Raw genomic sequence first — 57,671 nt, 5'->3', positions numbered from 1 at the left:
ACGTGTACTTCAGAAATTTAAAGAATGGGTAATCGCTGTTAAACTGGAACGAAACTATACCAAGGAAGAGATCATCGTGATGTACCTCAATACCGTTGACTTTGGTAATCAGGCATACGGAATAAAATCAGCCGCCAGGGTTTATTTCAACACGACACCAGACAAATTAAGCGTGGCTCAGGCAGCAACATTAGTAGGCATTTTAAAAGGGATCACAAGATATTCACCTACACGCAATCCAGATAGAGCCCTTGCCCGCAGAAATACGATCATGGGGCTTATGGTCAGAGCTGAATTGCTTACTAAACAAGAACTCCAGGTGGAACAGGGAAAACCTTTAGCGCTGGTATTTAGCGCAGCTACCGTAAATGACGGCATTGCGCCATATTTCAGAGCGGTATTAAAGAATGATGTTCGCAGAATTTTCGAAGAACGTTCAATTACCAAGCCAGACGGAACACCTTATGATTTAGACAGAGATGGTCTAAAAATTATTACCACCATAAACTACGATATGCAAGTTTATGCTGAAGAAGCTCAGAAAGAATATATGCGGACACTTCAAATGTCTTTCATCAAGAGCTGGAAAGGGAGGAACCCTTTTAAAGGTAAAGAGATGCAAATTGAACAAGGAGTAAGGCGTTCCGACAGGTACAAATCCCTTCAATTGGAAGGTAAGTCCGATGAAGAAATAAAAGCTGACTTCGATACGCCGACCAAGCTAACAATCTTCACCTGGAAGGGAAACATTGATACACTAATGAAGCCAATTGACTCAGTCAAATACTATAAGATGTTGTTGCGAAATGCCATGATGGCGATGGATCCTCAAACAGGCTTTGTAAAAGCTTGGGTGGGTGGTATAAACTATGAGCATTTCAAATATGACCAAGTAAAAATGGGTACCAGGCAAGTTGGCTCCACGGCAAAGCCATTCACCTACTCTGTAGCTGTGGAAAATGGTTATTCTCCATGTTTTACAGTACTTAATGAGCCCGTAACCATTGAAGTCCCAGGAAGTGCGCCATGGACGCCACGTTCCTCAGGCACTGTTCCGGGATATTTGACTTTACAAAAGGGGCTGGCTCTTTCTCAAAATTATATCGCCGCCTATTTAATGAAACAGGTTGGACCTACTGCAGTTGCTACACTGGCTAAAAAAATGGGGATCAGCTCAGATGTCCCCGCATACCCATCAATTGCTTTGGGTTCTTTTGACGCCTCTGTCTATGACATGGTAGGCGCGTACAGCGTATTCGCAAATAAAGGGATTTATACTAAACCTACCTACATCCTTCGTATTGAAGATAAAAATGGTGTTGTCCTTCACAGAGAAAAACCTATTCCTGTACCAGCAATGAACGAAGAAGTAGCGTATGTTATGACAAGAATGCTTCGTGGCGTGGTAACTAATGGAACTGGCTGGCGATTAACAAAATATGGGATTAAAACTCCAATAGGAGGTAAAACTGGAACAACTCAAAACAATTCAGATGGTTGGTTTATGGGAATTAGTCCGCAACTGGTAGCGGGCGTATGGACTGGTTGTGAAGACAGGGCTTTCCACTTCACCAGTACTGCTCAAGGTGATGGTGCAACCACAGCATTGCCAATCTTTGCTGGCTTCATGAAGCGTGTATACGCGGACCCAAAACTGAAGATCTCTAAAGCCGATTTCGAGCCTCCTAAAAACGGTGTCTCTATCACATACGATTGTAATCAGTACCAGCAACAGGAACAAAAAACTGAACTGGATGAAAAGTTAGGCTTTTAATATTAAAGATCTGTTTAGCTCATGATTGCTTTTGATCACAGAAAGGCATTGGCCGATATTCCTCATAAACCCGGTGTCTACCAATATTGGGACAACGACGGAGCGTTGATGTATATTGGTAAGGCTAAAGATTTGCGCAATCGAGTTGGATCGTATTTCAATAGCGACAATCAGATGAATGGGAAAACAAAGGTCTTGGTTTCCCGCATTAGAAACATAACATTTACAATTGTTGATACTGAAATTGATGCCTGGCTACTAGAAAATAGCCTGATTAAAAAGCATCAGCCCAAGTACAACATCATGCTTAAAGATGACAAGACCTACCCTTGGATTATCATCAAAAAAGAACCTTTTCCAAGGGTATTTTGGACAAGGAACATGATTAAGGATGGTTCAACCTATTTCGGCCCTTATGCTTCTTTGGGGATGATGCACATAATTCTTGACCTCATCAAAGAGACTTATACACTTAGAACATGTAATCTTCCATTAACTCCTCCAAACATTGATGCTGGTAAATTTAAGGTCTGTCTGGAATATCAGATTGGGAATTGCAAGGGACCATGCCAAGCCTACCAATCATTAGAAGATTACGATAACAATATTGAGGAGATCAAAGATATTCTCAACGGTAAAATTGGCACTGTTATTAAAAATGTAAAGAGCGTAATTAAGGTCTCAGTCGAACAACTAAATTTCGAATATGCACACCAGTATCAGCGCAAATTACTAGTGCTTCAAAAATATCAAAGTAAGTCTACAGTCGTCAATAGCGCTATTACCAACATTGATGTGGTAAGCATAGCATCTGATGAACGGTATGCCTTTGTAAATTATTTGAAGGTAATGAATGGCAGCATCATTCAAACACAAACAATTGAAATCAAGAAACGTCTTGATGAAAGCGATGAAGAATTACTTACAATTGCGATTACTGAGTTCCGCACGAAGTTCAATAGTACTTCTAAAGAAATCATTGTTCCCTTTGACATTACGCTACAGGATTCTAATCTAAAGTTTACCGTCCCTAAGCTCGGTGAAAAGAAAAAGCTTTTGGAGCTTAGTGAGAAAAATGTAATGTTCTTCAAGCGTGAAAAGCTAAACCAGTACGAGCAGTTAAATCCAGACTTGAGAACTGATCGCATCTTAACTCAGATGCAGAAAGACTTAAGACTTACTCAATTGCCAAAACATATAGAATGTTTTGACAACTCAAATTTCCAAGGCAAGTATCCCGTATCTGCAATTGTAGTATTCAAAGATGCAAAACCTTCAAAAAAAGACTACAGGCATTTTAATGTTAAAACAGTCGAGGGACCAAATGATTTTGCGACTATGGAGGAGGCAGTTTTTAGACGTTATAAAAGGATGCTAGACGAGGAGGATACGCTACCTCAATTGATTATCATTGATGGCGGGAAAGGCCAGCTATCGTCAGCCATGACAAGCTTAAAGAAACTGGGAATAGAGAAGCGGGTAACAGTAATTGGAATTGCGAAGAGACTCGAAGAGCTATACTATCCAGGGGACTCCTATCCACTCTATCTTGATAAAAAATCTGAAACATTAAAAGTGATACAACAGTTGAGAGATGAGGCTCACCGTTTTGGCATCACTTTCCATAGAAAAAAGCGAGATCAGGGAACACTCAAAACAGAACTTGAACAAATTCCCGGAATCGGTAAAAATACTGCAGATAAATTATTGAGGCATTTTAAATCCGTGAAAAAAATTCGTGAAGCAAACGAAGAGGAATTAGCCACATTGCTTAATAAATCACAGGTAAAAGCCTTGCTGACTTATTTTTCTTCAGAAGACACGAAGTAAGAACTGAAAAATCGAGCTCAAATACTCCCTATTAATACTCCCATAAGCTCTGCTCGTAATCAGAAAGAGATTTTTTTATCGCTTCAGATTCTTGCAACTTTCTAATGTCCTTTGAATCGGTTAAACCAAGCATCTCCACAATGTTTTTATTGCTGGGATTTGTTTGCTTAACGACATAACTAGAAAACAATCGCCTAATAAAGTAATCGTCGAAACTTAGAGTGGAAGCATCATTTCCAGGATTTACCATTCTTTTCTTACTCAGCAACTCTCTCGCGTCGTTATAGTAAACCCAGAATACCGGTTGCCAGTTACCTTCAACCATTTTCATTGGTGCAATTCCCACAATTCTCGGTTCAAAAACTGAACGCTTCGTATCAAGGATCCAATCTTCCTTTATGCGATATTTCATAAACTCTTCAGAACGCAACCTCCTAAGTGTCGGATCAGCAATCTTTCCGGTGGTTGAGTCTGCAAAACCTTCAGTAAGCCCCCTTGCACTTGCTAAAGCTTCCTGAGCAGTCAAAGCAATCTTGAAGGAGTCGTTATCCTCCAATAACTTGCCTGCAATGGTATCCTTGCTTGAGTAAACGGTGAGTTCTTCGTTAGCAACAGCCTCCAACAAAACATCTATCAGTTTAGCTCCTTCAGCTCTGAGGACAGAATTGATCGTATCTCTTAAATCAAGCTCGCGCCAGATACGCTTTGCATAGTAAACATCTTCATCACGCACATCGGGATAAGGGACCATTACATTACTGTCCACGTCCGCACGCACAGTAAATCCATCCTTTGGCGTCGTTTTAATCTTTGTTTTTTTAACAGAATCTGTACGTACAGGTGTCACAGGATTTTGAGCAGAAGCACCCAAACCAATTAGTAAAACTATTAATATGCCAAAAACATTTTTCATAATCTATTTCGTTAAAAATGTAATTCCATCTAAAACCTTTTGTCTGCCATCAGGCCCTTCACAAACAATATCCTTGAATATAACCGTCGCATTCGGCTTCAACGAATTCAGTGCCCCTTTAATCTGCGAACTGAAACCTGCACCGCTATTTTGTAGCGTTACAGCGTCAGATCTTGGGTTAATAAATGTTACCGCGAACCTGATCACTCTGAATTTCACATCGAAAACAAAGTCTTCTAATTGTGTATCCATTATGCTTGCACTCTCAATAAACTCAAGTGGAACGTTCCCGCCACCCTTTCCTTTAACATAGGGTTTTGGTGTAGGCAATGCCTTTACGCGAAATTGCTGAGAACCCAAGTTTAAAGTTTTACCTCCCTCGTTTGAGCTTACGCTGATGCTCAGGGTTTTACCAACTTGAGCTCCGCCAACGTTCACCATATATTTTCCATTGCTTCCAGAAATTGATCCTCCATCTATAGAAGCTTTTACGCTTTCTAAAGGAAAGCCGGCAGCAGATACCGAGAACGGGTTAGGAATACCCGCATAAATAACATTCATTTTATCTGGGGATACTGTAGATGATGGCTTTGCCACCTGATAAGTTTGTACTGGAGTCAAGTATTCTTTTACCTGACCATCAGTTTGAACCACTTTCACGGAGCCTCTCCATGTAAATACACCCACACTACCTGTGCTTCCGGTGTAGGTTCCTTTACCTTCCCTAACACCTAAAGAATTGCCCCCCACGGAAATCTGTGGTACAGACCTTGAGTCACTCGCTGTCAAGAAAACTTGAGCAGTGTATGGCTGTCCCTGAATAACATAAGAACTAGGCGCAACAGCGACAGCTGCGAATTGATCCAGGTTTACCAATGATTTATCCATATTTCCAAACAACTTTTTTACAATCTCCGCCTCGGCGTTCTTAACGTCAGACTGGATTTTACTTAAAGTTGTATTTGCTGCAGTTAATGGCATCCCCTCACCAAAGTTAATTTCTTCCCACCTCTTTTTACCGCTAATACTCTTTGCAGCATCTTTAGCTTCCAGGGTAAAAGTAACTCCTTTACGGTCTTTTTCATCCAGCAAAGCAATCAATTTTTCTCGGGTATCATTGATCTTGTTTTTTAGATTCTCGCCCTCTTTCTGATTGATCATGATGCCTTGTGCGATGTCCATATTAGCCCGCTCTACTAAGTCACCAGTTTCTTCATCAATTCCTTTTCCAGCAGTATTAAATTTATCTTTAAGCTTCTGAACGTAATTATTCAGTTCGTCAGCGTAAGCCTTCGCCTTATTTGCCTTCTCCCAAATAGGTTGTGCCCTAGCGGGTTCATCCTTCAGCTTTGTATTTTGAAAAGATAAAAATAGTTGTTCAATGCTTGTACTTACGTTATTCTTAGATGAAACTAAGCTGTCGTTAAAGTTCTTGAAAGCATTTAAGATTGTATCTGATACATTTAAGGCAAGCATAGCAAGCAATACCAAATACATGATATTGATCATCTTCTGCCTCGTCGTCTCTCTTCCTCCGGCCATTTAATTAGGTCTCCTTTGTTTAATTAATAATTGATTACCAATTATACACGCGGCTGATTCATTGCAGAAAGCATGTTACCGTAAATAGCGTTTAATGATGACAAGTTTTTAGCAAGCTTACCTACCTCATCTTTAAACTGTTTAGAGTCTTCCATTGACTCGTTGAAGTTGTGCATGGTTAAAGAAAGGTTCTGGTAAAATTTATTCATTGATTTTAAGTGTGCACTTGAGTCCTGAAGTTCCAACTCATAAACCGCATTTAATGCAGAAAGATTTTTAGCAAGGGCATTTACCTGATCGTGATAAGCTGCTGCACCAACATTACTCTCTCCCATTTCCACTAACTGAGCGGTGGCCTTCGAGAAAGCACTGTTCAAATTATCAAAACTGGCAGAAGCGCCTTTTACTTTTCCAGCAAATTCAGTGGTAGCCAATGAAGCGTCAGCTACCGAAGAGATATTTGCTACTTTATCGCCAAATGTGCGAAGTCCCGTACCAAGACTTTCAATAAGTTCTGGACCAATCTTCGCGTCTACTAACATTTTATCCAATGCAGCTGTAGAAGGAAAACCAGCTTGTACCGGAGCAACTTGCCTGGTAGTCGCTTTTGGGAGTTCGCCAGAAAAATCTGCACTTAATTCAGGATACACTTTCTCCCAGGGAAGTTCTTGTTCTGGCTGTCTAAATCCTGTTAAAAAGAATAAAAAAGCCTCAACACCAAGTCCTATACCAATTGCATAATTGCCGAACACACCGCCTATATGTAAAATTTTAAATAGCGCTCCTAGAATAACTATACTGGCTCCCCAGGATATCGCTACGTGTAACCAATCAAATTTTGCTTTTGCTGCCATACTAGATAAAATAAGGATAGATGATTTATGTTTTTCTTTAGTTTTTGTAAGTGATGTCGGTCCCAGGATATGCCGAAACACATCTAAAGCCGATATAAGATCTAGCTTGATCTTGATACTCATAAGTACCTACAGCATTTTGAAGGAAAAATCCAATATCCTTCCAAGAACCTCCCCTCACAACTTTACGCTTCATGTATTTGCTATCAGTAGTCTTCGCAACATATGTAAAGTTTGGGTTAAAGTCTAAAAGCATTGGTGCGGCCGATTGGTTATATGCCGTAATAGTCCATTCAGCTACGTTTCCTGCCATGTTATATAAGCCGTAGTCATTAGGGAAATAGGATTTAACGTTCACTGTATACAATCCACCATCATCAGAGTAATTACCACGACCAACTTTGAAATTGGCCTGCATACATCCTTTGGTATTACGAACGTAAGGGCCTCCCCATGGATATTTAGTCTTAACGTTCCCCCCGCGGGCAGCGTACTCGAATTGTGCGTCAGTCGGTAATTGATATTCGGGACGTGAGTTAAGCGGTTGTTTTCTCGCTACTGCTACTGATTCATAAAATCTAGTGCGCCAAACACAAAATGCAGAAGCCTGCTCCCAACTCACACCAACAACAGGATAATCATCATATGAAGGGTGGTTGAAGTACGTTTTTACCATCGGGTCATTCTGTGAATAAGAATAATCAGCTTTCCAAACCAGGGTATCAGGATAAACGGGGATAGAAGCGTGTTGATTCGGGTTGCTTGCATCAGGAAGGTCAGTATAAGTTACGATTGCATCTTGCCTCTTCTTCGAAGGGTCTTTTCTGTTTTCAGCAGCCAAATCAGAATTCACGTAGCTGTATGCATATCTTAATCTTCTCACGTCGATTTCATTTCTACCGGGAATGGCATCTGCACCAGTGTAATACATGTCTGTTAATTTTGAACCAAAGCCGTTATTCCTATTACTCCAAAGTAAGCTTCCGTTACCTACTTTTCTCCAGTCGATATTTCTGTTAGCACCAGTGGCAGCAGCGTTAGGATCGCCTTTTGGTTGTCTAAAAAAAACTGGCGCCGTAGTTGGACCTAAAGTGGTTACTGCGATTGAGTCCCTCACCCAATTCACAAACTGGCGGTATTCAGCGTTAGATATTTCTGTCTGATCCATAAAAAACGCGCTGAATGAGGTCATAGCACTTGGAGCAGTCTGATTGCTGTTGATGTCTTCGTCGGATAATCCTATTAGTGTTCTGCCTGGCGGAATGTAAACCATACCCAAAGGGATTCTATTGTTCCTGAATTTTCTATTATAAACACCAACCAGCTCACCCTGACCGCCTCCCTTGCAGCTAAAGAGCTGTGCCGCTACAATAAAAAAACATAATAGGGATAAGTTTCTCATATTTATGGTAAAGCAAATTAGTAACAATTTTATCGATTATGATTGATATTAACAACTATTCATACTATAAATATACGCATAAACGAAAATAAACAAAATGATTACTTATTAGATTTCTTGATGTAATTCTCAATTGCCATGATCATAGATGGAGCCTCAGGCGATGGCGCCGCGATATCTACCTGTAAATCTGCATCTTTAACTGCTTTGTAGGTATTTAACCCGAACGCTGCGATCCTGGTATTATTTTGTTCAAATTCAGGAAAATTTGTGAATAAAGACTGAATACTTGAGGGACTAAAAAAACCAATCACATCATAAAAAACTTCGGCAAGATCCGAAAGGTCTGAAACCACTGTCTTAAATAAGACTGCAGGGGTAACATCATATCCGTTTTTTTGTAAAAAATTCATAGTGTCTTCAGTCGCAACATCAGAACATGGGTAAAGGAATTTTTCAGCAGCATGTTTCTTCAAAATTTCGGCAAGATCTACAGCAGTTTGTTTACCAAAAAAGATCTTCCGTTTCCTGTATTGAATGTATTTTTGAAGATATAGTGCCGTTGACTCTGAGATACAGAAATATTTAAGATCCGCAGGAACCTCGTACCTCATCTCTTCACATATTCTAAAAAAATGATCTACCGCATTCCTGCTGGTGAACACCACCGCAGTGAAATCACCTAAGGTAATTTTTTCCTTTCTAAAATCTCTTGCAGGCACTCCTTCTACATGGATAAACGATCTGAAATCAATCTTCAAATTATACTTTTTTGCCAAATCAAAATAAGGTGATTTTTCTGTTTCTGGCTTTGGCAAAGTGATTAATATACTCTTTACCTTTCGCATCCTATCTTCAGCCATTTCTTGCTTTTTACAATTTACATCATCATAACCCTATAGCCTTGATTAAAATCAATATAGGGCAAATTTCGAGGGCACAAAAGTACAAAAACAAATAGACTTTTGAAAATCGATTATGGGATAAGATATTCACTCCAGCTCTTATAAACTGAAACGTAAAAATGGTGGCCAAAAGAATAAACGAAACTACTATAAAAATAGGTGCGTATTTCAAAGGCGATAATGCAAATGCGACCACCAACGGGATGAAGAGCAGCGAAAGATTGAAGTAACTTAGATATAATATCGTAATGTACTCATTCACGGGCTTCTGTAGGTTAAAAAGATGCCCCAAAACCCTAAGAATAAGAATCTTTAATAGATAGAGTATTACGATCAAGACAGAAATACTTAGGTAAAACTGAAATCCGGCACCCGAGAATGCAAGACGATAGAACTGAGATAACAAATAAAAGAACATTCCAATGGTAAAACCAAACTGAACAAATAAGAGTAAAAAAGGCCAGGATTTGAACAAATTATCTTCCTTATTTAAATTGTTCAGTACCCGATTACTAAAGAAACTCTGAATTATTGTTTGCAATTGTTTGGTAAATGACACTTTTACAATGGCGAACAATAGCAATAACGAGGCAACAACTCCAAGCACCCAAAGTTGCCCTTTAGGTAAAAGTTTACCAAATTTATACTTGCTTCTTGGTACTGATGCAAAGTCCTTATATCGATTAATCAAGTTAGATCTCCCAACTGTATTTGCCCTTAATATACTATCTATAATCATATGTCCATTGACCATAGAATCCGGGAACAGCCAGGTGGCTTTCATAAGGGAATCGGTTACAAAATTCCGCTTTGCATTGTAAGCAGAGTCCTTAACAAATCTTTCTCTGTAGCTTACCCTAACAGGCACACTATCAGGCGCGATAATTGGCACTTGGCAATATGCCACTTCGTTGCCAATCAACAGCAATAACAAAGCAATTAGACGTACCATTCTGGAGATCATTACCGCAAAATTAGCTAAAAACTAACAAGCATACTAAGTCTTATTAATTTAGCCGTAAATTATTAATTTTACCTGCATGAAGAATTGGTTTCGTTCAAATAGGCAGCACCTTTTAATTATCTCCATATTTATTGCACTTTGCTTTCTCTATTTCAGTCCGGCGATACAAGGAAAAGTTCTTTATCAAAGTGACATAATGGAAGCGAAAGCACAATCGCGGGAAATCATGGAAGTAAAAGCTGCGACGGGACATGGCCCGCTTTGGACAAATTCCATGTATGGGGGAATGCCGGCTTTCCAAATCTGGGCCAAATACCCTGGAAATATGCTCACCTACGTAATCGGCTTCATAAAAACCGTGTTTCCAGACCCTATCGATACCATACTCAGCTTTCTTCTTGGATCTTACTTTCTGTTGAATGTACTAAAAATGAAACCCTGGATCGCCGCCGCGGGTGCCGTGGCTTTCTCTTTCAGCTCCTACAATTTCATTTATATTCTTGCTGGCCATAGCAATCACGCAATGGCAATGGCAGTCTTCGCTCCCATCCTTGGATCAATACTCCTCACTTTGAGAGGCGGTAAATATCTGCTCCGTGGCGCCGTACTTACTGCATTCTTTCTGGCATTGGAGATCCGGACTAATCATATCCAGATGACTTACTACCTGTTTATGATCTTGATTTTGTTTATCATCATTGAAGGTTATCATGCAATTTCAAGCAAACAAAGCAAACCTTTTTTTACCGCTCTTGCCTACCTATCCGCAGCCTCAGCTTTAGCATTGACTATAAATGCTGGAAGCCTTTGGTCAACCTGGGAGTATGGACAGGAGTCAATCCGTGGTAAGGCTAACTTGACCAGGAGTAATACAGAGGCAAATTCGGGTTTGCAAAGAGGCTACGCCTATCAATACAGTCAGGGTGTGGGTGAAATAGCCACTTTTCTTGTACCAAACCTCTATGGAGGTGCATCGTCCGACCGATTTCCGGAAGGGAAGTCTCAAGTAGAAGATAATCTTCTGAAAGCAGGTGTCCCGGAAGCCCAAACACAAGGCCTTTTGGCACAGCTAGATCAACAAGGCATCCTGCGCCCATATTGGGGAGATAAACCTAGCACAGCAGGATCCTGGTATTTCGGTGCAATCGTCATGTTTCTATTTGCACTTGGTTTATTCATAATCAAAACCAGGTTCAAGTGGTGGATTCTGAGTGCCTCTTTCCTTTTCATTTTTCTTTCTTTCGGTAAGAACTTTCCATTGGTATCCGATCTGTTTTTCGATCATTTCCCAATGTATAACAAATTCAGATCTGTTGACTTTGCCCTTGCCGTGCCAGCATTTCTAATTCCTTTGCTAGCCTTTCTGGCATTAAATGAACTGATTACTCAAAAGGACATCAGAAAGGATCTGTCAAAAAGATTGATGCAATCATTTTATATTACTGCTGGTTTTCTGATGATAATTTTGATATTTCCCACGCTGATTTTCGATTTCAAGGCTTCCTATCATGCTGAAGTTATGGTGCAAATTGCGAAGACGTATGACATTAGCATATCGAATTTAATAAGTAACGGACTGGTAGCAGACCGAATCTCATTGGCGCGTACCGATGCTTTAAGATCGCTGATTTTCATTCTAATTGCATTCGCAGTGATTTGGTTCATGATCAAATCGAAAATTAAGACCGAAACAGCAGTGCTCATTATTGGAGTGGCGATTTTAATGGATATGTGGGGAGTGGATCGCCGATACTTAAACAACACAAATTTTTACGATAAAGATCAGCTCGCTCAAAGTTTTCAGCCATCAAAGGCAGACCAGCAGATCATGGCGGATCCAGCACTCGATTATCGCGTACTCGATCTTAGCAAAAGCGACCCATTTTTTGACGCGGCGCCATCCTATTTTCACAAATCGGTTGGCGGAAGGCACTCTGCCCGTCTGCGACGTTACGATGAACTGATCACCGCCCAGTTTAATGGCAAGCTGAACGAACCGGTTTTAGATATGTTGAACACCAAATATTTCATCGTTCCTGATAGCGTAGCCGGCCAGTTGAAACCTGTACTACGAACTTCTGCATTAGGAAATGCTTGGTTTGTACATAATGTAAAGTATGTTGAAGGGGCCGATGCCGAGATGAATGCGATTACTTCCTTCCACCCGAAGGACACGGCAATTGTTCAGAACGATTTTGCTGCACTAGTTGGAAAACTTCCTCTGAATGCAGATACTACAGCTTCAATTGAACTGTTGAAATACCATCCGGACAATTTGCTTTACAAATATAAAAATAGTGAAAATGCAGTAGCGGTGTTTGCTGAAATATGGTACGACAAAGGCTGGAACGCTTACCTCGATGGTATTAAAGTACCATACTTTAGGGCAAATTACATTCTTCGAGCGCTAAAGCTCCCAGCGGGAGAACATGAAATAGCGTTCAAGTTTGAACCAAAATCTTATTTAATTGGTGACAAGATTTCACTTTTTGCTTCGTTAGCGTTGGTAATCACAGGCGTGTTCGCTTTTTATAAAAGAAGAAAACAAATAGTAAAATAGTCTAAGCCCCTTTTTAAACATCGATGCCAAATGAAGTTTGAATCTCCTCCTGACCGCAACGAGTTTTTACACATTCACATTGATTAATGAGGTTAATGCAGACATAGCGACATCATTGATTTTTATCGGATAATCCCGCGATATTTAGTTTTTGCAATTGTTATTTGTTTTTTAATATAATATTCTGGTTGATATGAGGTTTATACTGAAACTTTTCAAATACCGCTCAGCTATGTGTTTTGTGGCTGTTTCCTTCGGGTGGATCCGAAGCAGACACATAGCAGACTCGAAGCAGACTCGAAGCCAAGACGTAGAAGAGGCAACTAGTAATAAACTAGTAACACTGTTCTCTGTGGTCTGAAATAGGGAAATGTAGTAGTATTTAGTAGCATAATTAGAAGCATCATTGGTTGATTGATTAAACGAACCTACAATACTGCTGTTTAAAAAAAGCAGGTTTTATATTTAAAAAGGGTTAACTGCGCACTTAAAATGGTAAGTGTACACATAAAATGTTAACTGTAGACTTAAAGCGGTTAAGTGTACACCTAGACTGGATATAATAATCACTGCAATCAGCTGTTCCAAAGAACCTTCGTCCTTTGGAACAAATACTAATTGCTTCATACTGTGAATGACAGCATGCTTAGGAGAGAACGCTTCCGTATCATTGATTTCTTATATTTGGGTATATAGTAGTAAAGGCAATTGAAAAATATCAATTGGGGACAAGGAACAAAAAATATTTTTCCTTAAAGGTCTACATACTCATAAGTATACTTATATGCTCCATCATCCGAGCCAGATATTAGAACAGCTTTCCTAACATGAGTAACCGGAAAACCCTCATTTTCGTATTTATAGGTATTTAAAATATCCAAATAGCTACCATTACCATTAGGCGTCCTTTTTCAAGACATTGTTTGTGAAATCTTTCTCCACCATGTAAAAGGCCTCATGGATAAACATTTTATCACCATCATAGGTATATGTGACCCCAGAGTCGATAGAATTACTGAGGAGGCAATTTTAACGTGCATAAATTTATATTCGACTAAGGGTAGCGTTAAAAGTTGTATCTTTCTAATGTTAACCTCCCATTTCTAAATAACCAAATACCACCACGAAATGAATCTTATTACCAAAAGTATACTCACTGCAATTTTTCTTTTAACAACAATTAATTCCGCATTCTCTGCAGATGTCACCCTAAAAATTACCAAGCGCTACTTAAACCTTCCTGTTTCTCAAAAACAAGATCAGGGCAACATGAGATTTGATATTGGCGGTGAACAAGAGCGCTCGTTCAGAATTAGACTGGCCGCTAACCCTGAATATTGGGTCTTTACAGACGTATCTGCACTGAAAGGAAAAACGATTAAAATTAGTTACGATGGGAAAGCGGATGGTTTACCGAAAATCTACCAAGACGACCAGATCAATGGTCAGGATTCTTTATACCACGAAAAAAATCGTCCCCAATACCACTTTACTACAAAGAGAGGATGGATCAACGATCCGAATGGAATGATATTTTATGAGGGTGAATATCACCTTTTTTATCAGCATAATCCATATGAGCGGGAATGGGAAAATATGTCTTGGGGCCACGCAGTTAGTCCTGATATGGTTCATTGGAACGAGTTACCGGTCGCGCTGAGCCCCGATAATCTAGGAACAATGTTTTCAGGCTCTGCAGTTATTGATTACAACAATACCGCTGGTTTCAATAAAGGTAAAACACCTGCAATGGTTGCGCTATACACTGCTTTTACCAAAGACAAACAGATTCAGTGTGTGGCTTATAGTCTTGATAAAGGCCGTACATGGACGAAATATGAAAAGAATCCGATAATTGATTCAAAGGCAAGATGGAACAGCGTAGATACACGTGACCCTCGGGTTTTCTGGTATAAACCAGGAAAGCATTGGGTGATGGTGCTCAACGAACGTGATGGCCATTCAATTTACACCTCACAAAACCTAAAGGATTGGAACTATGAAAGTCATACCACAGGTTTTTGGGAGTGCCCTGACTTATTTGAACTACCAATAGATGGGGATAAAAATAAGACTAAATGGGTAATGTATGGCGCATCCAACAGCTACATGGTCGGCTCATTCGATGGTAAGACATTTTTACCTGAAGCTGGAAAATTCTATTATGTAACGGGTACTATTTACGCCGCCCAAACATTTACGAATATGCCCGAAACAGATCCACGAAGAATTCAGATTGGCTGGGGAAGAGTGCAACAACCGGGAATGCCATTTAATAACATGATGTTGATGCCCACCGAACTCACTTTACGAACTACTAAAGACGGCCCCAGATTATTCTCTAAACCTATAAGAGAAACACAACAATTGTTTGAAAAGCTAAAGTCCTGGCCTGTACTAACCTCCGACGAGGCAAATAAAAACCTTAAAGAATTTTATAATTCAGACCGTTTCAGGGTGAAAGCCTCCATCAAGCTCTCACATGCTACCAGTGCAGGTTTTAATTTGTTTGCGCAACGCGTATTAGATTATGACATGAACAACAATACCATCAATGGAGTTTTTTACTCGCCGGAAAACATTACTGGCATGGAGTTAACTGCAGACATCTACGTCGACAGGACATCAATTGAAGTATTTATTGACGGTGGAAAGTATTCTTATTCAATGGAACGCAGACCAGATAAAAACAATACGGAGGGCCTGCATTTCTGGGGCAATAACATTGAGGTTAAAAACCTGGAAGTTTATTCTGTTAAATCAATTTGGAAATAAAGCACGTCATTAAAGTAATACAACTCTTTACCATCTTTTATAGGCCTAAAAATTTTTACTTTTGTTACTCATGAAATTTGAATAGTTACACTTGAAAAATAAAAATAATATAAATTGGGGTGAATACTCTTAAAAATATGGCTGGAATCTACATCCACATCCCATTTTGCAAAAAAGCCTGTACTTATTGCGACTTCCATTTCAGTACTTCTATCAAATATGTTGATGAGATGGTAGATGCGATTTGCCTGGAAATTGTGAAGAAGAAAGATCGGATTACCGATCAGGTTGGAACAATTTACTTCGGAGGAGGAACACCCTCCATTTTAAGCGCCAAGCATTTTGAGAAAATCTTCCATGTTATTACTAAGAACTTTTCTATCTCATCCGAGGCGGAGATTACGATCGAAGCAAACCCAGATGACCTAACTGCAGCAAAGATATCAGAGTTGAGAAGACTGCCAATAAATCGCTTTAGTATCGGCATTCAGTCTTTTTTTGAAGAGGACCTAGTTTGGATGAACCGTGCTCACAATGCCATTGAAGCCGTAACTTGTATCAAACGAAGTCAAGATGCCGGGTTTGAAAATTTAAGTATTGACCTGATCTATGGCTATCCGCTACTAACCGACAGCAAATGGCTCCATAATATTAATAAGGCAATAGAATTTGAAACTCCCCATATCTCTGCATACTCTTTGACTGTTGAACCTAGAACAGTCCTCGCAAGTTCCATAAAAAGAGGGAAAGATATACCATTAAACGATGAACAAAGTGCATCGCAGTTTATTATGCTGATCAACAAGCTGAAAGAAGGTGGATTTGAGCATTACGAGATCTCGAACTTTAGTAAACCTGGAAAGTATGCTGTACACAACACCAACTACTGGCGTGGTGTAACCTACCTTGGAATTGGCCCATCGGCACATGGATTTAATGGAAATGTCAGGTATTTAAACGTTGCAAACAATGCTGCATATCTAAGCAGTATGGAGTTGGGTAAAATACCGGAAACTATAGAAGAGCTAGATTTGTACGATCGATTTAATGAATACGTAATGACCTCCTTAAGGACCATGTGGGGAACAAGCCTTGATAAGATTGAGCAGGATTTTGGAAAATTCTTCCTGGCAGACACCCTAAAAACAATAAGGAGCTTTGTCGAAAGACAATGGCTCATTAATGAGGGGAATCACCTAAAACTAACTACTGATGGGAAACTTTTTGCAGATTATATTGCCTCAGAATTGTTCCTATCAGTAGAAGATCACAGATAAATCTACGTCATCACCCCAATTGTTTTACCAGTCCATTCGGGAAATAATACTTTATCGTTGTGTATACCCAAATGCTTATCTGCGACTTCACTGAAAACACTTCTGAAATCAGTAGTCACCGCGAGGTCACGACCATCTTCCAGATTTTCTACAGACAAAGGGTTAATCGTTCCATGCACATGACCTCCATTCACACCTGCACCCAATATAAAGTTACAAGATGCCCTCCCATGATCAGTACCACCAGTTCCATTTTGCTTAACGGTACGTCCAAACTCGGTCATAGTCATCACGGTTACATCATCTTGTAAAGTTCCCATATCTGTCCAGAATGCCATCATACTTTCACTGAGGTCATTTACATTTCTGGCGAATATACCAGTCTCCTTACCTTGATTGAAGTGCGTATCCCAGCCGCCAGACTCTGTAAAAGCAACTTCAAGACCCACATTCATCTTAATCAATTGAGCAATCTGCTTTAAGGAATTCCCCAATGCTGTGTTGGGGTACATCGCATTATTGGAAGGTTTGTAGTTTTTGGTATCGGCCTTTTGAAGCATCTTAATGGCGTCAAAGCTCTCTTTACCGGTCTCCTTCAATAAATTAGAAGAAGTTTGATCGTAGAGGTCCTCAAAGCTCTTGGCAGCCATGTTAACTGAAGCCGGATTACCTTTCATCTGCAAATTGAAGTCTTGTAGGTTATTTATGGCTACCGCAGCATTATCGCCATAAAATGATCTTGGCAACGAAGTAGTCAGGCTTACGCCCTGAAATGGCGTTGCAGCTTCATGACCAAGCAAGCCGACCGCTCTATTTAACCAGCCGCTGTCAGTACCTTTCTTAAAAGGAGTACCTGACTCCATATAATCTTGCGCATCAAAATGGGAGCGGGTATTGTTTGGTGATCCGATGCCATGTACAATGGCCATCCGCTTATCTCGAAACATAGGTTCAAAGGCCGACATAGATGGATGTAATCCGAATTTTCCATCAAGATCTATCAGCGGCTTTTCTGAAGAACCTTTTGCCGCAGACATGAATAATGTTGGTCGCGCTGCTTTCAGGTATTCATCTGTAAATGGAGTAACGGCCATTAGACCATCCATAGCGCCGCGCTGGAAAATACATACCATGATTTTCTTACGCTTAAATAAGCCGGGACTCTGAGTTCCTGCAACTGCTTCTACTAAAAAACCAGGTATTCCGCCCATGCCTATTCCAAACAAAGCAAGGCCACCTCCTTTAATAAATCCTCTTCTTGAAGTCATGATAACATTTATTTACGTTGAAATTCTGGAGAGCCAATGATAACGCCTACTACTTGCGCCAACATGTTATTGTTTGTTTTTTGAGTTGTTGCGGACTTACGTTTAGCACTGGAATCTGGTATGGCTTCTGGCATCATTCCTTTTTCGCCAGCCATCATTGTATTCACCTTCGGCTGTGGTACGGGTACCTTTTCAGCAGCTTTAGCAACTTTCATTGTCAATTCAGGATCGTTCAATAAAGGCTTTAGCCTTTCCAATGTTTTAGACAGATCGCGTTCAGGCATGATCAGTTTACTATAAGTATTTAGCGCAGCTTCAGAACTTTCAGGTTCATGGTTATTATTTAAAGCCAATAAATCTATTTTTACACCTGGTATTCGCTGAGCAGCCAGCGCTAAACCAAAGTTCATTCTATTGAGTAAAGCGCCAGTGTTGATCCAATACTGGCCACGATCCGGAAATCCAGTGGGGGCTTGATAATAGTACATCTTTTGTCCCATCTTATTGATCCAATTGTACAATTGATAGGGCTGAGTAACTTGGGCATCTAATCCCCTAACAGCACTGATTGCAAGTTCAAAAGGAGACTTGGTTTTCTCTCGTAATGACTTGACAGACCAAAACTCTGGCGCAGAAACCATTGTTATAAGTACTTGTTTAATGTCACCATCTGTACTTAAAAATGTCTTAGCCATTTTATCAACCAGTTTAGGATCTGGTTGGTCATTTACGAATCTTGTAGCTAGTTTTTGTGAGATGAACTTAGCTGTGGCGCTATGGTGGGCAAGCATATTCAATAATTCTACGCCTTCTTGATAACCACCACCAGCTGCAAACTTCTTTCCTAATACAATTTTTTCCTCATTGTCGTGCCGTGTTGGAACGAATAGAAAATCACCATCTTTTATAAAACCATTTTTAGCAAGGTTGGCTGGGCCAATTCGATCTATGACTTTTTTGTAAGCGGCGCCATAGGCACCATCTTCACCAAGAGGAGCAATGGTCCAACCAGTTAAAACTCTTGCTGCCTGAGTTACGTCACTTTGTGTGTATCCACCATCCACACCGAGTGTATGAAGCTCCATCACCTCACGGGCATAGTTTTCATTTAAGCCCCCACCTTGTTTTCTTTGCTCAATCGTCTTCAGTTGCCTTGGCTTCACACCAGACATTCCCATTTGCATTCCATCCATATCTGTATTAGCAACAGGCTTTCCTGAACTGGTATAGTTGTCTAAATAGATGAGCATTGCCGGAGATTTAGCAGTTGCCATCAGTAGGCTTGAAAATTTACCGGTCACGTTCGGACGAATCACATCCCTTTCGAACGCTGGCACATAAGCCGCACATTGATTTTTAGTGAGCGATACATTAAAATGATTGAACCAAAAGTCTGTAAGTAGCTCATGAAGCTGATTATTAGTATAAGTAGCCCTCAGCACTTTTTGATTGATGAATTGACGGAGCAAGTCTTGCTCTTGTCCGTATCCTTTGGATTCTCTGTAGCCTTGAAGCTGCTTTCTGTAAACCTTCGGATCTCCTTTACCAACAGAATCCTTATTTATCACACCATCCTTTATAGCCATGCGTAAAACTTTAGGCTGGCGTGGATATTTATCCTGAACCTCGTCATTGGTTAGGTTGATATCCTTATAGGGTTCCAACATGGATTCCAATCCCTTATCGGAAAGATCGCCATCTAATTGGCGTTGGTACCACTTCTCCAATCCTTCCTTTACCAAAGCGTCTACATCACCGGATTTTGCGCCATAGGTAAACCTACTAAGAAGATGGGCAGCAGCCTGTCTTTCGGTTAGCCCTGCGTGTTTATAAGGAAATGATAACCTGTAAGGCTCATTATCCTTCTGAAAAGACGAAGTCAAAACTGACAAGGAGAGGATTGACAAACTAGCAAAAACAATCTTAACTGATGCTTTCATACAATTGGCTTTTAATGTTACCCAGGTATGACCTTTAAAACGCAAAAAAGATTAAACGAAATACAATGATTAGCAAAAGTTTAACAATAGGTTTACTCTATATTCGTTTACTGAGGCAATTTTTCAGGACCATTGTTTTCAATAACCCTTGACCATATTTCCGTATATTTTATATACTTATCAGTCCACAAAAACACCATTCGGTCAGCTTCATCGATAAAAACTGATTTTCTTAATACTTTACTTAAAAAAGACTCAAATCCAGAAGTAACACTGGCTGCTTTCTCTTGATAATTTAAATCCCCAAATTGAGTGTCAGACAAACTATAATTACCAATGATCTTACCTATAAACTTTCCTGTTTTCACATCGTAAAGACTTAGTATATAATTCGATTTGGTAATCACTCTGGCTCTTTTAATCTTGTCAGGGCTTTCGTTGCCGGTGCCATTATTCGTAGAAAGATAGCTCGTCAACTCCCAGGTTCCCACCATTTTTTGATTGAGAGAGTCGAGATTTTGGGCGGAACCTTGCTGGAGGATAAAAAGCAGGCTGAGTACGCTGATTAGGTATTTCATAAAATAATATTCAATCGTCGAGTAAGTAAATGTAGCACTTTTGATAATTTCTGCGTTTATTTGGAAAACAAATTATATGAAATCGCTCACTCTCGCCCTTGCAACACTCTTATTCTTTACTTCTGCGGCTTGTAAGAAGAACTCACCCGAAAAAGAACTTGAGAAAAAACTTATTGGCAAATGGAAATTTACAGGTCGCACCGGAGGCTTGGCCGGAAGTTCGGAACCAGCAAAACCCCCTGTAAAAAATAGTATTGAGTTTAAAAAAGGGGGCAAATACATTCGTTACACTAATGACGAGCCTATGTTTCAAGGCGATTATAAATTAAGTAAAGCAAAAAGTATCTATACTGGTAAAGTTGACAATACAATCCGGTTCGACCCGAAAATTGATTCTCCTGAAACCGGAAAAATTCTATCTATAATCGGGGATACATTAGCTATATCAGATAATTTTAATGATGGATATACAGCGGGGTATGTAAGAATAAATTGATTTAGTGGAATGGTTTATTAACTTTAGAACACCAAATAAGCCAAATGAACACTCTAAGCACGTACGACTACGTTGTTTTTCTCGTCTATTTTTTAATTGTTGCCGTCTACGGATGGATGGTATATCGTAAGAAACAGGCCCATAAAGAAAACTCCAAAGATTTTTTTCTAGCAAAAGATTCGCTGACCTGGTGGGCTATTGGGGCATCATTGATAGCATCGAACATCTCAGCGGAGCAATTTATAGGCATGAGTGGCTCCGGTTTTACCATGGGGCTGGCCATAGCGACCTATGAATGGATGGCGGCCGCAACCCTGATTATTGTCGCTGTGTTCTTTATTCCTGTTTACATCAAAAATAAAATTTATACCATGCCCCAGTTTCTGGGACAGCGATATAACAGTACGGTAGCGATGATTATGGCGATCTTCTGGTTGTTGTTGTATGTAGTTGTAAACTTAACGTCCATCCTTTACCTTGGTGCGCTGGCGATTAACAGCATTTCTGGAATCAACACCACCGCCTGCATGTACATACTTTCAATTTTTGCCGTGATCATCACATTGGGCGGAATGAAGGTGATTGGTTATACAGATGTTATACAGGTATTCTTTTTAATCCTTGGTGGATTGGCTACAACCTATCTCGCGTTAGAACTTGTTTCCACTCATTTTGGAACTTCGGGAGTACTTAATGGCCTAAATTTGGTCAGGGAAAAAGCTAGTGATCACTTCCACATGATCTTCAAAAAAGAAAATTCGCACTACATGGATCTTCCTGGATTAACAGTATTGATTGGCGGAATGTGGATTGTGAACTTAAACTATTGGGGATGTAATCAATATATCACTCAACGAGCGTTGGGAGCCGATCTCAAGACGGCAAGAGGTGGATTGTTATTCGCCGCTGGGTTGAAGCTCTTGATGCCTGTGATCGTTGTATTGCCTGGGATCGCTGCATATGTTTTGTACAAAGAAGGCTATGGCTCTTTCGAAACTGCTATGATGAAGGACGGCTCACTTAACGCAGACTCTGCGTACCCGGTGCTATTAAATCTCTTACCCGCTGGCTTAAAAGGTCTATCTTTTGCTGCATTGACTGCCGCAATAGTGGCATCGCTGGCAGGTAAAGCAAATAGCATTGCTACGATTTTTACACTAGATGTCTACAAGAAAGTAATTAATAAAGATGCTAATGAAAACAAACAGGTGGTAATTGGACGGATAACTGTAATTGTAGCTATGGTATTAGCCATTATCATTGCTCCACAACTCGGGATAGACAAAAAAGGAGGCTTTCAGTTCATTCAGGAATATACTGGATTTGTTTCTCCAGGAATCTTTGCCATGTTTATACTCGGATTCTTCTGGAAAAAAACCACATCAAATGCAGCTCTTTTTGCAACAATTGGAGGCTTCCTACTATCGGTTGGGTTTAAAGTAATGCCTCTATTTACCAATCTGGAATGGCTTAGTGCTTCAGGATTTTCAAAGCTTGCCGAGCAAAAAGATGGCACAATGTTGTACGAAATACCCTTTCTCGATAGAATGGGATTTGTATTTTTAATTTGTGTAATTGCAATGTATGTGATCAGCAAACTTGAAAATAATAAAGGTATAAATCCCAAAGGTCTGGAGATAGACAGAGGTATGTTTAAAACTACCCCTGGATTTGCAGTTGGGGCGCTCATAATTTGTGGAATACTTGTGGCACTTTACGGAATCTTCTGGTAGGCAGAGGATTAGTTTAAGGCAAAAGCTACATAGCTATCACCGCTTTTAGTTCCAAGTTTGTTACCTCCGCAGGCTATTACAATGTACTGTTTGCCATTAACCTTGTAGGTACTTGGCGTAGCAAACCCAGCCGCTGGCAATTCTGTTTCGAAAAGCAACTCACCTGTTTTCTTGTTGTAAGCCCTGAACATCCCATCTTTGGTAGCAGCGATAAAAAGTAGGCCACCGGCAGTAACTGCTGGTCCCCCATAATTCTCGGTACCGGTTTGGGCTATGCCTTTAGCGGTCAGTTCTTTAAATTCGCCTAAGGTTTTTTGCCAAAGATGCTTCCCTGTATTCATATCTATGGCTGTTAGCGTACCCCAGGGTGGCGTAATTGCCGGATATCCATTGTTGTCGAGAAACTTATCATAACCATTAAACTTATACTTTACCTCAACATTCTTGTTTTTATAACTGGCTATCATTGACGTCGCTTCCACTTTCTCTTCTCGATACAGGAAATCAATAATATTTTGTTTTTGTAATTCCGAAATGTTACTGAATCCAGGCATCATCCCTCGCCCATTAGTGAGCAAACCGGACATCTCCTTCCTACTCAGCTTCGCTTTTATATTTACGAGAGATGGAAAACCGCTTGCAGAATTCCCTTTAAGTTCTGGTCCGTGACAGGTAATACAGTTGTTGATATAGAGCAAACCCCCAGGTGTAAGGTTCTTTGAGGTTGTAGCAAGGCCTTGTGTCGGACTAAGGCTGAACAGCCATGGCATTTCATTGGCATTAACATAAAGGATGCCATCAGGATCTGCGGCAGCGCCGCCCCATTCTGCGCCTCCGTCTGCACCAGGCAGCACTACTGTTGGTGTCAAGTTTAGTGGTTGATAAAGGCCCTTTTGTGAGTTGCGAAAGGTCTCTAGTAATTCTTTGCGGTTCTCCGCAATGGTGCTGATCTCCGCTTCAGTAACGGTTTGTCTGGCAAAAGGGGCAGGCAACTGTGGAATTGGCTGGGTAGGCCAGGTCTGCTCACCCGGTAGTGTGGAAGCAGGAAAGGGCTTTTCGTCGATGGGAAACAAAGGCGTACCTGTTTCTCTATCAAATAAGAAAACGAGTCCTTGTTTGGTAATTTGTGCTACGGCGTCAATAGTTTTACCATCCTGTACCACCGTTATTAAATTTGGTGGGGCAGGTAAATCCTTATCCCAAATATCGTGGTGAACCATTTGATAATGCCAGATGTATTTTCCGGTCCTGGCATTCAGAGCGATCAGGCAATTGGCATAGAGGTTCTGTCCGAGCCGGTTGCCTCCATAAAAGTCAGGTGCGGCTGATCCTGTCGGAACATAAATAATTTCCCGTTTTCGGTCGATCGCCATTCCTGACCAATTATTGGCAGCACCTACCTGCCCAGCTTCTTTGGTTGTACTTGGCCAGGTATCCGCTCCAGGCATGCCCTTATCTGGGATCGTCTTAAATACCCAGACGAGTTTGCCTGTTTTGACATTAAATGCTTGAATGTAGCCTATTGCAGCACCAGCATCCTCACCTACCCTTAATGGCATTACAATCAGATCTTCAAACAGTGTCCCAGGTGTCGTCGATATTACAAATTTATCTTTGGAATTCGGCTCTAACCCTAATCGCAAACTTACTTTTCCACTATCTCCAAAAGATTTAATAAGGGCTCCTGTTTCTGCATTAAGCGCATATAATTCTGAATTGTAAGCATAAAGTATTCGCTTATCAGATCCCGCCTGCCAATAAGTAACACCTCTGTTTATGTTAGATGTACGTACTCCAGGTTGAATATATCTCCACTTTTGCTGTCCTGTTGCCGCGTTAAGTGCAAAAACCTGATTGGAGGCGGTCACACCAAATAGTACCCCATCAACTATGATCGGATTACACTGAACCTGACCAGAATCGCCCGACTTGTATTCCCAGACTTTCTTTAGCTGCCCGACATTGGAAACATTGATTTGAGTCAACGAGGAATAATGATTTCTATCCGGTCCACCTAGGTATTCTGACCACTGGCTTTGTTCATTAGGTTTTTCGGACTGTTCCTTGCAACTGCAGATTAGGAAAAAAAAGAACAGGCAAAATAGGGATAATCTGTTTTTAGTCATAGTTTTTTACAAAGCGCTCTATAAAAATATGTTTTTATCTTGATAACAAGAATGCCTGGCTAATAAGAGGCGCTAAAAGTCCTGGTCTAATTAACTGAGAGAAATTTTATATGTTTGTGCAATATAAGGTCGGTCACTGACATATCGTCATTTTCGGGTACCTTAGCACAACTTATGAGCTTTATATTAAAGCCGGTGGATACCGTAGAGCAAATTAGCCCTGCTGATTTCAAAAAGAATTACCTTGACGCCAGACGTCCACTAATAATTAAAGGACTCACTAAAACCTGGCCTGCCAGGGAAAAATGGACCACTGATTACCTGAAAGAGATAGCAGGTGATGTGAACGTAAGCCTGATGGACAATTCCAAGGCTGACCCTTCTAAACCGATCAATGCGTCTGTTGCCAATATGAGATTTGGTGATTATCTGGACCTCATAAAATCTAAGCCAACAGAACTTCGCATATTCTTTTTCAATCTTTTCAAACATGTTCCAGGACTAGTTGAGGATATTGTAATACCAAAAGATTTGATGGGTGGCTTTATAGAAAGTATGCCCGCCATGTTCTTCGGCGGTTCTAACTCCGTAACCTTTCTTCATTATGATATCGACCTTCCACATCTTTTTCATACGCATTTCGGCGGGCGCAAACACATCATCCTATTTGACAACAAATGGAAACAGCGGTTATACTGTATTCCAAATGCCACTTACGCATTAGAGGATTATGATGTCGCAAATCCCGATTTTGAAAAATTCCCTGCACTTAAAGGTGTAGAGGGCTACGAAGTCTTTCTCGAACATGGTGATACTTTATTTATGCCTACAGGTATGTGGCACTGGATGAAATATTTAGATGGCTCATTTTCGTTGAGCTTAAGAGCGTGGGATGCATCGATTGGTAGAAAAATTCAGAGCGTATTTAATCTGGCGTTAAAAGGTGGTGTCGACAGCGTTTTAAAAATGGCTTTCAAAGCACCTTATGCTAAATGGCGAGAAAGACTTGCGGTAAAAAGAGCAAACCGTGCCCTTGCCAGTGGCTCACCGAAGTAGCCACTATTTTTACAACAGGATAACATTACAAAGGCCTCAAACTTTTACCTTCGATAATTCGTTTATCCTAAATATATGAGAGGCTTCCAGTTTTCTAATTTTGTGCCTGATGATTTGCCAAAAGGTGGTTTTAACGAATTACTAAAACTCTTTACGCAGTTACTTAACTATACGGCTGGTGATGCCGGAGAGGCAATAGCCTGGCTTACTGAACTTGATAAGCAGTATAAATTTACTAACAACGAATATGGGGTTGGAGATTTTTTTGAAGATCTCAAGGAAAAAGGTTATATCAAGGAAGATGCTAAAAATGGAGATTTAACAATCACCAGTAAAACAGAGCAAACTATTAGAAAATCTGCGTTGGAAGAGATTTTTGGCAAACTTAAAAAAGCAGGAAAGGGTAACCACAACACAAATCTTTCCGGTATAGGCGAAGAAAAGAATGCAGACAGGAGGGAGTTTAATTTTGGCGATAGTCTGGATCAAATTGACATGACTGCTTCTATTCAAAACTCCTTAATCAATCATGGACTCGGTGATTTTACTTTGACCGAAAAGGACCTTGAGGTTGAGGAAAAAGATTATAAAACGCTTACGTCTACTGTGTTGATGATAGATATTTCTCATTCCATGATTTTATATGGTGAAGACCGCATCACGCCTGCCAAAAAAGTTGCGATGGCATTGGCGGAGCTGATAAAAACCAGATATCCTAAAGACACGCTGGATATTGTAGTGTTTGGTAATGATGCCTGGCCAATCACTGTCAAAGACCTCCCGTATCTCCAGGTAGGTCCTTATCATACCAATACGTTTGCTGGACTTGAACTTGCGACAGACCTTTTACGTAGGCGAAAAACCCACAACAAGCAAATATTTATGATCACTGATGGGAAACCAACATGTTTAAAGGAGAACGGAAGGTATTACAAGAACAGTATGGGTCTGGATAGAAAGGTGATCAATAAAACGTTAAACATGGCGGCTCAATGTAAGCGGTTAAACATCCCAATCACCACTTTCATGATCGCACAAGACCCTTATCTACAGCAGTTTGTCCGTGAATTTACCCAGGTCAACGGCGGAAGAGCTTTTTATAGCTCTCTGACTGGTTTAGGAGAATACATTTTTGAAGACTACATTAAGAACAGAAGAAAGACGGTAAGATAATTCAACACTAAATGGATCACATCAATATAAAAACACTTGGGGCGCTGAAAGCTTCTAACTATAAAAGCTTATCAGTTAAGGATGAGTTAAGAAAAAACCTGATTAGGCAGTTAAAAAATAAAGAAGAGGGGTTTGAAGGGATACTTGGTTACGATGAAACGGTGATCCCTGAACTACAGACAGCGATCTTATCCCGTCATAACATCCTCCTTCTGGGCTTGAGGGGCCAGGCAAAAACAAGGATCGCCCGCTTACTGGGCAATTTGTTAGACGAGTATATTCCTTATGTTTCCGGAAGTGAGATCTTTGATGATCCATTAAACCCAATCTCCTGGTTCGCAAAACATGAGATCTCTATTCATGGAGATAATACCCCAGTTAGCTGGCAGCACAGGTCTGAACGTTATACTGAAAAGCTTGCTACTCCAGATGTAACTGTTGCCGACTTAATTGGCGATGTTGACCCGATAAAGGCGGCAACTTTGAAGTTAACTTATAATGATGAACGAGTAATTCATTTTGGTTTGATTCCGAGAGCCCACAGAAGCATTTTTGTAATCAACGAGTTACCCGATCTTCAGGCTAGGATCCAAGTGGCATTGTTCAATATGCTTCAGGAAAAAGACATTCAGATTCGCGGATTCAAACTTCGTCTTCCTTTAGATATACAGTTTGTGTTTACGGCAAACCCCGAAGATTATACCAATAGAGGCTCCATCGTTACCCCTTTGAAAGACAGAATAGAGAGTCAAATACTGACCCATTATCCAAAAACAATCGGTATCTCCAGGAAAATTACTTTTCAGGAGGCTAAACTTACTGATGAGCAAAAAGGCATTGAGTCGGATGGTTTGGTTAAAGATCTTGTCGAACAAGTCGCATTTGAAGCACGTCAGAGCGAATTCATTGATCAAAAATCTGGTGTATCAGCAAGGTTAACCATATCTGCATATGAGAATTTAATTAGTACTGCTGAAAGGAGAATGTTGATCAATAGCGAAAAAGCCACTTCTGTAAGACTTTCTGATCTTGTTGGGATTATTCCCGCCGTTACCGGAAAGATTGAATTGGTCTATGAAGGCGAGTTAGAGGGGCCTGCTAAAGTAGCAAATACGCTTATTGGCAAGGCTATAAAAACACTGTTTGTGAGGTATTTTCCTGATCCCGAAAAAGCTAAGAAAAGCAAGACAGCAAATCCTTATAACTCAATCACTGAGTGGTTCACTGAGGGTAATACACTTGATCTATCTGACTCACTTACGGGTATAAAGTATAAGAAAGAACTAATGCGCGTAACAGGGCTATATGACCTGGTAAAGAAATTTCATCCAAAGTTGAGTGAAAATCAAACTTTATTGTTAATGGAGTTTGTTTTGCATGGTTTAGCGGAGCATTCTCAACTGAACAAGAAGTACCTCGACGGGGGGTTCGGTTTTTCAGATATGTTCGAAAGTTTGTTCAACACCGGAGTCGAAGATGAGGAAGAAGACAATGATTTCAAATAATTTTAACCTTAAAGTTTAAATGGGCAGACTTTCGGTTCTTATCATTTTATCTGTTTTTATTCTCGTATTTGACTACTATTGCTTCAGAGCGATTTTAACTGTATTTAAAAGTTGGAAATCGAAAACAAAACGCCTTTTTGCGATAGTCTGGTGGAGTTATTCCATATTCCTTATCATTGGTGTATTTGTATCGATTTTTATAACTATTCCAAGTGTATATCTAGGTATAAGATCAATAGTTTTAGTGGCCTTCTTTCTTACCCTGGCCTGCAAAATTGTGTTTTTACCTTTCCTGGTAATCGACGATTTAAGGCGCGTGTTTTTAAAAGCAAAAAGCTTGGTTGCTAATGGTAAGGAAAAGCATACACAGACAGTTTCTCCTTCTGAACCTATCAGTCGTTCCGCCTTTTTAATTAAAGCAGGACTAATAACGGCTGCAATTCCATTGACCTCTCTTACTTGGGGGATCGCTACCGGAGCTTATGATTACAAAGTAATTCGCAAGCGTCTTATTCTTCCCAACCTGCCCTCGGCATTTGAAGGAATGAAGCTGGGCCAGATTTCTGACATTCATTCAGGGAGTTTTTATAACCACAGAGCAGTCGGCGGAGGCATCGATATGTTGTTGGCAGAAAAGCCTGACTTGATCTTTTTTACAGGAGACCTAGTGAATGACATGGCCACCGAAATGCGCGACTATCAGGATCTATTCTCGAAAGTAAAAGCTCCTCTAGGTGTCTACTCTACTTTGGGGAATCATGATTACGGTGACTATCACTTCGGAAAAGAAGGCTCTCCAGAAAAAGCCAGAAATCTACAGAATGTAATCAAAACACATGAACTGATGGGCTGGAACTTACTGATGAACGAGCATAAAAGTTTAAAAGTAAATGGACAGAAAATTGGTATTTTAGGGATTGAGAATTGGGGAATGGGCAGATTTCCGAAATACGGAAGAATGGATCTGGCAACAAAAGATACAGATGACTTTCCTGTTAAACTACTGCTCTCGCATGATCCTTCTCACTGGAGGGCCGAGGTGCTTCAAAAGTATCCACAGATTGATGCTATGTTTAGCGGACATACGCACGGGATGCAGTTTGGAGTGAGAACGAAAGATTTTCAATGGAGCCCAGTTCAATACATTTACAACGAGTGGGCTGGCCTTTATACTCACAATAACCAACAATTGTATGTAAACGTTGGTTATGGATTTTTAGGCTATCCTGGAAGGGTTGGAATTTTACCGGAAATAACGATATTTGAGCTAAGGCGAGCATAAAAACCGCTTGATAAAGTGCTTAAAAAAGTAGTATTCTCCATTCTTGACTTTCTGCTTTTTAGCAATCTTTTTATTGCAGTTTGTGCTGTAGCTCAGGGATTGATCACTTATCACTTCTTAAAAGTTCCGGCTGATAAATATGTACTTGCTTTCGTATTCTTTGCAACGATTGGTTTGTATAATTTTAGTATGCTCCTGGCTAAGCCTAAAAAGCCAGAAAACTCTCCATACAAGAGGGTGAGGTGGATCTTTTCACATTATCGAATGATCATTTCTATCACCTTGATTTCAATTCTGTGCCTTGTTCCCCTATTCCTTCTATATCTTAGCATCGAATCTAAGCTACTTATGCTATTTACGGGCTTGGTAGCTGTAGGCTACAATATCCCATTTCTAACATTAAATAACCAGAACATAGGGTTAAGAAACATTCCAGGAATAAAGCTCTTTTTGATCGCAATGGTATGGGCAGTGAGTAGCGTTCTTTTGCCGATCATGGAATTACAACATAGCCATCAATTAAATATCGCGCCCGGCGATACGCTATTACTTGTATTTAAACGCTTCTTATTTATTGCAGCAATCACAGTTCCATTTGACATTAGAGATCTTTTTCAAGATAAATTATATGCACTGAAAACCATTCCGGTAATGCTAGGGGAAAAGAGAGCCTATATATTCTGCCAGTTTCTATTGTTAGGCTATCTCCTGCTGCTGTTACTATTTAGGCAGGCAACGTATCCAGACATAGCCGCAGTAGTGTTAAATCTAGCTATTACAGGGTGGCTAATCTTCAAGTCTAATGTTAAGAAAAACGAATATTACTACTTCTTTTACCTCGACGGGACGATGTTACTGCAATACCTTCTATTGTTGCTTTTTGGATTTCTTTTTTCCTTTTAAGTGCCTGGATTAAATCGGTATCCAATTCCTCTAACGGTTTGCAACAATTGGGGATTATCCGGATTGAGTTCAATTTTCTTGCGAAGTCTTACAATGTGCATATCCAACGTTCTCGTGTTTACATCTGAATTATATCCCCAAACTACGAGCATTAACTCATCTCGATTGATTACTTTGCTTGGGTTTCTCAAGAAATATAACAAGATTCTATTTTCTAAAATTGTCAACTCTATTTTCTTTCCATTTCTGAATAGTGTATGCACATTAGGGTGGTGTTCCATATCTCCAAAGCGATGGATTTCGGACTTGTCACTATTGACCAGGAATTTTACCTTATTCTCAATCATTGCCACAAGAACATCCATATTAAAAGGCTTAGTCACGTAGTCTGAAACTCCAAAGTTATAGGCGTCGATTTTGTCTACATCCTGAGCTTTGGCTGTCATCATGATAATCAGATTTTCAAATCCTTGTTTACGCACCTTCTCGCAAACTTCTGAACCTTGTTTGCCAGGAAGCATCCAGTCTAAAAGTACGATGTCTGGCTTTTCTTCAAGGATAGCTTTTTCTGCAGCCTCGCCATCACTAACTTCCAATACCGCATAGCCTTCTGCTTTTAAGCGATGTCCCACTAAAAAACGAAGGTTCTCATCGTCTTCAACTATCAGTATTTTAATTTCTTTGGACATATCTTTTAATCGTTATAGGGTAGAACAATTTTAAACTCGGTGCCTTTATCCACTTTACTTTTAACGGTGATCTCGCCATCCATGTAATTAATCAATTCTTTACAGAATGCCAGACCGAGGCCTACACTTCCATTTTGATTGTATTGATTTTGAATGCGAAAAAACTTCTTAAATATATTATTTATTTCTGACGCTGGAATTCCTATTCCCTGATCAGTAAATCGCAACACAACTTTTCCTTTAATCAGTCTTGCACTAATGTGCAACATCTTCCTCTCCGGCGGAGAATACTTGTAGGCATTCTCTGCAAGGTTATCAAAAAGACTACCTAGTAGCACTGGATCGGTAATGAATGTTGTGAATCCGGTTACTTCGTAAGTAAAATTGAAGTCTGGGTGTTTCAAGCGGTGAGAATCTATAGTACTTTCGATAAAATCGACAATGTTCACCTGATCCTGGTTGAGCTCAATTGCTTTGTTTTCAATTTGAGTGAAGGCAAGAAGCTTATTCATTAAGCCGTTAAGTTTATCAGCTTCCTCATCAAGTATTTTACCGTACATTTTTTGCTCCTTTTCTGTAAGCGCAGCTGCACTCTTGATATTATTTCCAGCAATCTTTATAACACTTACAGGTGTCTTGAACTCATGAGTTAAGTTATTCATAAAATCATACTGTAGTTTAAACATCTTCTGGTTAATATTCAAATTTCTAAAAATAAGATAAGCTACCAATACCACAATACTATAGAAAGCCAATATCCCAAGCGCAAGCGGTAAGAAATAGTTAAAGATTTCATTTTCTATAAAAGACTGTGCAGAAATGAAGTACAACTTGTAATCAGAGAACGGTCCAGGGAGCGTGATTTCTGTTGTCATATAAGTTACGCCAGTTTCTAGCGGATCATAGGTTAGAGGCTCAATTCTGATGTGCTGATAGAGCAGTGGACGGGAATTGATAATTTTAATTTTGTATGGGTCCAAATGAAAAGAAAGCATGTCTTGTTGGTAAACCGGCCTGGCCTTTAATCTATTCCTTATCATCAACTTGTACATTTTCAGATCTTCTAACCTGGGTATATTGAGGTAGGTAATCTTGTTGGCGCGGATATTACTAAAGTTACTGAATAGTTCGTCTTGGCTTGGCGTTTTATTAGTGTCAAGACTTTCTATATAAGTTGCCAGCTTGAGGGCAAGCGCATTGAAATCGTCCCCAACAATGAAGTTTTTTGTATTTTCTCTGGAGAAAATCTCTACAGAGTCGACCGGAACCAAAGTACCGAACTGATAAATACTTTTTGGTCCAAAGGAAAATTTTCCTGTATTGAGTCCGTAGCGAACCGGTAAGTTTTTGACTTCGGAATCATAAAATATTACTTTAGATACAAAGGGATTTTCCATTAACAGGGTATCTACAAAATTAGATGCGGTGGCAGAATCGAGGTATCCATTATAGTACGAGACTTCAGGCAACTTTTTCTGGAAGAAATCATTATAAGGTTTGATGCTTTTCTCAAGGACATTTACTTTCTCAGAAACAAACTGATTTTCTATAAATTTCGTGCTAAACCTGTAGGCCAGTAATAAAGATAAGCCAAACAAGACCGTCATCATAACAATGAAAGTAAGGATCAAGGAAAAATTCTTACGGTATCCGCTTCTCTTCTCTACAGGCATACTTTGAATCTACTTTTTTTTCAGGTGAACTTCCAGAAATTGTTCCAGAGCAGTATAAAGCTTCTGGCGCTGTTCTATATTCTTGCCAAAAAAGAAATCTCCATCATTTTCTAAATAAGTTACCGGAATATTCTTCTTTTGAAGATTCTTTACAAACTGAAGCGTCTCTCCTGAATTGATATTCGGATCATTTGTATTCTGAGTAATAAATACGGGCTTGTTAATCTTATCGACCTGGAATAGTGGCGAAGATTGCCTCATTTGTTCAACATCCGTTAGTGGATTGCCAATCACCTCATAATACATTTGAAGGTTAGGCTTCATAAAAGGAGGTATTGATTTAAGATAGGAAAACAAATTTATTACTCCAGAATTGGATGCCGCACATACGTAATTGTGATCTTTAGCATATAAAGCATTTAATGCAATATTGCCTCCAAATCCAGTTCCGTAAATGGCTATTCGCTTAGGGTCTGCTATCTTTCTAGAGATCAACCAGTTCACTCCATCTGTAATGTCATTCTGAATCTTACAGCCCCATTGCCTAAATCCAGAAGCAGAGAATACTTTCCCATAACCGGCAGAGCCACGATAATTTACCTGGAGTACCGCATATCCGCGATTGGCTAGAAACTGAACCTCAGGATTATATCCCCAGTTATTTCTGGACCCAGGACCATCATGAGGCAATACAACCACGGGAAGCTGTTCAGCCTTTTCATTTAATGGAAGTGTAAGGTAACCATGGATAACCAGGTTATCCCTTGTGCGATAGGTTATAGCCTTCATCGGACTCATTTCTTCCTCCTTAATAGCGGAATTTAAGTCGCTTAATTTTTTTAGCTTTCCTGTCTTGTAAAAATAAAGATAAAAAGACCCTGGATTGCGATCGTTAAAGGTCCTCACAATGAAAATACTTTCAGCCTCGTCGCGGTCAATGATCTTGCTCTCCGTATTTGGCAGAAGTTTATCCAGGTCTTTATAAAGCATTTCAGTAGAATCGTCCAAAAAGTACTTTTCTTTTTTCCAGGATTCATAAACTACGAAAGACATTTTTCTGCTTTTTCGGGAATACTGAGCGTCTGTGACGTTAACGCTATCATTGCTATATAAAACTTTAATTTCCTTTCCGGTATTACAATCAAGTTCTACTAAGGCCCTTTTGTCTCTATTGACATCAGAGATTGCATAAACTATATTCCGCCGTTCGGGGGCAAATGCAACTGGCATAAGTGTGGTTTTGAAGTTGTTGGTCATAATAGGACGAAAACTTTCATTTTCTGCAGATCGATACAGGAAAGTCTCATTCACACCATCGCTACTTGTAGCTAATCTGAGCTTTCCATCATCATCAGTCATCCAGTTGGTAATGTTGCCAGGGTTTTGAGCAGCAATTTCCATTTTTCCGTTTCTCACGTTCAAGCGATAAACATCAAATACTGTTGAATCTCTCCTGTTAGAAGAAACCATCAGGTATTTATCATCTATCAGCTGATCTTCCAGTACACGAATTCGACTCTTTTCATTATTTGTTAACTGGCGTAAATTCCCACCGTTTTTGTTAATGATGAAAATATCGGACCTCCGCTTAACAGGATCAATGTCCCTGTAATAAATAAGTTCAGTGCTATTTACCCAGAAATAAAAGTTAATCTTTTTACCCTTGATATTTGTGACCTGCCAGCTCTTACCAGTATTCACATCTTCTAGATACAGGTTTTGATCCTTTCCATCAAACATTAAATAAGATATGTTTTTTCCATCCGGCGAGATCCTATACGTCATCCGTTCCTGAGATTTAAAAAAATCATTTACGGGTATGATCTTACCTGCCGGATCCCGATTACAGGCAGACAGGCAACACAACATCAATAAACAAAAAAGGTACTTCAGGTTTAACATCATGCTCGTTGAAGTTACGAAGTTAAGTAACCCCTGCTTTAAAATTTATATTCACCAACATTGTTACCTTAAAGGCCGCAACAAGGTTTGCAATGAAATTAGGTATTTTTGGATGCCGACCCATTTAATTTTGGTAACATTTAAAATACGCTCATGTATTTATCTTGTGGCAATACTCCGCTTGTTACCGTCTTATTTCTTAATTTAGAACATCAAGAGGTCAAGTTGAAAATGAAGAATCTAACTATCATTCTATTACTGAGTTTTGCAAACAGCATCTGCGTTGCGCAGAATAACATGGATGATGCGCTGGCTTTCCAATATTATCAACAAGCCCAATATCAAGAAGCGAGCATTTTACTCGAAAAACTCTTCACTAAAACAAAGAACGACGCTTATTTCGACATGTACTTAACCGCGCTATTGAAGATCAAGAAGTTTGATGAAGCAGAGGAGTTGGTTAAAAAATTAGCAAAAGAAAACCCTAAAAACCTAAGTTACGTTATTGGACTTGCTCGTATTTACCAGGAAAAGGGACAGCCGGATGCTGCTACTAAAAAATATAGAGAAGTATTGAGCAGTCTTCCTGCAGATGAATTCAAGATCCGGGACGTAGCAAATCGATTTTATGGTTTTCAAGCTTACGAACTCGCAATTTCTACCTTTCTGGAAGGCAGAAAAATATTAAATAATGATAAATTATTCACCTATGAACTCCTAAGCATTTATAGATACAAAAAAGATAAAAACATGCTGGTGCAGGAATATTTATCAGCTTTAGCTGCTACTCCCCAACTATTACTTCAGGCCCAGAGTGCCATTGCTTCTGTATTTGAAGAAAAGGCAGATTATAGCATCCTTCAAACAGCACTTCTAAAAAAGATCCAAAAAGAGCCAGAAGTGATGGTTTTTACAAAATTATTGATATGGCAGTACCTTCAACAACAGGAATATGAAATGGCTCTAAGACAGCTAATAGCCCAGGATAAAAGAATTAAAGATGATGGATTCATACTTTACACATCGGCCAATACTTTTCTTGAAAATAATGCCTACGCAACTGCTGTAAAAGCTTTCGAGTATATCGTAAGCAAGGGTAGAGAACATCCTTATTTTTTACAGGCTAAAGTAGAAATGATCAATGCCAAATATCAACTTGCTATCTCGGGGCAGTTTGATAGAACGAAAATTTTTGAGCTTGCCAATGAGTATAACGCAATTCTGGAAGAATATGGCAGGAACCCACGAACGGTGTTCGCCCTTAGGCGTTGGGCAAACTTACAGGCTTTCTATTTAAATGATCTTCCTAAAGCAGAAAATGCTTTAGAAGCCGCGTTAGCTATTCCCGGACTGGCATCAGCAGATATCGGACAAATCAAACTTGATTTGGGTGACATCTACATTTTAACAGAACAACCTTGGGAAGCTTTTTTGATCTACGAACAAGTAGCGAAGCAATTTGAAAGTCAGGTAATCGGAAATGAAGCCCACTATCGTTCAGCAAAGCTTTCTTTCTACCAAGGCAATTTTGCATATGCAAAATCTCAGGCGGATGTTTTGAAAGCTTCGACTACACAGCTCATTGCAAATGATGCATTAAATTTAAGCCTTATCATTTCAGACAATCTCCAAACTCCGCTAGACAGTAATGCATTGAAAATGTATGCCGACGCCGAGATGCTTGAATTCAGAAATCAGACCACACTAGCCTTAAAAAAACTCGATACTATAACTATAACCTACCCTCGTAATACGCTGGCTGACGATATACTGATGTCTAAATCGAAGATATTTATTAAAACAGGCGAAATCACAAAAGCAATTACTACGCTGAAAGAATTGATTGAGACCTTTGATACAAGTATTTGGAATGACGATGCGCTATTCACCTTAGGCGAGCTTTATGAGAAAAACATCAAAGACAATGAGCAGGCTAAAACATATTATCAAAAGCTAATAAACGACCACCCTGGCAGCATGTTTTCATCTGAAGCTCGTAAGCGCTTTAGAATACTGCGCGGAGATAATATTGGCACCTAATTCATATCTTTGCCGAATGCTTTTATACAATGTAACCCTTATCATCGAAGATGCCGTTTCAGAAAAATGGCTTGAATGGATGCAGGAAATTCATATCCCAAAGGTCATGGAGACTGGTATGTTCGTGTCCTCGCGCTTACTAAAAGTAATTGATTCACCAAATGAAGGAGTAACATTTTGTGCTCAATATGTTGCAGAAAATCTGGAGAACTACAATACCTATCAGGATAAATATGCACCGTCACTTCAGGCAGATCTAAATGATGAATTTGCTAACCAATTTGTTGCCTTTAGAACATTGATGGAATACATAGACAAAAAATAAGTTAACGGTATCTGCTACTGCTTTATTAAATCATATAGTTCATCCAATTTCGGCGATAAGACAATCTCAATCCTTCTGTTTTTACTTCTGGAGTCCGCAGTGGCATTTGGTCCTAGGGGCTGAAATTCACCTCTCCCCGTGGCAGTCATCCGAACACTTTCAACCTTACTAACGTCAGTCAAATATCGAACTACTGAAGTAGATCGCAGTACACTTAGATCCCAGTTGTCCTTGATTTGACCAAGATTTGTAATTTTCTGAGAATCTGTATGTCCTTCTACCGCGATGTTAATTTCGGGCTGTTGTTTGAGCACATCGGCGAGCTGACCTAAGGCTTGCTTGCCCTTCTCGTCAATAATAATACTACCAGAGGGAAAAAGTAGCTTGTCTGTCAGGGATACATATACTTTACCATTTCTAATTTCTACAGTAAGCCCATTCTTTGTAAAGCCCAACAATGCCTGTTGAAGTTTTTCCTTCAATTGATTGGTAGCCTCATCGCGTTTACGAAGTATTTCTTCGACTTCCCTCAATCGTTGTTCACGCTTTTTTAAATCTGTAGACAGCTTATTAATTTCTGTAGAACTATTACTGCGGAGTTTGGTGTAATTGCTGTCTATTTCAGAATATCTGTTTCTTAGCTCACCTAATGCAGCGCTTAAACCTGTGGTATCCTTCCGTAATCGTGCGATTAGGCCTTCCAGATTCTCGTTCAACATTTGAGATTCACTTAAACCCTTATTTAGCGAATCCTGCCTTGAAAGAAGCGCCTTATATTTTTTAGGAGAAAGTATTACACAGGAACTAAATGCACTGGCAATCATTCCAAAGAATAAAAATAAAAATATCTTTTTCATCATTTCAATTGTGTGGTTGACCAAGTATAGCAAAAAAACGTATAAATTTAACTATTGTGCAACAGAATTTCTTAAAAATAATACAAATGGTTGTATATCGAAAAATGCTTGCTTAAGCTTATCTGCAATTCCAGCATTCAAAACTTCTTTATCAGTCAAAGGGTAAATCGCAATAAAACTCTTAAGTTTTAGAAATTCTATTTGAGGGTGAGTGACCTCATAACCCTTTGGTGCATTCTTCAACGTATCTTCTTTACTCAATGAAAACGTCTCGCTGAAACTTCGAGCGTTGATGATTTCTAAAAACTCGTCTATACTATAATCGATCTCCTCTCTGATTTTTTTTAAAACAGTTGCGTCTGGCATCCAGAAACCTACACCAAAAAAGCTCTTTCCGGGTTGAAGGTGTAAGTAGTAATCTGGATTAGGAACACCACTAGATTTTACATTGAAGGAAATTCCATAGTTATTTTTATACGGGTCCTTATTCTTACTGAACCTTACATCTCTATAGATTCTCATCAAACATTTCTTGGCAGGCGTATCGATAGAAAAAGCTGGATCTATAACCGCCAGCAACGGAATTAATTCTTCAATAAATTGCAATACATCAACCCTTGACGTTTCATATCTGTCTTTGTTTGCTGCAAACCAATCTCTGTCGTTGTTATCAGCAACATCCTTGATGAATTTTAGTGTTTCCGAATTGATCATCCCTTATCGTATAAAACGTTATACCTTATTTTTGGTGAAAGCCAGTGCAACAAGATCACCCGAGAATATCTGTAATTGAAAGGAGAGAGAATAAGACAACCGGTGAATATAACTGTCAGGTAAAGCCATAAAGAATCAAACTCAAGGTTACCTCCGGAAAAAGTGTAGGTGGCAATACCCAATGCCAGCATTTCAGCCACATTCATCGCGTAACTCACATACATGGCGGCGTAAAAATAACCTGGCTCAATTTCAAAGCGTTGGCCACAATTGCCACAGACGGTATTGGTTTTCTGAATATTGAAACCGTATACATTTCCTGTGAAAATATTACCTCGTCTGCAATGCGGACACTTGCCATTAACCATTGCGGAGATCTTAGACGTTTTCTGCATACACAGGCGCTTTTTTACGGTATTTAAAGTACCAAAGTGCGCCGATACTTGAAATTAAGATATAAGGTATCACCAAAAGATAAATGATCCCTGTATTTAAACCTTTCCCCTGCGTATTCCCATTCTTAACGCTTTGCTCTGCACTTACCGTACACATTGCGCACTGGGCGTTTACAAGAGTTGGGCTAGAGATACCTGCAATAAGTAGGAAAAGAAAAATAAAGATCACTTTTTTCATGAAGTCGAATATTTTGTATCTGTGACAAAGATAACAATAAAGGCTTTAATTCAGTTTATGCCTTGCAATGATGACGTCATTAAATTAACGGATAAGGCCGTTAAAAATTGTAATATGGGGAGATCATCAGGTAGACAATTACACCAGTAATGGCAACATACAGCCAAACTGGATATGACCAGCGAACTATCTTCTTATGCCGCTCAATTTGCATACTAAAGCCTCTTAAAAAGCTAATTAAAATCAACGGCAACACAATTATAGCGAGTAGAATGTGAGTTGCAAGGATAAAGAAATAAATGTACCTCGTGCTTCCTACGACAGACAACTCAATCTGAGAAAGCACTCCATTGTGGTCCAGGTCTCCAAACTTAGTGTCCTTTTCGTAGAGGTGGAATACAATATAGAAAATAAGAAATATGGCCGACAATATAAATGTGATTATATTGGTGATCTTGTGGGCCTGTATCTTTTTGCGCTTAATGAAGATTAGCGATATAATCAACAATATAGAACAGGCAGCGTTTATCCCCCCAATAATGTGAGGGAGAAGGTAGATAAATGAAGGTGCCGGCTGCGGTGGTGGAACAATTTTAAGTGCAATTACTACAAGTAATACAAATACTGTAACGCCCCAAATTAATCTTAAAAAAAACTTATCGTTTAAAGTCATAATGTATATTCAGTCAATTAACGACCATCATTTATGTTTCTTAGTTCTTCCGCAAGGAGCACTTTTATCTCGTCATCTAACTTCGACAATGCTTCCTGACTAGTTGCTTCATAATAGCCACGAATCCTGTGATGGGTATCAAGCAATACAAACAAGTTGCTATAGGTAAATTTCTTCTTACCGTCTACCGTTTCCTGCAGCGCATCTACCTTCAGCCCTTTATTGATTAGTGTATACACCTGTGTGCTGTCTCCAGTCAACATGTCCCACTTACCGGCAACTGCCTGTTGCGTTTTCGCATATTTTTCCAAAACTTCCTGGGTGTCTGTAGCAGGATCCATACTCAAACTAATGAAATGGACGGCTTTGTTCTTCTCATAGGTAAAGTCAAAAGCATGCATCGCCTTATTCGCGAAATTGACAGCGTAATTGTTTCCCTGAGTATAGAATAAATTTGCGATAAGAATCTTTCCCTTGTAAGTTCCAAAATTGATGGAATCTCCAATCTGGTTAACGAGTTTGAAGTCTGACACTTCATGGTAGATCGTATCAGGGATTTGATTGCCCCGCACAGAATGGAAGGTGGCAGCCACTACCTTAGGTCCGAAAATATGTAGTGGTTTATAACGATTTTTGCCCTTTTCCTGAAGCAAGTAATATAAAAATCCTGGTACCGCTAATATGGCCACCAGGATTAAAATCTTTTTGATAGAAGTGCTTTTTTCCTTCATTAAACTTTCGGCATGTGCTCATGTAGGTAGCCACCTTCGATCATCATTAAGACAATGAAATAACAAATGAAGACAAACGAAACGCCCAATACTACTTGCAACCCTCTTTTTTCAAACTTAAGGTGCATGAAATAAGCTACGATGTAGAAGGCTTTAAATAAAGTTAGTGCTATATAAATATAGTTACCAACTTTTTGTGTTAAATGACCACCAGGAATCGCCCAAAGTGCGATAATAAATTCTAAAACAGTGATCAATAAAAGAATTCCAAAGACTTGCCAAATTCTACTTACTGATAAACCTGCGTGATCATCGTGGTCCTGCCCTTCAATTGTATGTGAATGTTGTTCTGACATGATAAATATTTTATAAACTGGTAATTAAACTAAATAGAAGAAAGTAAATACAAACACCCATACTAGATCCACAAAGTGCCAATACAATCCAACTTTTTCAACCATTAAGTAGTGTCCTCTTTTTTCAAAAGTCCCATTGATGGTCATGCATAAAATGATAATATTGACAATAACACCGGTAAATACGTGGAATCCGTGGAATCCGGTAATGGTAAAGAACAAGTTGGCAAACTGCTGGGCAGATACCTCTGAAACCGGTCCATTGAAGAACTGGGCCAATTCCGCCTTCTCAGGAATCTCTCCCCAATGAAATCCTTCATGGAAAAGGTGAGTCCATTCTATAGCCTGACAACCAAGGAACATGAATCCGCCGATTATCGTTGCAACCATCCAGCCAATAACTTCCTTTTTAGATCTCCTGTGACCCGCCTCTACAGCCAAAACCATAGTCACAGAACTCATGATCAATATAAATGTCATGATGCCAACAAATACTAATGGTGCACCATGGTCCGTAATACCTGGAATAGATTGGAAAACCTTATCTGGTGCAGGCCATGCTCCTTTTGAAAAACGTTGTGCTCCGTAATAGATCAGTAATGAAGAAAAAGTGAAAGCATCAGAAACCAGGAAAAACCACATCATGACTTTACCATATTCTAACGACCACGGTGAGCGGCCTCCACTCCAAGGAGTAGTTTTTACCTGATCTAATTGTGATAATGAATTCATTTTGTAAATAGTAATAATTTGTTAAAAAGTCTAACTGTTCAAAAGTAAAAAAACATACAGATATATCCATAATATATCTATAAAATGCCAGAATATTGAAGCAATTTCCATTTGGTAATTACGCTTCTCTATTAACGGGGTTTTATAAGTACCATATAATGCATTTAATATTATGCAAACACCTGCAAAAATGTGTAATACGTGGAAACCGGATACCACATAAATTAAAGATATTGCTGCGTTGTTATTACTGAAAAAAGCTCCGGTTTGCACCATGCTAGACCATGCATCAACTTGTAATATGCCAAATATTGTTCCTAATAGAACCGTAACTCCGAGAAGAATTCTTTGTAATGAAATATTGCCTCTCTTAAAAGCTCTCGACGCCAAAAACAAGGTCAAACTACTCAACAGCAGAATAATAGTACTGTAGACGAATATTTCAGGAAGAACCAAACCATGACCCTTCCCTTTCGATGCTGAGAATACAATATAATAACTTGTCCAGCCGCCAAACATAATCGTGGATGATACCACGAAAAGCCAAATAATGAACTTTTTGGCCTTAAACTCAAGACCCATTTCTTGTTGCTTAATGGATTGAACCATAATCATCTATTTAATAAAATCAAAAAATAAAACCAATTGTACAAGAGGCAAGTAAAAGAAGGAACAAAACATTACTTTTCTTGCGCTCAAAATATCTTGCTTTACCACAAGAACGAAAGCATAATAACTAAACAGGATTCCAGCAATGACAGAGACGCCTCCAATATAATACCCACCGAAACCATACCATATAGGAAGCAAGCTAACAGGTATTAAAATCAGTGTGCTCAATAAAACAAACCAGGCGCTTATACTGTCACGCTTTGTAGTAGGCAGCAACCTAAATCCTGCCTTCTTGTAATCGTCATCCAGTACCCACGCAATAGCCCAAAAATGAGGAAACTGCCATACAAACTGAATCAAAAACAGAATGACTGCTATCTTATCTATCTTGCCATGTGCGGCGACATAACCAATCAGCGGAGGTAGCGCGCCTGGTATAGCACCTACAAAAACCGCAATTGGCGACTTACGCTTTAACGGCGTGTAAGCAAATGCGTACAAAAATATCGAGAACACAGATAACAAACCCGTTTCTATATTTAGTTTTCCCAGTAGCCATGTTCCAACTAAACCCATGATCAATCCAGATACTAAACCTTGTCCAGTGGTCATGTGCCCAGAAGGCATAGGCCTGTCTTTAGTCCTGGTCATCAGTCTATCAAGATCTACCTCAATAACTTCATTGAAACAATTCGCCGCGGAAGTAACCAAAAAACCTCCAGCAATAAGGATTAGCCAGTTCATCCAATCAATACCAGGAACTACTCCATCTTTAGGTACCTGAGATCCGATTAAAAAAGTTACGGATGCAGAGAAGACCACCAGAAAAGTTAATCTGAATTTGATAAGCTTCGAAAAATCTGCTAAAAAGTGTTTCAAATTATATATTAGTTATGCTCCTGATCGTAAGTGCTTGTGCGGTACACCAACAAATACAGATAGTACTGAAGAGTAAATAAAATAGTCGAAAATAAAATATGTAATGCTTGAGCATAAGGAGGCAGCGCAAAGTAAGATAATATTATTCCCGTAACAATCTGAATCAACAGAACAACTCCAATTGAATTCCCAATTAATAAAGCCTGCTTGCCACTGAATTTATCTTTAACCTCTTTATACACCCATATATTTAAAACTAGTACCAAAATGGCCATATCTCTGTGATAGGAAAACACTTTACCGATTTCTTCCAACCAGTTAGATCGTTGCGTAAAAGCCAGTCGTTTTGACACTGCATCAACTGCTTCCCGAACTTCCGTTCCCAATACAATTTGCATTATGCTAGCGGCTATAGAAGACAAGACCAATAACTTCAACCACCAAATTTTCGCAATTACGACAACTCGTTTCTGACAAAGCTCAACAGCATAATTGTAAGTGTAAATAAGAATTGCCAAAATCACCAAAGCTAGCAACATATGAACCGTAACTATCCATGCTACTAAATTGGTAGAAACTACAATTGAACCCAGCCAAGCCTGAAAACCAACAACAACCAAATTAATGATGCTTAGCACGATAATTCTCTTAGCAGATTTCCTGTAAACAAATGCGAAAACCGCAAGTAAGACCAAAAGCACACCGGTAACCGCCCCCATCAGTCTGTTTACGTATTCTGTCCAAGTTTTAGCGACATTAAATATTTCCGGAACTAAAATAGATTGGTCATTGCGAATACTATCTGCCAACTCTAATTTGCCCATTCGATCCAGGGTCTTTGCAAAACGCTCGTTTTTTGCAATCCGTTCGGCGACGTACTTCTCCTTGTAATTTGTGGGCAATTGTGAAACTGATGTCGGTGGAATGTATTGATCAAAACACTTTGGCCAATCTGGACATCCCATACCTGACCCTGTACTTCGTACGATACCCCCTGCTAAAATCAGCAACAAGGTAAATACAATAGTAAAAAGGTTGAGCCTGAGAAATCTCTTTTCAGATTTAGGAACCATGGGTGTTTTGATTAAAAAATAAGGTACCTGGTGTAAGTATTTACCTACCGCAGATACCTTGTGATATCATAGCTAAATACTACTCTATTTTCGTTTCAATTGCTGCTACAATCGGATGCTTTTCTTCCCAATCTCTCTGGATACGTTCAGATTCTGCATTACCTTCAAAGTCATGAGGCATGTTAGAGCTCATTGTTTGAGAGAAAGGTATTGTTTGAGGAATGAAATCTTCTTCAGCACCGGGTTTGCTGTAATCATAAGGCCAACGATACACGGTTGGAATCTCTCCTGGCCAGTTTCCATGTAAATGCTCAACTGGAGTTGTCCATTCCAAAGTATTGGCTTCCCACGGATTCTGGGGAGCTTTTTTGCCCTTAAATATGGAATAGAAGAAATTGAATAAGAAAGCCACTTGTGCCAATGCACCCATAATTGCAGCCCAGGTTACGAAAACGTTTACAGTCAACCATTTTTGCATAAACTCAAACTCAGTAAATGCATAATAACGACGTGGAACACCATCAAGTCCTAAGAAGTGTAAGGGAAAGAAAACAAGATAGGCGGAGATGAATGTCAGCCAGAAATGTAAGTATCCTAATTTAGGATTCATCATTCTTCCGAACATTTTAGGGTACCAATGATAAACACCAGCAAGCATACCAAAAATAGCTGCAGACCCCATCACCAAGTGGAAATGCGCAACCACAAAATAGGTATCGTGTAAGTTAATGTCCAGGGCAGCGTTTCCTAAGAAGATCCCTGTTAAACCACCAGAGATAAAGAACGAAACCAAGCCAATAGCAAACAACATAGCTGGCGTAAACTTGATGTTACCTCTCCAGAGTGTAGCTAAGTAGTTGAAGGTCTTCACAGCGGAAGGCACAGCAATGATCAACGTCGTAATCATAAACACACCACCCAACAATGGGTTCATCCCTGTTACAAACATATGGTGGCCCCAAACAATAAATGACAATATGGTAATACCAATCAATGAATAAATCATCGCATGATAACCGAAAATAGGCTTTCTAGAATTTACTGAAATGACCTCAGAAGAGATGCCCAATGCTGGCATAATTACTATATACACCTCCGGGTGACCAAGGAACCAGAATAAATGCTGCCAAAGAATTGGCGAACCTCCTTCATTTGGAAGTACCTGCGTACCGATAACAATGTCAGACAGATAAAAACTTGTCCCAAAACTACGATCAAATACCAGTAGAATAACACCAGCAACCAAAACAGGGAAAGACAGGATACCTAAAATCGCGGTAAGAAAGAACGCCCAGATTGTTAATGGCATCTTCCAAAGGTCCATACCTTTGGTACGCAAATTCAATACAGTACTTACGTAGTTGATACCACCCATCAAGGACGATGCAACAAATAGAACCATGCTGATCAACCAAAGTGTCATGCCCAATCCAGATCCCTTAACGGCAGTGGGCAACGCAGATAATGGCGGATAAATTGTCCATCCGGCACTTGCTGGTCCAGTTTGAATAAAGAAGGAGGCCATCATAATTGCACAAGCGGAAAAGAAGAACCAATAAGAGAGCATATTCAAAAATGGCGATGCCATATCCCGAGCTCCAAGCTGAAGAGGAATTAATAAATTACTAAAGGTACCACTCAAGCCGGCTGTTAATACAAAAAACACCATTATCGTACCATGTATGGTAACTAAAGCAAGGTAAAAGTCAGGTTGAATCCTTCCCCCAGCAGCCCATTTACCTAAAAACGTTTCCAATAAAGGGAAACTTTTGTCTGGCCATGCAAGCTGTATACGGAACAATATGGATAGCCCCATTGCTATAACAGCCATAGTAATTCCGGTGATCAGGAACTGTTTGGCGATCATCTTGTGATCCTGGCTAAAGATGTACTTCGTTATAAAAGTCTCTTTGTGATGTCCATGATCATTATGGCTATCGTGGTTATGCGTATCGTGTAATGATATAGTTGACATAATGTGCTATTCCAGTATTATTATTATTTTGAAGCTATTTGATTTGTTGTTGCAGTCGAATCAGCAGTTACAGCCGCTGGAGCAGGCGCTGCTAAAGGCAGGTTAAATTTCTTTCTAAGGTCATCCGTAACGTAAGTACCTTGTTCTTTGATCCAAGCATCGTATTCTTCCTGAGATACAACCCGGACCTTTCTTTGCATATTATAGTGTCCAGCACCACAAATCTTAGCACAAAGGATCAAATAATCAAATTTAGGATCATTAGTTTTAACTTTCATATCTGCAGTGCTGATCGTTGGTGTGAATTCAAAAAATGAAGTCATACCTGGTACAGTATTTAATTGTACCCTAAAATGCGGCATATAGAAACTATGCAAAACGTCTTTACTGGTAAGGATCATACGAACAGGCTTATTAATCGGAATTACCAACTCGTCAGCAACTAGATCATCCAGTGCATTTTTATCTTTCAAATCTACGCCAAGAGGATTATTTCCGTCAATTAGCTTATAGTTCTTTATACCCACAACACCGTCAACTCCTGGATAACGAATAGCAAAGGCAAACTGTGAAGAGGTGATCTCAACACTCAATGGCTTGTTGCTTGGATCTTCGATCTTATAAAATATAGACCTCCAGGTCAAGAAACCCATTAAAACAAGAACTGTTAATACCAATGCAGGAACGAATGTCCAGATTTGCTCTAAAAGATTATTATGTGGATAGTAATAAGCTTTCCTTTTTCCAGTGTTTCTATATAAGTAGGCAAAAGTAAATAAGGCTATGTGTGTAGCAATAAAAACAATCGTGGTGATGATCAACGTAATGTTAAACATACTATCGATCTTCTTACCGTGTTCTGAAGCGGCTTCTGGCAAGATCATGCTTCCATGAACCGTATACTCCCAATAAACGCCGTACAAACCTACGACAAGAAATATCGCAAATAACACTCCGTTTACCGAATTCCAGTTAATTCCGTTTGGCTTATCTTGAGCCTCACGAGTTAACTCATAAACCTTAAGGGCCTTGCCAACAATTGCTATGAACAAGCAAAGTGTTAAAAATGCCAAAACATAGAATGCAGTTGATTTATAAACCGGGGCCATGTCTACTGGTTTTTCAGCGGTGGCGGTCGCAGCACCTACTGCCGCTTCCTGTGCAAATGCATAAGTATTCGCAAATACCGTAAAAACCACTGCGAGTGCAGCTATTTTTTTATTACTTATAAATTTTCTTAAACTCATTTCCTTAAAAGTAGTAACACTGTATTTCTACTATACTATTATTTATTTATGTATCCGATCACCAATTATAAGTGGTGATTTAAACTCTCTTGTAAAAACGGATGGTTTTTAGCAACAAGTGGTTTCTTGCTCAATGCGTTTAACACCGTAAAGGTAAACAATCCTACAAAACCAATCGCAGTCCCAATCTCGATTATACTAAATCCATTATGACCTTCTTCAACAGCTCCAGGCATAATCATTTGATAATAATCAACCCAATGCCCGCAAAGTACGATGATAGAAACTGTAAGCAATACGTTTTCATGTCTTTTGCTGTCTCTGTCCATTAACAATAATACTGGAGCAAGGAAGTTCAAAACTAGGTTTAGATACCACCAAAACTCATAACTTTCCCATCTTTTGTAGAAGTATACCGTCTCTTCTGGCAAGTTGGCATAGTAGATCAACATAAACTGCGCAAACCAAACGTATGTCCAGAAAATAGAGAAACCAAAGATAAATTGTCCAAGGTTATGCAAGTGACTATTATTAACCCAACTCATATAACCAGCTTTTCTAAGCAGGATAACAATGATGGCAATGGTCGCCAGACTGCTCACCCACATCGCTGCGAAATTATACCATCCAAACATGGTAGAGAACCAGTGTGCTTCTAAAGACATAATGGTATCAAAAGCAAAGATCGGTGTCGTGAAGCCGTATATCACCAGAAATATACAAGAGTATTTAAAGCTTTTTGTGTATGAAGATAAACCTCCATTTAAATCTTCATTGTAAGAAAGCTTGCTTAAAAGCAAAGCAAAGAAGCTATAAACACCTAAGAATATTACCTGACGTGCCATAAAGAAAGGCACATTCAAAAAGGCAGATTTACCATCAATAAGGCTATCATAATTTGGATCACCTTTAACAGTAAGTCCCGGTGCATTCCAGTGATGATATAAATTGTGTGTGTAAAGGCCTGCGCCAATTACAACAAGTAAGATCACAACCGCAATAGGAAGTGTTTTTGCCATAGCTTGTGGCACACGTAAAATAGAAGCAGACCAGCCCGCCTGTGCAACAAACTGCACAGCCAGAAAGAAGGCTCCTGACATACAAACGCAAGCGAAATAATAAGCCATCAGCAACAGGTTTGCGAATGTTCGCTCATGATAAGCTTCATTCGAAAAGCCAAATCCTATACATACTATCCCTATAATAATAGCGACAATACTTAAGGTCTTTGCTTTACCTGTAAACTCAAACTGCTCAGTTAAATTATAATTATGAGTTCCCATTTATTTCTTCTTTACTATTTTCCTTTTTGTAATTGTTGAACATACATCACCACTTTCCATCTTTCATCTGGAGTCAATTGAGAAGCATAAGATCCCATAGAATTCAAACCGTATTTAATAGTATGGTAAATCTTTCCTGCTGTAAGGTCAACCATCAGACCGCCTCTTGAAGAGGTTTTCTCCGGGTCATAAAATGATGGAACACCATTAATCTTCTCAAGTTTAACAAGATGACCTTGTCCGTTACCTTCCACACCGTGGCAAGGACTACAATTTACATTAAACAAGTGCTTGCCTTCCAACATGTTCTTCTCCTGTGGGGCAACCGAACTGATCAGGTTTAAACCTGCAGCCTCATAGCCGTCCTTGTCGTTTGGATAAATATCCATTTCAACAAATCCAATCGGCGAAGTGTTCGGAGGTGGAGTTTGCGCTGCCTGTCCTTTGAAACTCTTTAAGAACTCATTCTCAGTAGAAACTGGCTGATCTGGATTAAGTGCAATCGGATCATACATATTTCTTGCGTACTCCAAACCAGTGCTTCGTTTATCTCTGCATGCCGAGAACATCGCAGCACTTGCAAGGATACAAAATGAGGCTAAAACTAATTTGTTCTTATTCATAGCTAACATACTTCCTTTCATTGTACTTTACTTCTAAAGCACCTGCATCTTTTAATAAACCATCAATTAGTGTATGCTCAATATTTTGCTGCGCGTCGATAGCTATAATAAACCTGTCATCTGTTGCCCTAAGATCCATAACCCTTGGAGCTCTGCCTGGGAATAAATGGGCAGACGCATAGTAAGCACCAACCAGACTAAACGCAGTAAAGAGGATTGTTACCTCGAACATAATCGGAATAAAATCAGGAAGCGCTAGCGCTGGTTTACCACCAATGTTATGACTCCAGTCAATAACCGATGTTAAATAAATCAACGCGAATGCAGATGCAGTTCCTGTAATACCGCAAAAGAATGCGAGGATATCTAACCTGGATCTCTTAACTCCTAATTTAGCTTCGATGCCGTGAATAGGCATTGGTGTATACACATCATGTATAGAGATGTTTTTTTCCTGTAACTTATCGATGCCATGCATCATTTCGTCAGGATCACCAAAACTGCCTAAAATATATTTGATATTACTCATTGTTATATTTTTGCGTATTGTTCTTGTTTAACACTATCAAATTTTTCTAAAGACTCTACGTACTCCGCAACTTCTACTTTATCTAGATGACCTTCTTTAATTTGCTCAAGCTTTGCTTGCTCACTTGCACTTTTCAATAATAGCTTCACCTCTGCAATTGCAATTGAAGGAAGTACCCTCAGAAATAATAAGAATAAGGTAAAGAATAATCCAATTGATCCAACGAATACACTAACGTCAACCCATGTTGGGTAAAACATCGCCCAACTCGAAGGAAGATAATCACGGTGTAGTGATGTAACGATAATTACAAAACGCTCGAACCACATACCAATATTTACTACGATAGATAAAATCCAGGTAGCAGGAATACTGGTACGAATCTTTTTGAACCAAAACAGCTGCGGAGAAACAACGTTACAAGTCATCATCATCCAGTAAGCCCACCAGTATGGACCGGTTGAACGGTTGATAAATGCGTATTGCTCATACTCAGACCCTGAATACCATGCTATGAAAAACTCAGTTATGTAAGCTACACCCACAATTGATCCTGTTAAGATGATGATCTTATTCATCGACTCAATGTGGAACATTGTAATATAGTTTTCCAGACCCAATACTTTGCGAGCAACCAATAACAAGGTTAATACCATTGCGAATCCAGAGAAGATCGCCCCAGCCACGAAATACGGAGGGAAGATCGTTGTGTGCCATCCCGGGATTACCGAAGTAGCAAAGTCCATCGATACAATCGTGTGTACAGAAAGTACCAATGGCGTTGAAATACCAGCAAGGATTAGAGACACTGCCTCAAAACGTTGCCAGGTTTTAACGTTACCAGACCATCCAAAAGAGAAGATCGAATATATTTTACGCCTAACTCCTGTGGCGCGATCACGAATGCTGGCGATATCAGGTAATAAACCAGTGTACCAGAATAATAACGATACCGAAAAGTAAGTAGAAATCGCAAACATGTCCCAAACCAATGGGGAGTTAAAGTTTACCCAAAGCGAACCAAATTGATTGGGTAATGGAAGTACCCAATAGGCTAACCATGGTCTACCCATGTGTGAGACTACGTAGGTAGCAGCGCAGATTACGGCGAAGATCGTCATCGCCTCTGCAGATCTGTTAATCGAGTTCCTCCAGTTCTGACGGAAGAGCAATAGTACCGCAGATATCAGTGTTCCTGCGTGACCAATACCTACCCACCATACGAAGCCGGTGATATCCCATGCCCATCCTACAGTTTTATTTAAACCCCATTCTCCGATACCGAACCAGAACGTATAACTTACAGCAAATACCCAAAGTAAAGCACCGCAAAGTGAAAGTATAAACCCAATCCACCAAGCCTTATTCGGCTTATTCTCAACAGGCATTAAGATATCATTCGTAATTTTAGCATACGTGATATCATTACCGGTAATTAATGGTTCTCTTAAAATTGATTCCTTATGTCCTGACATAATCTATATTTCTTTAATATCAGCTTACGCTTGTACTGTTGTATCTGTATTCCTAATTTTTGTCATATAACCAATACCTGGTTGTACGTTGATTTCTTCCAACACGTAGTAAATCCGCTCACTACGCAATGCTTTAGACACTTCAGAGTTAGGATCATTTCCATCACCAAAGATAATCGCATTCGCAGAACAAGCCTGCTGACAAGCCATCTTGATATCACCATCCTTCAATGGACGCTTTTCAATTTTAGCTTTCAATTTACCAGCTTGAATACGTTGGATACACATGGAACATTTCTCCATAACACCTCTTGAACGAGTAGTTACATCAGGGTTCAATACCAGCTGAGTGAATTCATTGTTCAAATAATTGTCGAAACGTGAATCATTCCAGTAATTGAACCAGTTGAAGCGACGTACTTTGTACGGACAGTTATTGGCACAATAGCGTGTTCCTACACAACGGTTATAAGCCATGTGGTTCAAGCCATCTGAGGAGTGAACGGTAGCTAATACCGGACAAACTGTTTCACATGGGGCGTGATCACAATGCTGACAAAGCATCGGCTGGTGTACTACAGATACGTTATCTAGATTTTCTAAATGAGCAATATCATTCTCCTTAGTAACCGCGTTGATGCCATTGCTATGCTCACCGTGTCCTTCTTCTGCATGCTTTTCAGCACCGTCAACATTGAAACTATAATACCTGTCAATACGTATCCAATGCATTTCTCTGCGTCTGCGAACCTCATCCTTCCCTACAACAGGAATGTTATTTTCAACATTACAAGCAACAATACAAGAACCACAACCTGTACAAGCATTCAAATCGATTGCCATTACCCAGTTGTTACCTGGTTTCTCATATTTATCCCACAAATCATAAGATTTATGTTTTCCATGCTCATTACCTGAACCAGCAGTAGGATTTTTCTTGTATTCTGTGAAAGTAGCTTCACGGATGATGTTTCTTCCTTCAAAAGAATGGTGCGTTTGTGTTTGCGCCAATTCTTCTCTTTTACCAGTACCTTCTAATTTAACAGTGGTAGCGTATTTATAGGTACCATTAGTAAAACTCACAAAAGGGAAAGCGTTTTTGCCAACGTTATTCCCCGCTTTACCAACCATGGTGCGCCCATATCCTAAAGCTACAGAAGCAGTACCCTGAGCTTGTCCTGGCTGTATAAGCACCGGCAATTCAATGGTATAACCTTTATCATCTTTAATAGATACGATGTCAAATTCCTTGTATCCCAATTTCTCAGCGAACTTAGGCGCAATAGCGATGTAGTTATCCCAGGTAACTTTGGAAACCGGATCAGGCAACTCCTGCATAAATGCGTTGTTTGCATGTTTACCATCACGCATTGAAACACTTTCGTAGACCTGGAGCTCAATGTCCTTAGCCAAAGCTTTGCTGTTTGCCACTATCGAAGGGATCACAGCAGCTAATGATAAACTAAATGTATATGTTCCGGCAGGCTTCGGTGCCGTAATAAAAACACCAGTTTGCAAGACATCTTTCCATACTTTACCTAAAGCAGGCAGTACAGTAGCTTCCCAGTTGTTACGCACATACTGGTAGTATTCTTTGACTGGGCCGTTAGACCAAATCAACAAACTCTCTTCAGCCTGACGAGAGTTGAACACTGGATTGATGGTTGGCTGTATAATAGAGTATGAACCCTCGTAAGCACTTGCATCACCCCATGACTCTAGATAGTTATGATTAATCGCGATGACGTTACACAAAGTGGAAGTCTCATCTTTCCTGTCGGAGAAGGAAACTTTCAAATTAACTTTTGCTAAGCCATCTGTAAAACTCTTGGTATTTGCAACATCGTATCCAGGATTGCTGTCTAGAAAAAACACAGCAGCAACTTCGCCGCGGTTCATCTCATTGATCAGTTCAGAGAACTGTGCATCGTTTCCTGTATAACGTTTGTAAGGATTGTCAAGGTCAATCGTATTACCGTAGCTACCAATAGCTGAATTGATCGCATTTACCAGAATCTGAGTGGATACATCGTTCGAACCACATATAACGAGTGATTTACCTTTATTTTGTATTAATTCTTTAGCTACTAATTTTAATGCTTTGTCGGCAGTAACATTGTTTGGCAGTGCGCCTCCAGCGAGGTTAGCTCCAGTGATTGCATTATATAAGGTGATTAACGCTGGTCCTTCTTCAGAAAGTTTTACCGGCACGCGCGTATCTGCGTTTGTACCTGTTAAGCTCATTCCTGCTTCAAACTGGAAGTGACGGGACATTTTTCCGTTTTGCAGCGATTTGTGATCTCTGTTTGAAACGTACTGTGATGTAAACTCTTCTCCACTAATCCATGTTCCCAAGAAATCGGCAGCGAAACTTACTACTAAATCAGCCTTATCGAAATTATATTTAGGGACTACCGCTTTCCCAAAGCTATTTTCATTCGCTTTAATAATACCAGTGTAAGATACCGCATCATATTGTACCAATTGCGTAGCAGGATATGCCGCGATAAAGTCGGCAACAACAGCTAGTGTAGAAGGGCTGCTGATAGAAGAAGAAACGATTCTGATCTTCTTGCCTGAAGATTGCGATTTAGTTAGTTCAGACTTAACAAATGCATCAATCTCTGCCCAGCTTGCTTTTTCATTTTTACTTAGTATCGGATCTCTTAATTTAGACACATCGTAAAGATCAAGTACGGAGGCCTGTGTTAACGCATCAGTACCGCGATTGAATGGGCCTGCGTTAAGATTCGGCTCAATTTTAATTGGTCTGCCTTCTCGTGTTTTAACGATGATACTCTGACCATTAAAACTTGACACGTAGTAGTTAGGAATACCCGGCACTACTTCTTCAGGTCTAATTAGGTAAGGGATAGATTTATGAACAGGAGCCGTCTGGCAAGCTGCCAACGTTACTGCACCTAACCCAAAGCCCAAAGCTTTTAAAAAGTCGCGGCGCGGAGTAACTGTACTTAACCCTGCTTCATTTAAAACATCTTCTATTGGAAGTGGCTCAGCGAATTCGTTTTTGTTAATCTCAACAAAATCGGGAGTATTTTTATACTCTTCTAGGCCTTTCCAGTATTTCTTATTGCTTTCCATTTAAGCTCTATTACTGTTTATCGAACGTTCTTTTTACTAAACTCTATTAATAGTGACATTTACCACATTCCAATCCGCCCAAAGCAGCTGGGGTAATTTTCTCGCCCTTTTTGATCTTGTCATGCGCTTCAATGATTTTATCATAAAATGCATTTCCTTTAACATCCAACTCGGCATTTCTATGACAGTTGATACACCATTTCATCGTTAATGGTGAATACTGATAAATCTCCTCCATGGTATTAACCGGACCGTGACAGGCAAAGCACACCGGCTCATTAGGCTTTAAGCCTTTCTCTTTTCTGATAGCTGCCTCACCAACAACAACGTGTTGGGAGTGATTGAAATACGCAAAATCAGGAAGGTTGTGAACACGCACCCACTCCACTGGTTTCTCTTTAGATTTATCGTAAGTCTGAGTCTCAGGATTGTAACCTAAAGCCGCGTAGATCTTTTGAATCTCTGGTGAGATCTGACCATCATATTTCTCTGTAGCCTGAACAGCCTTATGACAGTTCATACAAACGTTCATCGAAGGAATAGTAGAGTTTTTAGATTTAAACGCACCCTGGTGACAATATTGACAATCAATCTGGTTTGTTCCAGCGTGTAATTCGTGCGAGAACTTAATTGGTTGTGAAGGTTGGTAACCAGTATGAACACCAGTATTCCACATTCCCATCCATCCAAATGACCCTAGGCTGATGACTAAAAGAAGAACAACGAATCCTACGAATTTCTTATTCTTAAATAAAACCTTAAAACCTGCACCAAATGGTACCTTTACATCATCTACAATTACAACACCCTGTTTTTGAAGGATCAAACGCTCTAACATCTTTACTGCACGGCCAAGTATTACCAATACAAAGATTGACAGCAATATTATGCCTACGATACCTGCTATAGAGAAGGTAGAAGCACCCTCAGGGGTAGTTTCTGTAGCAGCACCGGCTTCAGCAGCTTTCTTAGGCTCACCTGCTTTTGCATAAGCGATGATATTTTTGATTTGCACATCAGTTAAGCGCGGGAACAAAGGCATTTCGGCTGGAGAATACTTAGATGCCTCAATTGCTTGTTTATCACCAGCATCAACTAAAGCTTTCCAGTTTCTGATCCATTTGATTGCAAAAGCTTCGTCCAACTCCTTTAACATAGGTGTTAGCGCGGGTCCAATACTATTACTTCCCAACTGGTGACAAGAACTACAATTCTCTTTAAATAACTTTCGGCCCTCAACTACATCTTGCGCACGTGTTGCAGAAATAGTCAAAACAGAAAGAACTGCAAAAACAAATGCAGACTTCAAAACTCTTTTAACGATCAATGAGATATTCCTCATAATGAGTATTTTATGCTATTTTTTAAAAACTTATTTAACACGATTAAGGATGGAACCTGAGTTCTCCACCAAAACGTCAACAAAAGTAGAATATAATACCTTACCAATGACAAAGAAATGACGGGAAATACAATTTATAATCAATCTAAACAGATGCTTAAATAGCCTTTAAAGGACGAAAATCCGCAATTTTTACAAATTTGCGGATTCAAATTTTAAGCATCTGTTTAAGATGCATTTGTTATTTTAATTTACATTTTTAATATCCATGCAAACATCAAAGGCGCTACGATTGTAGCATCAGATTCAACGATAAATTTAGGGGTATGAATGTCAAGCTTTCCCCAGGTAATCTTCTCATTTGGTACTGCTCCTGAATAAGATCCGTAAGAAGTTGTGGAATCGGAGATCTGGCAGAAATAACTCCAAAACGGGATATTCTGCATCTCCATATCCTGATACAGCATAGGAACAACACAAATTGGGAAGTCTCCAGCTATACCGCCGCCGATTTGAAAAAACCCAATGCCCTTACCTTCACTGTTAGCAATATACCAGTTGGCTAACCAACCCATATACTCAATTCCACTTTTCATTGTTGTCGCTTTTAGCTCAGATTTCATCACATAAGAAGCAAATATGTTTCCCATTGTAGAATCTTCCCATCCTGGAACAACTATTGGCAAGTTCTTTTCTGCTGCAGCAAGCATCCATGAATTTTTTGGATCAATCTCATAATATTGTTCCAGGTCACCACTTAAAAGCATCTTGTACATAAATTCATGAGGAAAATAGCGCTCTCCAGCTGTATCAGCATCTTTCCAAATCTTATGTATGTGTTTTTGTAATCTCCTAAAAGCTTCTTCTTCAGGGATGCAGGTATCTGTAACCCGGTTATAATGATTTTCTAAAAGATCCCACTCGTCCTGCGGACTTAAATCTCTGTAGTTTGGAACTCTCTTATAATGTGAATGCGCAACAAGGTTCATGATGTCCTCTTCAAGATTTGCTCCTGTGCAGGAAATAATTGCTACCTTATCCTGACGGATCATCTCTGCTAAAGATATACCCAACTCTGCAGTGCTCATGGCACCAGCAAGTGTAATCATCATTTTGCCACCTTCGTCTAGGTGAGTTTCGTATCCTTTTGCGGCGTCCATCATGGCCGCAGCATTAAAGTGGAGGTAATTACGCTCCATGAATTGAGATATAGGTCCTCTGGTTGTACTCATCGTTTTCAATTTTGTTGGCGCAAAAATAGCATATTTCTAATTAAGTCTCTAATTGCTAATGTTGGCTTCAAAGTTGTAATGAGGCTGTAGTTATTAAAACTTTCCAGTATTTTAGGCC

General features: G+C 39.6%; 47 protein-coding genes (1 of these 47 only partly in view). 14 read left to right on the top strand and 33 right to left on the bottom strand.

Annotation, left to right across the window (positions count from 1 at the left end; translation table 11 throughout):
• Positions 1-1,774, top strand: the 3' portion of a protein-coding gene (locus tag ACHFIZ_RS09610) for a penicillin-binding protein 1A (RefSeq protein ID WP_410885220.1). 446 nt of this gene lie to the left of the window's left edge; the window shows 1,774 of its 2,220 coding nt (coding positions 447-2,220); its start codon lies off the left edge, out of view; it ends in the stop codon at positions 1,772-1,774.
• 21 nt (positions 1,775-1,795) lie between these two features.
• Entirely contained in the window at positions 1,796-3,604 is a 1,809-nt protein-coding gene (gene uvrC / locus ACHFIZ_RS09605; RefSeq protein WP_410885218.1) for an excinuclease ABC subunit UvrC, read from the top strand.
• Between the two features lie 31 nt (positions 3,605-3,635).
• Here the strand turns inward: uvrC and gldN are convergent, their stop codons facing one another.
• From gldN to ACHFIZ_RS09575, 6 genes are all read right to left on the bottom strand, one after another.
• On the bottom strand, positions 3,636-4,517 hold the full coding sequence (gene gldN / locus ACHFIZ_RS09600) for a gliding motility protein GldN (RefSeq protein WP_410885216.1): 882 nt from the start codon (positions 4,515-4,517) through the stop codon (positions 3,636-3,638).
• 3 nt (positions 4,518-4,520) lie between these two features.
• Positions 4,521-6,059: a gliding motility protein GldM gene (gene gldM, locus ACHFIZ_RS09595; RefSeq protein WP_410885214.1), complete on the bottom strand. Its 1,539-nt coding sequence runs from the start codon at positions 6,057-6,059 to the stop codon at positions 4,521-4,523.
• Between the two features lie 41 nt (positions 6,060-6,100).
• Positions 6,101-6,913 carry a gliding motility protein GldL gene (gene gldL, locus ACHFIZ_RS09590; RefSeq protein WP_410885212.1) on the bottom strand — a complete coding sequence of 271 codons (813 nt, stop codon included), beginning with the start codon at positions 6,911-6,913 and terminating at the stop codon, positions 6,101-6,103.
• 37 nt (positions 6,914-6,950) lie between these two features.
• On the bottom strand, positions 6,951-8,315 hold the full coding sequence (locus ACHFIZ_RS09585; RefSeq protein WP_410885210.1) for an SUMF1/EgtB/PvdO family nonheme iron enzyme: 1,365 nt from the start codon (positions 8,313-8,315) through the stop codon (positions 6,951-6,953).
• 101 nt (positions 8,316-8,416) lie between these two features.
• Positions 8,417-9,178, bottom strand: coding sequence for a uroporphyrinogen-III synthase (locus ACHFIZ_RS09580; RefSeq protein ID WP_410885208.1), 762 nt, complete (start codon positions 9,176-9,178; stop codon positions 8,417-8,419).
• Between the two features lie 25 nt (positions 9,179-9,203).
• Complete coding sequence (locus ACHFIZ_RS09575; RefSeq protein WP_410885206.1) at positions 9,204-10,172, bottom strand: DUF4271 domain-containing protein; 969 nt, start codon at positions 10,170-10,172, stop codon at positions 9,204-9,206.
• An 88-nt stretch (positions 10,173-10,260) separates the two neighbouring features.
• Between ACHFIZ_RS09575 and ACHFIZ_RS09570 the strand changes: the two genes are divergently transcribed.
• From ACHFIZ_RS09570 to hemW, 3 genes are all read left to right on the top strand, one after another.
• The gene (locus tag ACHFIZ_RS09570) at positions 10,261-12,744 is read left to right on the top strand and encodes a YfhO family protein (protein WP_410885204.1); all 2,484 of its coding nucleotides are present in this window, start codon (positions 10,261-10,263) and stop codon (positions 12,742-12,744) included.
• A gap of 1,128 nt (positions 12,745-13,872) precedes the next feature.
• Positions 13,873-15,519: a GH32 C-terminal domain-containing protein gene (locus ACHFIZ_RS09565; RefSeq protein ID WP_410885202.1), complete on the top strand. Its 1,647-nt coding sequence runs from the start codon at positions 13,873-13,875 to the stop codon at positions 15,517-15,519.
• A 137-nt stretch (positions 15,520-15,656) separates the two neighbouring features.
• On the top strand, positions 15,657-16,796 hold the full coding sequence (hemW, locus tag ACHFIZ_RS09560; protein ID WP_410885200.1) for a radical SAM family heme chaperone HemW: 1,140 nt from the start codon (positions 15,657-15,659) through the stop codon (positions 16,794-16,796).
• Positions 16,797-16,798: 2 nt separating this feature from the next.
• On the opposite strand, the gene ACHFIZ_RS09555 is transcribed toward hemW, so the two are convergent.
• The 3 genes from ACHFIZ_RS09555 to ACHFIZ_RS09545 all read right to left on the bottom strand — a co-directional run bounded on the left by ACHFIZ_RS09555 (position 16,799) and on the right by ACHFIZ_RS09545 (position 20,582).
• Complete coding sequence (locus tag ACHFIZ_RS09555) at positions 16,799-18,064, bottom strand: DUF1501 domain-containing protein (protein WP_410885198.1); 1,266 nt, start codon at positions 18,062-18,064, stop codon at positions 16,799-16,801.
• An 8-nt stretch (positions 18,065-18,072) separates the two neighbouring features.
• Positions 18,073-20,004, bottom strand: a complete 1,932-nt coding sequence (locus ACHFIZ_RS09550; protein WP_410885196.1) for a DUF1800 domain-containing protein — start codon at positions 20,002-20,004, stop codon at positions 18,073-18,075.
• 107 nt (positions 20,005-20,111) lie between these two features.
• The gene (locus ACHFIZ_RS09545; protein WP_410885194.1) at positions 20,112-20,582 is read right to left on the bottom strand and encodes a hypothetical protein; all 471 of its coding nucleotides are present in this window, start codon (positions 20,580-20,582) and stop codon (positions 20,112-20,114) included.
• 76 nt (positions 20,583-20,658) lie between these two features.
• Between ACHFIZ_RS09545 and ACHFIZ_RS09540 the strand changes: the two genes are divergently transcribed.
• Both ACHFIZ_RS09540 and ACHFIZ_RS09535 read left to right on the top strand, forming a co-directional pair.
• Entirely contained in the window at positions 20,659-21,078 is a 420-nt protein-coding gene (locus tag ACHFIZ_RS09540) for a hypothetical protein (RefSeq protein WP_410885192.1), read from the top strand.
• Positions 21,079-21,122: 44 nt separating this feature from the next.
• A complete protein-coding gene (locus ACHFIZ_RS09535) occupies positions 21,123-22,811 on the top strand; it encodes a sodium/sugar symporter (RefSeq protein WP_410885190.1) in 1,689 nt (562 codons plus the stop codon).
• Positions 22,812-22,819: 8 nt separating this feature from the next.
• Here ACHFIZ_RS09535 and ACHFIZ_RS09530 read toward each other — a convergent pair whose 3' ends face one another.
• Positions 22,820-24,937 carry a pyrroloquinoline quinone-dependent dehydrogenase gene (locus ACHFIZ_RS09530; protein ID WP_410885188.1) on the bottom strand — a complete coding sequence of 706 codons (2,118 nt, stop codon included), beginning with the start codon at positions 24,935-24,937 and terminating at the stop codon, positions 22,820-22,822.
• Positions 24,938-25,111: 174 nt separating this feature from the next.
• Here ACHFIZ_RS09530 and ACHFIZ_RS09525 point away from each other — a divergent pair, with 174 nt between their 5' ends.
• The 5 genes from ACHFIZ_RS09525 (at position 25,112) to ACHFIZ_RS09505 (ending at position 30,856) form a co-directional block, all read left to right on the top strand.
• Positions 25,112-25,993 carry a cupin-like domain-containing protein gene (locus ACHFIZ_RS09525; RefSeq protein WP_410885186.1) on the top strand — a complete coding sequence of 294 codons (882 nt, stop codon included), beginning with the start codon at positions 25,112-25,114 and terminating at the stop codon, positions 25,991-25,993.
• A gap of 75 nt (positions 25,994-26,068) precedes the next feature.
• Positions 26,069-27,166, top strand: coding sequence for a vWA domain-containing protein (locus ACHFIZ_RS09520; protein WP_410885184.1), 1,098 nt, complete (start codon positions 26,069-26,071; stop codon positions 27,164-27,166).
• Positions 27,167-27,177: 11 nt separating this feature from the next.
• A complete protein-coding gene (locus tag ACHFIZ_RS09515; protein ID WP_410885182.1) occupies positions 27,178-28,671 on the top strand; it encodes a magnesium chelatase in 1,494 nt (497 codons plus the stop codon).
• 19 nt (positions 28,672-28,690) lie between these two features.
• Positions 28,691-29,953 (top strand): metallophosphoesterase, encoded by a 1,263-nt coding sequence (locus ACHFIZ_RS09510; protein WP_410885180.1) that lies wholly within the window; start codon positions 28,691-28,693, stop codon positions 29,951-29,953.
• Between the two features lie 15 nt (positions 29,954-29,968).
• Complete coding sequence (locus tag ACHFIZ_RS09505; protein WP_410885178.1) at positions 29,969-30,856, top strand: hypothetical protein; 888 nt, start codon at positions 29,969-29,971, stop codon at positions 30,854-30,856.
• Here ACHFIZ_RS09505 and ACHFIZ_RS09500 read toward each other — a convergent pair.
• The 3 genes from ACHFIZ_RS09500 to ACHFIZ_RS09490 are packed head-to-tail and all read right to left on the bottom strand — an operon-like array spanning position 30,853 to position 35,123.
• Positions 30,853-31,545, bottom strand: coding sequence for a response regulator transcription factor (locus ACHFIZ_RS09500; protein WP_410885176.1), 693 nt, complete (start codon positions 31,543-31,545; stop codon positions 30,853-30,855). The two genes, ACHFIZ_RS09505 and ACHFIZ_RS09500, sit on opposite strands and share 4 nt — an antisense overlap.
• A gap of 5 nt (positions 31,546-31,550) precedes the next feature.
• On the bottom strand, positions 31,551-33,218 hold the full coding sequence (locus tag ACHFIZ_RS09495) for a sensor histidine kinase (RefSeq protein WP_410885174.1): 1,668 nt from the start codon (positions 33,216-33,218) through the stop codon (positions 31,551-31,553).
• A gap of 9 nt (positions 33,219-33,227) precedes the next feature.
• Positions 33,228-35,123, bottom strand: a complete 1,896-nt coding sequence (locus ACHFIZ_RS09490) for a prolyl oligopeptidase family serine peptidase (RefSeq protein ID WP_410885172.1) — start codon at positions 35,121-35,123, stop codon at positions 33,228-33,230.
• A gap of 150 nt (positions 35,124-35,273) precedes the next feature.
• Between ACHFIZ_RS09490 and ACHFIZ_RS09485 the strand changes: the two genes are divergently transcribed.
• Both ACHFIZ_RS09485 and ACHFIZ_RS09480 read left to right on the top strand, forming a co-directional pair.
• Positions 35,274-37,160: a tetratricopeptide repeat protein gene (locus ACHFIZ_RS09485; RefSeq protein WP_410885170.1), complete on the top strand. Its 1,887-nt coding sequence runs from the start codon at positions 35,274-35,276 to the stop codon at positions 37,158-37,160.
• 16 nt (positions 37,161-37,176) lie between these two features.
• Complete coding sequence (locus tag ACHFIZ_RS09480) at positions 37,177-37,485, top strand: DUF4286 family protein (RefSeq protein WP_410885168.1); 309 nt, start codon at positions 37,177-37,179, stop codon at positions 37,483-37,485.
• Between the two features lie 14 nt (positions 37,486-37,499).
• On the opposite strand, the gene ACHFIZ_RS09475 is transcribed toward ACHFIZ_RS09480, so the two are convergent.
• From ACHFIZ_RS09475 to ACHFIZ_RS09380, 20 genes are all read right to left on the bottom strand, one after another.
• Positions 37,500-38,342, bottom strand: a complete 843-nt coding sequence (locus ACHFIZ_RS09475) for an OmpA family protein (protein WP_410885369.1) — start codon at positions 38,340-38,342, stop codon at positions 37,500-37,502.
• Positions 38,343-38,393: 51 nt separating this feature from the next.
• On the bottom strand, positions 38,394-39,056 hold the full coding sequence (locus ACHFIZ_RS09470; protein ID WP_410885166.1) for a DUF2461 domain-containing protein: 663 nt from the start codon (positions 39,054-39,056) through the stop codon (positions 38,394-38,396).
• On the bottom strand, positions 39,053-39,451 hold the full coding sequence (locus ACHFIZ_RS09465) for a DUF983 domain-containing protein (RefSeq protein ID WP_410885164.1): 399 nt from the start codon (positions 39,449-39,451) through the stop codon (positions 39,053-39,055). The genes ACHFIZ_RS09470 and ACHFIZ_RS09465 overlap by 4 nt, the downstream gene beginning before the upstream one ends.
• Positions 39,435-39,689: a hypothetical protein gene (locus ACHFIZ_RS09460; protein WP_410885162.1), complete on the bottom strand. Its 255-nt coding sequence runs from the start codon at positions 39,687-39,689 to the stop codon at positions 39,435-39,437. The genes ACHFIZ_RS09465 and ACHFIZ_RS09460 overlap by 17 nt, the downstream gene beginning before the upstream one ends.
• 100 nt (positions 39,690-39,789) lie before the next feature.
• A complete protein-coding gene (locus tag ACHFIZ_RS09455; RefSeq protein WP_410885160.1) occupies positions 39,790-40,362 on the bottom strand; it encodes a DUF420 domain-containing protein in 573 nt (190 codons plus the stop codon).
• Between the two features lie 17 nt (positions 40,363-40,379).
• Entirely contained in the window at positions 40,380-41,093 is a 714-nt protein-coding gene (locus tag ACHFIZ_RS09450; RefSeq protein ID WP_410885158.1) for an SCO family protein, read from the bottom strand.
• A complete protein-coding gene (locus tag ACHFIZ_RS09445) occupies positions 41,093-41,449 on the bottom strand; it encodes a cytochrome C oxidase subunit IV family protein (protein ID WP_410885156.1) in 357 nt (118 codons plus the stop codon). Before ACHFIZ_RS09445 ends, ACHFIZ_RS09450 begins: the two co-directional genes overlap by 1 nt.
• A 24-nt stretch (positions 41,450-41,473) precedes the next feature.
• Positions 41,474-42,181 (bottom strand): cytochrome c oxidase subunit 3, encoded by a 708-nt coding sequence (locus ACHFIZ_RS09440; protein WP_410885154.1) that lies wholly within the window; start codon positions 42,179-42,181, stop codon positions 41,474-41,476.
• A 30-nt stretch (positions 42,182-42,211) separates the two neighbouring features.
• Positions 42,212-42,790 (bottom strand): heme-copper oxidase subunit III, encoded by a 579-nt coding sequence (locus ACHFIZ_RS09435; protein ID WP_410885152.1) that lies wholly within the window; start codon positions 42,788-42,790, stop codon positions 42,212-42,214.
• A 6-nt stretch (positions 42,791-42,796) separates the two neighbouring features.
• Positions 42,797-43,672, bottom strand: coding sequence for a heme o synthase (cyoE, locus tag ACHFIZ_RS09430; protein WP_410885150.1), 876 nt, complete (start codon positions 43,670-43,672; stop codon positions 42,797-42,799).
• 8 nt (positions 43,673-43,680) lie between these two features.
• Positions 43,681-44,745, bottom strand: a complete 1,065-nt coding sequence (locus tag ACHFIZ_RS09425; RefSeq protein WP_410885148.1) for a COX15/CtaA family protein — start codon at positions 44,743-44,745, stop codon at positions 43,681-43,683.
• Positions 44,746-44,824: 79 nt separating this feature from the next.
• Positions 44,825-46,720, bottom strand: coding sequence for a cbb3-type cytochrome c oxidase subunit I (locus ACHFIZ_RS09420; protein WP_410885146.1), 1,896 nt, complete (start codon positions 46,718-46,720; stop codon positions 44,825-44,827).
• Positions 46,721-46,743: 23 nt separating this feature from the next.
• The gene (locus tag ACHFIZ_RS09415; RefSeq protein WP_410885144.1) at positions 46,744-47,967 is read right to left on the bottom strand and encodes a cytochrome c oxidase subunit II; all 1,224 of its coding nucleotides are present in this window, start codon (positions 47,965-47,967) and stop codon (positions 46,744-46,746) included.
• Between the two features lie 65 nt (positions 47,968-48,032).
• Positions 48,033-49,250 carry a quinol:cytochrome C oxidoreductase gene (locus ACHFIZ_RS09410; RefSeq protein ID WP_410885142.1) on the bottom strand — a complete coding sequence of 406 codons (1,218 nt, stop codon included), beginning with the start codon at positions 49,248-49,250 and terminating at the stop codon, positions 48,033-48,035.
• A 14-nt stretch (positions 49,251-49,264) separates the two neighbouring features.
• Positions 49,265-49,873, bottom strand: a complete 609-nt coding sequence (locus ACHFIZ_RS09405) for a c-type cytochrome (protein WP_410885140.1) — start codon at positions 49,871-49,873, stop codon at positions 49,265-49,267.
• On the bottom strand, positions 49,866-50,402 hold the full coding sequence (locus tag ACHFIZ_RS09400; protein ID WP_410885138.1) for a DUF3341 domain-containing protein: 537 nt from the start codon (positions 50,400-50,402) through the stop codon (positions 49,866-49,868). The genes ACHFIZ_RS09405 and ACHFIZ_RS09400 overlap by 8 nt, the downstream gene beginning before the upstream one ends.
• Before the next feature lie 2 nt (positions 50,403-50,404).
• Positions 50,405-51,877 carry an NrfD/PsrC family molybdoenzyme membrane anchor subunit gene (gene nrfD / locus ACHFIZ_RS09395; RefSeq protein ID WP_410885136.1) on the bottom strand — a complete coding sequence of 491 codons (1,473 nt, stop codon included), beginning with the start codon at positions 51,875-51,877 and terminating at the stop codon, positions 50,405-50,407.
• Positions 51,878-51,901: 24 nt separating this feature from the next.
• Positions 51,902-54,979: a TAT-variant-translocated molybdopterin oxidoreductase gene (locus tag ACHFIZ_RS09390; protein WP_410885134.1), complete on the bottom strand. Its 3,078-nt coding sequence runs from the start codon at positions 54,977-54,979 to the stop codon at positions 51,902-51,904.
• A gap of 46 nt (positions 54,980-55,025) precedes the next feature.
• Entirely contained in the window at positions 55,026-56,321 is a 1,296-nt protein-coding gene (locus ACHFIZ_RS09385; protein ID WP_410885132.1) for a c-type cytochrome, read from the bottom strand.
• Between the two features lie 251 nt (positions 56,322-56,572).
• Positions 56,573-57,553, bottom strand: coding sequence for a deoxyhypusine synthase family protein (locus ACHFIZ_RS09380; RefSeq protein ID WP_410885130.1), 981 nt, complete (start codon positions 57,551-57,553; stop codon positions 56,573-56,575).
• Positions 57,554-57,671 lie beyond the last annotated feature (118 nt).

Origin of the sequence: Pedobacter sp. JCM 36344 (assembly GCF_046546555.1) — a bacterium.
Classification (GTDB): domain Bacteria; phylum Bacteroidota; class Bacteroidia; order Sphingobacteriales; family Sphingobacteriaceae; genus Pedobacter.
The sequence above is the reverse complement of the archived record's forward strand: the minus strand, read 5'-3'. Positions and strand labels throughout refer to the sequence as shown.

Bases quoted from the DNA above. Each gene is read 5' to 3' on its own strand.
- ACHFIZ_RS09390 (WP_410885134.1), bottom strand. From the start codon at position 54,979: ATGGAAAGCAATAAGAAATACTGGAAAGGCCTAGAAGAGTATAAAAAT.
- hemW (WP_410885200.1), top strand. From the start codon at position 15,657: ATGGCTGGAATCTACATCCACATCCCATTTTGCAAAAAAGCCTGTACT.
- ACHFIZ_RS09525 (WP_410885186.1), top strand. From the start codon at position 25,112: ATGAGCTTTATATTAAAGCCGGTGGATACCGTAGAGCAAATTAGCCCT.
- ACHFIZ_RS09490 (WP_410885172.1), bottom strand. From the start codon at position 35,123: ATGATGTTAAACCTGAAGTACCTTTTTTGTTTATTGATGTTGTGTTGC.
- ACHFIZ_RS09515 (WP_410885182.1), top strand. From the start codon at position 27,178: ATGGATCACATCAATATAAAAACACTTGGGGCGCTGAAAGCTTCTAAC.
- ACHFIZ_RS09410 (WP_410885142.1), bottom strand. From the start codon at position 49,250: ATGGGAACTCATAATTATAATTTAACTGAGCAGTTTGAGTTTACAGGT.
- ACHFIZ_RS09495 (WP_410885174.1), bottom strand. From the start codon at position 33,218: ATGCCTGTAGAGAAGAGAAGCGGATACCGTAAGAATTTTTCCTTGATC.
- ACHFIZ_RS09440 (WP_410885154.1), bottom strand. From the start codon at position 42,181: ATGAATTCATTATCACAATTAGATCAGGTAAAAACTACTCCTTGGAGT.
- ACHFIZ_RS09415 (WP_410885144.1), bottom strand. From the start codon at position 47,967: ATGAGTTTAAGAAAATTTATAAGTAATAAAAAAATAGCTGCACTCGCA.
- ACHFIZ_RS09460 (WP_410885162.1), bottom strand. From the start codon at position 39,689: ATGAAAAAAGTGATCTTTATTTTTCTTTTCCTACTTATTGCAGGTATC.
- ACHFIZ_RS09445 (WP_410885156.1), bottom strand. From the start codon at position 41,449: ATGTCAGAACAACATTCACATACAATTGAAGGGCAGGACCACGATGAT.
- ACHFIZ_RS09455 (WP_410885160.1), bottom strand. From the start codon at position 40,362: ATGACTTTAAACGATAAGTTTTTTTTAAGATTAATTTGGGGCGTTACA.
- ACHFIZ_RS09405 (WP_410885140.1), bottom strand. From the start codon at position 49,873: ATGAATAAGAACAAATTAGTTTTAGCCTCATTTTGTATCCTTGCAAGT.
- nrfD (WP_410885136.1), bottom strand. From the start codon at position 51,877: ATGTCAGGACATAAGGAATCAATTTTAAGAGAACCATTAATTACCGGT.
- ACHFIZ_RS09550 (WP_410885196.1), bottom strand. From the start codon at position 20,004: ATGAAAGCATCAGTTAAGATTGTTTTTGCTAGTTTGTCAATCCTCTCC.
- ACHFIZ_RS09540 (WP_410885192.1), top strand. From the start codon at position 20,659: ATGAAATCGCTCACTCTCGCCCTTGCAACACTCTTATTCTTTACTTCT.
- ACHFIZ_RS09470 (WP_410885166.1), bottom strand. From the start codon at position 39,056: ATGATCAATTCGGAAACACTAAAATTCATCAAGGATGTTGCTGATAAC.
- gldM (WP_410885214.1), bottom strand. From the start codon at position 6,059: ATGGCCGGAGGAAGAGAGACGACGAGGCAGAAGATGATCAATATCATG.
- ACHFIZ_RS09385 (WP_410885132.1), bottom strand. From the start codon at position 56,321: ATGAGGAATATCTCATTGATCGTTAAAAGAGTTTTGAAGTCTGCATTT.
- ACHFIZ_RS09535 (WP_410885190.1), top strand. From the start codon at position 21,123: ATGAACACTCTAAGCACGTACGACTACGTTGTTTTTCTCGTCTATTTT.
- ACHFIZ_RS09425 (WP_410885148.1), bottom strand. From the start codon at position 44,745: ATGGTTCCTAAATCTGAAAAGAGATTTCTCAGGCTCAACCTTTTTACT.
- ACHFIZ_RS09435 (WP_410885152.1), bottom strand. From the start codon at position 42,790: ATGGTTCAATCCATTAAGCAACAAGAAATGGGTCTTGAGTTTAAGGCC.
- ACHFIZ_RS09475 (WP_410885369.1), bottom strand. From the start codon at position 38,342: ATGAAAAAGATATTTTTATTTTTATTCTTTGGAATGATTGCCAGTGCA.
- uvrC (WP_410885218.1), top strand. From the start codon at position 1,796: ATGATTGCTTTTGATCACAGAAAGGCATTGGCCGATATTCCTCATAAA.
- gldN (WP_410885216.1), bottom strand. From the start codon at position 4,517: ATGAAAAATGTTTTTGGCATATTAATAGTTTTACTAATTGGTTTGGGT.
- ACHFIZ_RS09510 (WP_410885180.1), top strand. From the start codon at position 28,691: ATGGGCAGACTTTCGGTTCTTATCATTTTATCTGTTTTTATTCTCGTA.
- ACHFIZ_RS09570 (WP_410885204.1), top strand. From the start codon at position 10,261: ATGAAGAATTGGTTTCGTTCAAATAGGCAGCACCTTTTAATTATCTCC.
- ACHFIZ_RS09530 (WP_410885188.1), bottom strand. From the start codon at position 24,937: ATGACTAAAAACAGATTATCCCTATTTTGCCTGTTCTTTTTTTTCCTA.
- ACHFIZ_RS09380 (WP_410885130.1), bottom strand. From the start codon at position 57,553: ATGAGTACAACCAGAGGACCTATATCTCAATTCATGGAGCGTAATTAC.
- ACHFIZ_RS09545 (WP_410885194.1), bottom strand. From the start codon at position 20,582: ATGAAATACCTAATCAGCGTACTCAGCCTGCTTTTTATCCTCCAGCAA.
- ACHFIZ_RS09565 (WP_410885202.1), top strand. From the start codon at position 13,873: ATGAATCTTATTACCAAAAGTATACTCACTGCAATTTTTCTTTTAACA.
- gldL (WP_410885212.1), bottom strand. From the start codon at position 6,913: ATGGCAGCAAAAGCAAAATTTGATTGGTTACACGTAGCGATATCCTGG.
- ACHFIZ_RS09420 (WP_410885146.1), bottom strand. From the start codon at position 46,720: ATGTCAACTATATCATTACACGATACGCATAACCACGATAGCCATAAT.
- ACHFIZ_RS09450 (WP_410885158.1), bottom strand. From the start codon at position 41,093: ATGAAGGAAAAAAGCACTTCTATCAAAAAGATTTTAATCCTGGTGGCC.
- ACHFIZ_RS09480 (WP_410885168.1), top strand. From the start codon at position 37,177: ATGCTTTTATACAATGTAACCCTTATCATCGAAGATGCCGTTTCAGAA.
- ACHFIZ_RS09485 (WP_410885170.1), top strand. From the start codon at position 35,274: ATGTATTTATCTTGTGGCAATACTCCGCTTGTTACCGTCTTATTTCTT.
- ACHFIZ_RS09580 (WP_410885208.1), bottom strand. From the start codon at position 9,178: ATGGCTGAAGATAGGATGCGAAAGGTAAAGAGTATATTAATCACTTTG.
- ACHFIZ_RS09400 (WP_410885138.1), bottom strand. From the start codon at position 50,402: ATGAGTAATATCAAATATATTTTAGGCAGTTTTGGTGATCCTGACGAA.
- ACHFIZ_RS09500 (WP_410885176.1), bottom strand. From the start codon at position 31,545: ATGTCCAAAGAAATTAAAATACTGATAGTTGAAGACGATGAGAACCTT.
- ACHFIZ_RS09465 (WP_410885164.1), bottom strand. From the start codon at position 39,451: ATGCAGAAAACGTCTAAGATCTCCGCAATGGTTAATGGCAAGTGTCCG.
- ACHFIZ_RS09575 (WP_410885206.1), bottom strand. From the start codon at position 10,172: ATGGTACGTCTAATTGCTTTGTTATTGCTGTTGATTGGCAACGAAGTG.
- ACHFIZ_RS09585 (WP_410885210.1), bottom strand. From the start codon at position 8,315: ATGAGAAACTTATCCCTATTATGTTTTTTTATTGTAGCGGCACAGCTC.
- ACHFIZ_RS09520 (WP_410885184.1), top strand. From the start codon at position 26,069: ATGAGAGGCTTCCAGTTTTCTAATTTTGTGCCTGATGATTTGCCAAAA.
- ACHFIZ_RS09555 (WP_410885198.1), bottom strand. From the start codon at position 18,064: ATGACTTCAAGAAGAGGATTTATTAAAGGAGGTGGCCTTGCTTTGTTT.